This window comes from Candidatus Omnitrophota bacterium, assembly GCA_003598025.1.
GTDB lineage: Bacteria > Omnitrophota > Gorgyraeia > Gygaellales > Profunditerraquicolaceae > Profunditerraquicola.
Genome location: QZKH01000003.1, coordinates 115,344 through 172,294 on the forward strand (window position 1 = coordinate 115,344; position 56,951 = coordinate 172,294).

Consider the following 56,951-nt stretch of genomic DNA (forward strand, 5'->3'; position numbering starts at 1 on the left):
TTATCTTTTGCCACAAATAATGAACAATCAACCATGAACTTTGAACTAATAGAAGGCGACATCAGGGACAAGGATACCTGCAAGAAAGCCTGTTCCGGAATGGATTACGTACTTCATCAGGCAGCGCTTCGCTCTGTGCCTAAATCCATGAAAGACCCGCAAAGCTATAATGAAGTTAATATTAACGGCGTTCTTTTTATGCTCAAGGCAGCTGCAGAAGCAAAGGTAAAGCGTTTTGTATTTGCCTCTTCAAGCTCGGTATACGGAGATGTCGATAAATTCCCCCAAAAAGAGGATTTTCTTCCGCAACCGATCTCACCTTATGCTTTAAGCAAGCTTACCGGAGAGCATTACTGCCACATATTTTCAGAGCATTTTGGCCTTGAGACTGTTGCCTTAAGGTATTTTAACGTATTTGGCCCGCGCCAGGCATTAGATGATGAATATGCTGTTGTTATACCGAAATTCATACACAGCATTTTAAATGATAAGAATCCGCCGATTTTTGGTACGGGGAAACAATCACGCGACTTCACTTTTATTGACAACGTTGTTCAGGCTAATATTCTTTCGGCTACCGCTCCTTTAAGTTGCGGGCTGTCAACCGGAGATTGTGTTCCTATAGCCCACAGGGTTTTCAATGTAGCAAATGGTAAAGATCATTCTGTTTTGGAATTAGTTGAATCCTTAAACAAGATTATCGGCAAAAACATAAAGCCGGAATTTCTTCCTAAAAGAGCGGGGGATGTCTTTAGGACTTGCGCGGATATTTCAAGGATCAAGAATGATATAAAATTCCAGCCAAAGATAGGTTTTGAAGAAGGGTTGAAGATTACGGTGGAGTATTTTAAGGAGATTTATAAGAAATAATGAGCTTTCAGTCGTCAGCTGTCAGCTTTCAGCTGTGGACCGAAAGCTGTAGCTTGCCGTGGTCCGTGGTCTGTCGACTATGGACTAGTTTAGCTTTCAGCTGATTTGTGAACCATGAACCATGAACCATGAACTGATAGATACGCTATACGCAATACATTAATGGAGGTACAAGAATGAGTAAAACAATAGATTTACTAAATCAAATATCAAAATCAAGATATACCCAAGGATTATCTAAGGTTACCAATGAGCTAAAAATTGGTTCAGCCAGGAATAATATAGTTTCAAACAGGAAATCTCGTATTCCGCTTACTTGGATGTTAGGTATGGGAGTTGCTACAATCATCCTGCTTAATTTTATTTTCACCATGAAACTATTTTTTATCGTAAAGAATTATAGTTCAAATAGCGCTGAAGTCATTGTTAAACTTAATGAAATTGATAAAATCTCACAAAAGAATACTCAAAAACTTGAAAAATATTCTTCCGATGTTTCAAAAATCAGCTCAGTAATCGGAGTTGTAGATACCAAGATAAAAGATAGTAATTTGCGCATTGCCGAGCTTCAAAAACAGCTTGAATCCCAGAAATTCGCCATAGAGAACCTTACTAAAGCCAAGGATACATTGTTTAATAAGGTAAGTGAGCTTGAGGCAGGAACAACTAAGGCAAAAAACAGGAGATAATTTGATGTTTGGTGATCTGATAAAATACCGTGATCTTTTATTTATGCTAACCCTAAGAGACATTAAGATCAGGTATAAGCAGGCTGTTATGGGCTTCTTTTGGGCGATCTTTATGCCTATTATGGCTGTTTTAGCCGGCGTTTTGGTAAAAAAAGCCATAGCTGTGGTTTCAGGAAAGCCTATGGATTTTGCAGGGGTCATATCTATATCTGTTAAGGTCCTGCCATGGACATTCTTTATTAGCTCAATAAGATTTGCGGTCCAGAGCCTTGTCGGTAACGCCAACCTGGTTACAAAGGTCTATTTTCCCAAAGAAGTCTTACCCTTATCATCTACGATAGCCTGCCTGTTTGATTTCTTAATTGCCGGGCTTGCATTAAGCGTCATGCTTGTTTTTGTTAAAGTCGGGGTAAGCATTCATCTTTTCTGGCTTCCAGTGATTATATTATTTCTCGTTTTATTTACTGCCGGGCTCAGTTTACTGCTGTCTTCGGCAAATCTTTTCTTTAGGGATGTTAAATACGTAGTAGAGGTTATACTCATGTTTGGTATATTCTTTACCCCGGTTTTTTACGAAGCAAGCATATTCGGCAAATGGAAGGCGCTATTACTATTAAATCCTGTGGGCAGCCTGCTTGAATCGATTAATAAAGTAGTAGTCCTTCATCAAACGCCGGACGCACCATGGCTAATTTATGCTGGCGCTACCTCTTTGTTGACTTTCTTTATTGGTATGATGATATTCCAGAAAAACGAACCCTATTTTGCGGAAAACATATAATGAAAAATGCAATAGAATTTAACAATATTTGGAAAAAATTTAAACGCGGTGAAAAATTTAACTCTTTGAGAGATGCTATTCCTAATTTCTTCAGGAAAAAGATAGAGCTTGAAGCAGGAGAGTTTTGGGCGCTTAAAGATGTAAGTTTTGAGATTGAGAAAGGAGAAGTGTTGGGGATAATCGGTCCTAATGGAGCGGGAAAAAGCACTATTTTGAAGCTGCTTTCAGGCATAATAATACCTAATAAAGGCACTATGTCCATAAACGGGAGGTTAGCTGCTTTAATTGAGGTAGGTGCAGGTTTCCACAATGACTTAACCGGAAGAGAAAATATTTATTTAAATGGCACTATACTTGGCATGACAAGAAAAGAGATTGATTCAAAATTTGACCGTATAGTTGAATTTTCAGGGTTAAGCGAGTTTATTGACACTCCGGTTAAAAGATATTCTTCAGGAATGTATTCCAGGCTGGGGTTTTCTGTTGCAGCACATATGGACCCGGATATCCTGCTTGTTGATGAGGTGCTTTCAGTAGGAGATATGGCTTTTCAGGCAAGATGTGCTGAGAAGATGAGAGAGCTGTTGGGTTCAGGGGCAACCATTATTCTAATATCTCACAATTTGCCTTTAGTGCAGAATATGTGCAAAAAGGTAATTTTGCTGCATAAAGGCCAGATATTAAACGAAGGCCATACCAATGATGTAATCCCGCTTTATGAAAAGATAGTTTATAGCCAGAGAGAAGAAGAAGTAAAGAAAGAGGCATCTAAGCTTGATTATAAAGTAAAAGTCCGCGAGGATTCTCTTGTATCAATAGATGAAGTCGCTATCTATGACGGTGCGTCTAATAAGAAGGACATCTTTTCAATAAATGAACATATTAATTTACAGGTATTACTTGGAACCAAAAAGAAAATAGAAAGACCTGTAGTTTCTGTAGAGATTGTCCGCGCTGATGGAGTTATTTGCTGCGCAACTAACACCAAGCAGGACAAATTTGATTTAGGTAATATTGACGGTAAGAAAACAATAGAAATCGGCTTGGGAGATATAAATCTATTACCCGGGGTATATGTTTTACGGTTAGCTGTATGGGATAAGGATATGCTGCATCCATTTTGTGTAAGAAAGCAGGATATCCTTAAGATAGAGGGCGCATCTCTGTCAGCTACTAAAGGGATATTTAACCTAAAGGTAAAATGGAAGTTGTATTAGTAAATGGTTATGGTTACGCTAATACTTCTTTAACATTGACTTTTAACGGTGTTTTATGAGTAGAATTTGTGGCGTAATATCATCAAATCTTATGGAGGAAACCAGTAGGTCTATTGTAAGCAGTATGAATAAGCTTATGCAACATGAAAGTTGGCATAGAATTGATGAATGGGTTAATCATTCAGTCGGATTGGGGCATATTAGTATAGAAGCAGTTAATGAGGAAATACAACCAATCTTTAATGAGGATCGGACTAAGGCAATAATATTTGCAGGGAAGATATTTGCCTACGAGGAAGATAAGAAATATTTGATTGATAGGGGACATAAATTTATTTATTTTGATAATGACGCTGAATTTATTTTACACCTATATGAAGAATATGGAGTATCGAAATTTAGGATGTTAAATGGGATTTTTAGTTTTTTTATTTGGGATAATTTACGAAAAAAAGCAATTTTAGTTAATGATAGATACGGAATGAGGCCTATTTATTATATGAATGACAGAAATAAAAAGATTCTACTGTTTAGTTCTGAGCTAAAGGCTATATCAAAACAGCGTACCTTTGAGAAGAAGATCGATTGGGAAGCGTGGAATATATTTTTTAGGCTAGGTTTCTTAACAGGCGAAGACACATTTTATAAAAATATTAAAGTCCTTCCTAGTGGGTCGGTGCTTTATTTTTATGAGGATAATCTTAGCATCGAAAATTATTGGTCTTATAATGATATTTCTGTAGCTGCTAATCAGAATTTATCAACCTACATAGATGACGTAACCTTTTTGTTCAAACAATCAATGAAACGCAGATTACTACCGGAAAAGAAAATTGCTTTATTTCTTAGTGGAGGGCTTGATTCGCGTGGTATAGCCATAGAGTTAAAAAATAATAAAATACCATTTGAGACTTTTACTACAAGCAAATTTACTAGTCTCGATAGAGATAAAAATCTCGCTAGTCTTATTGCTCAAAAGATGAATGTAAAGAATCATTTCCAGGAGTTACCGGATAGCTTTTTGGATGATATAGAATGGCGTAAAAACTATTTACTTGATTACGAAAGTGATGAGCATGGTTGGATTTTGCCATTATTGAATCAGGTTCCTTTAGATTTCAAGATTAATTACGATGGGATAGCTCAAGATACTATTTGTGATTCTCTCTTATTTCGTGATGAAAATTATATATATCTGGACATGCTAGAGTCCAAAAAATACGAAGATTTTATATATTTCTGGGTATATCAAAAACAATTTAAATTTGTAAAATGGTCTAAAAATGACAATAATAATTTTAATTTTTTTTGCCCTAATATTAGAAAATTTTTCTCAGATGAAATATTCTTCGACAATCTTGAAAAGCATTTAATTAAGTATGAAGGTAGTCCAAATCAATTTATTTTTTTTCAATTGGATAATAGAACAAGAAGGGAAATTTCGTTAGCCCCATTCCAGTTAATAGTTAATAAATTAGAGAGTTTTTGCCCATATTTAGATAATGACTATTTTGAATATATTATTTCATTGCCACGTTTTACCAAGCGAAATCAAACATTAAGAAGCAAACTTATAAATGAATTAAATCCTAATTTTTGCGGGTATAATGAAAGCAATTATATTAGTAAATATAGCGATGTTTATAAAAAGAAATTAAAGTTTCTTGTTTCTATTGAAAAAACACTTCTCAAAAATAGTTTTTTTGATTTGAATAATTCTAATTTTCTTCTAAGAAAATTTTTATCGGATTACTTACTGATGAAGATGGGTTTGTTGATGGAAAGTATTGAAAAAGATTTGTATTTAAAAAGTAGCTTTAATTTAATTTTTCCACTTTATTTCTTTAACAAATGGTTAGCTAATGAAGGGTTTGGTAAGGATGATATATTGATAAGCTAAACGCTAAATTAAAGTTGCTTATATTTATTACTTTACCTCTACTTTATGAATTATTCATTTATTTCAATAGTTATTGCTGCTTTTAATGAAGAAGATAATATCCCTAGTCTGATTGATTCACTATTGGCTTTAGATTATCCTAAGAAGAATTTTGAGATAATTATTGTTGATAATAATTCAAAAGATAATACTTATAATATTTTATCTAAGTATCCTACTATAAAAACATTAAAACAAATAAAAAAGGGAAAACCAGCAGCTATTAATTTAGGGATATTATCATCAAATGGAGAAATTATAGCTAATACAGATGCAGACTGTATAGTTGATAAACACTGGTTGCTAAATATTAACAAATCATTTGAGGATAAAGCTATAGGGATTGTCGCTGGTCCTATAAAGAAAGCATGTCCGAGAAACATGTTGGAGAAATCATATTCCTTACGTGACGAAGACTTTAAGGTGACTATGAATCTAATTAAATTTCAAGGAGGGGCTAATTTGAGTTTCCGAAGAGATGTTTTGAATATGGTGGGTTTCTTTGATGAAACATTACTAAGAGGGCAAGACCTAGAGATATGTGAGAGAGTGCAGCTAAAGACGTCTTATAAATTTAAATATTTTGATGATGTTATTGTTTACACTAGATATCCACATACCATTAAAAGATTGCTTCAGACATCGATAGGAGATGCCTTTGGGAAAGAGTTACTAGATAAAATGAATAATAAAAGTCATAATATTGCATTACACGTTATTAAATTATTCGAAGAGATTATATATTCAATTATTCAAATATTCGCTAAGTTTTTTAGTAAAAATAAAGAAAACAAAATCGAGAGCTATTATAAAGATCTATATGAAATTATTCGATCCTTTGGGAGATTTTTTGGCCATTTGAGAGGTCACTATTATTTTTTAAAAAATATTTTTTTTAAAAATTAACGAATTCTATGAATATATGTTTAGTTTCACGAGAATATCCTCCAGAGCAGGGTGGTGGTATATCTACATACATATATAATCTTGCGCATGGATTACAAGCTTTAGGTTACAAGGTATTTGTAGTATCCTCAACAGAAAATGAGAGTATTTCTTTTGAAGATAGGGGCGTTATTATATATAGAATTAAAAGGCCATATTTAAAATTCCTAAGTTTCCTTGAAGATATTTTCCCTTTAAGAGCCTTTCTTTATAGCATTGATGTTGCGAAGAAAATAAGATATCTTGAGTTATCAGAGAATATTGACTTGATTGAATTTCAGAATTGGTATGCCGAAGGTTTTTGGTATTTGTTATTTAAACATACTCGCCCTGTTGTTATCCGATTGCATACACCATATTTTGAAATTTTACGAATAAAGAACCTTATTCCTAGGATAAAGGACAGGCTTATATGTTGGTTAGAAAAAACAGCTGTTAAAAAAAGTGATTTTATTACAACTTCTACTGTTTTCCATAAAACATTTATGTCTAATGAATATAATATAGAACCTGATAAGATAAAGGTGATACCTCTAGGTGTAGATGTTGAATCAAACGATGAATCAAACGATGAATCAAACGATACGTATTTTAATCCTGGAGATGATAAATTTAATGTGTTATTTTTAGGAAGGCTTGAAAAGAGGAAAGGTATAGATGTGTTGTTAGAGGCGATACCTTATGTTATTGGGCAGAAGCAAGAGATTAATTTTTACCTTGTAGGTATAGATAAGAATGAATATTTTGAGAAAGAATTTAAGAAGAGATATTCTAATCGATATGAAAATAGTGTGCATTTTATTGGATATGTAGGTAAACCTCAAAAAGAAAACTTTCTTAGAAAGTGCGATTTATTCGTTGCTCCTTCTTTGTACGAATCGTTTGGTTTTGTTTATATCGAGGCAATGAGATATGGCAGACCTGTTATTGGTTGTAACGGTATTTCGGCCCAAGAGATTATCGAGCATAACAAGAGCGGTTTTTTGATTCCCCCTAACAATGTGGAAGCTCTTGCTAAAATAATACTTGAGTTATTCGATGATAAGGTTAAGAGGGAAAAGGTTGGAATGGAGGCACGTGCCAAAGTTAAGTTACAATATTCAAGAGAAAAAATGGCTGAAGCAACAGCCACTTTTTATACTTCTATATTCAAATGAGAACAAGAACCCCCAAAATAAGTGTAATCATACCAACATATAATCGTGCTAATTATATTAGCGTTGCGATTCACAGCGTTTTGAACCAAACATATCATAACTGGGAGATAATCGTAATTGATGATGGGTCTAATGATTCAACAAAAGAAGTAATTCGTCCGTATTTAGATAATATTTCTTATTTTTATCAGAACAATCAAGGAGAAGCTTCTGCTAGAAATATCGGGATAAATAGATCTAAGGGAGAATTTATCGCTTTTTTAGATAGCGATGATTTGTGGCTCCCGGATAAACTAAAAATACAGATCTCCAGATTAGAAAGTAATGATCAATTATCATTAACATATTGTCGCGCTAAGATGATTGACTCACATGGAATATTTATGGGTTATAAGCCTACTACCCCTGCATTATCCACACGAGATTTTCTTTATGGGGCGAGATTGCCTATGACTGTTTTGGTAAAAAGAAAAGTATTTGATGAAGTAGGTTTGTTTGATACTAATATTAAAGTCGGAGTTGATACAGATTTATGGTTACGATTAAGCATGGATCATAAAATTGATTATTTAGATGAACCGCTAGCAGTTATAAGAGCTCATAATGACAATATTTCAATTGATAAAAAAAGTATGTATCTAGGATCAATAAACACATTGAATAAGTTAATTAGCAACAAAATTGTTAATAATTTTGATAAACGAGAGCTCAATAATCTACTTGCCAAACAATATTATCTCTTAGCACGCGAGTGTAATTATACATATAGGGAGAGAAAATCTGCATTTAGCTATTGTTTTTCTGCATTAAACTTAAATCCAAGTGTAGGAAAAATGCTTATTAACAAAAAAGATGATAATTTGCTGAAATATAAGAAGTTGCTTAACCCGTATTTTTTCTTATTTTATACATTCTTCACAAGATTGCTGAGTACTAATAAATTAATTAAACAATCAATAAATATTCTGTTTTATGATCCTTCTTCAGGATACGGTGGTTCTGGAAAGTCATTATCATTACTTATAAATAATCTTAATGAAATGAATTTCTCGTCATTTGTGTTAATAAAAAACTTTGGACCACAATTTACGAATATAAAAAATGCGAAGATTGTAAAAATAAAAAACACGCCTAATCCAAGACGACAGAATATAATCGCATTTTTTGGATACATTATTCCAGAAGCAATTAGGATTTTCTTTATTTTAAAGCTAAATAATATAAGAATTGTTCATGTTAACACAAATATACTTTCAGGGCTTGCCCCTATTATTGCTGCTCGAATAGCAGGCGTTCCCTGTATTTGTCATATTAGGCTATCGAGAAATTTAATTAAGAGAGAAATTTTATTTTCTTATTGGATTGATCATGTAATTGTACTTAATATTAATACTTTTAAGATGTATCGAAAGTATTTCTTAGAAGAGAGAATTAGCCTTATTTATGATGGTCTAAGTATGGATAATGAGAATTTGAATAATACTAATGCTATAGCTAGATGCGAATTCTGTTATAATTCCGAATTTTGTGTAGGAATTATTGGAAGAATTGTTGAAGGTAAAGGCCACAAGGAATTTATATTAATGGCTCAGAAAATATTAGAAAAAAACAAAGCTGTAAAATTCTTAATAGTAGGGGAACCAAAAGGAGATTATGAAGACTACTTTATTCAGGTGGTTAAACTGGTAAAAGAAAGAAATCTGTCCGATAAAGTTATATTTACTGGCTGGAGAAATGACATTAATAATATAATATCTGGCTTGGATGTTCTTGTTCAGGCTAGTACAACTTTTCCTGAAGGTTTTGGGTTAACTATAATTGAAGCTATGGCGATGGGTAAAGTAGTTGTAGCCACTAATATTCCTGGTCCGTCAGATATTATTGTTAATGGAGAAACAGGCTTTTTAGTCCCACCTGGTGATATTAACTTGATGGCGGATAAAATATTGTATCTTCTTTGTAATCCAGATGTCGCTAGAAAAATGGGTGAAGCTGGTAGAAATCGTGTAGAAAAATTTTTTGCTATAAAAAATACTGTTAAGAGTATTGAAGAAATTTATATGGGGGTATTATTAAGGAAGAGACAACGATGAATAGATATAATGATTCTAATAGACTTGGATTTTCTTGGGGCGATTTAAGAATGTTTTTGGCTTTTGTTTCAGTTGTTATTTTCTTTGGGATTATTGTACAAGCAGATTTTGAAATACCCAGGGCTATACTTTATCCATTTTTTATTTTAGCTTTCTTTCTATTGCTTTCTAAAGGATTTAAAAAGCCAGAGATATGTATTTATGCATTAGTAACATATGTGCCTTTCAGCAAAATTCTTGTTGGTGATTTTGGTGGGATGATGACCGCGTTAAACTTTACGAATATTTTGACTATTATAATGATTGTAACTTGGATTTTTGGTAATGTGTCGCAGAATAAGAAAGTTTATACACGTACATCGTTGGATATTCCGCTTTTAATTTTTATATTTTTTGGATGTTTCTCTTTAATTAAAGGCACGTTTTATTTTGGCGCCGATTACGCATTTAGTTTTATAACTCCTTTAAAAAGATGGCTCACTCCACTGTTTTTCTTTTTTATTGTTTTTAATATAGTAAAAGACAAAAAAACAATAAAAAATATTATTTTGTTAATGATGGTAGTGTTGACAGTGGTTGCATTGATGGCTATAAAAGATTATATCGATGTTGGGAGTACAGCTAGCTTAGAGAAGTCGAGAATCGGTAGTATAGCACAACAACCAAATATCCTAGCTGCTTTCTTTGTGTATTATATGTTTCTTTTTGCTGGTTTTATGCTAATTTACTGGAACAATGTTAAGTTTTGGTTGCTTAGTTTTCCTTTTTTGCTTTGTTTTAGAGGTATGCAGGTCACTTTTTCTAGAGGAGGTTATCTTGCTTTTGCTGCCGCAGCTTTAACAATAACTTTTTTCAAAAATAAGATTTTGTTTTTTATTATTGCTTTTCTTTTGATATTAACTGTCTTAAATCCAGCCTTTTTGCCAAGCGGAATAAAGTACAGAATCTCATCAACTTTCACTAAAGACCAGATATATTCTCCAACTCTTGAAGAGACTATAGATAAAAGTTCAGCTACTAGGATTGCCATATGGAAAGGTGGACTAGAAATGATAAAGGAGCATAAATGGTCTGGAGTTGGGTATGGAGTATTTCCTCATTTAATACCTTATTATGCCCCTGAAGTTGGTAAAGTGGATGCTCACAATACATACATTTTGATTGCAGCAGAAATGGGAATTTTTGCTCTTTTAGTGTTTTTATTTATATTGGGAATAATATTCAAGAATACTTATAAATTATATCGACTCACAAGGGATAAGTTTTTTAAGGCCATATCGTTAGGCTTTCTAGGAAGCTTGGGTGGTGTTTTGGTTGCGAATATTTTCGGTGGAAGGCTTGACTCACAAGAAGTTAGTAGTTACTTTTGGATTTTAGCTGCTTTAATTTTTAGAGCACTATACATAGAAAAACATGATTATAATTCAAAGTTAAATCATGCGAAATAACATTTTGATTATAGTAGATAATCTCGCAGCTGGTGGAGCCCAAAGGCAGATTATCGAATATTTAAAACTTGCTGATAAAAACATTTTTTATTTTAAAGTGGTAAACTTGGATTCAGATGTAACGATTCTGGAAAACGATATAAAACAAATAGGCCTCGAAGTCATTAATATCCGTCATAAGGGCTTTTTTAACCTCTCAACTTTATTTAAATTATATAAGATTATAAAGTATGAAAAACCGGCAATCGTGCACACCTTTTTATTTACCTCTGACCTATATGGCCGTATTGCAGCTAAATTAGCAGGAATACCTGTAATAATAAGCTCGGTTCGTAACATTGATAAGTGGCAGAAATGGCACCATAGGCTTGCAGACCGGATTTTGGCGAATGTTACGGATAAAATAACTATTAATGCAGAGTGTATCAGGCCTTATCTTGTGAATACAAAGAAACTCCCTAAAGAAAAAATTGTTACTATTTATAATGGTATAGATTTGAACAGGTTTGATAATTTAAGAGAGCCTAAGAGCATAAAAGCAGAACTGTGTATTTCGGATAAAGCTTTAATGGTCGGTATGGTTTCGCGTTTCTCAGAACAAAAGGATTATGATACTCTTCTAAAGGTAGCTCAGGAGATATCAAAAGAGCGGGAAGATGTATATTTTGTGTGTGTTGGGGATGGTAAATTAAAGCCGATACTCGATTCTCGATTCTCGATACGACCAAAGGGAGTCCTGAGCGAAGCCGAAGGACGCGATACTCGAAATATAAAGTTCACCGGCCTACGTTCCGACATCCCAGATTTGATTAACGCTATGGATATATGCGTATTATCCAGCCATTATGAGGGTTGTCCTAATGTTATTTTGGAATACATGGCTTGCTCAAAACCGGTAATTGCTTCAAATGTTGGCGGATGCGCAGAATTAGTAGCAAATGGTAAGTCCGGTTTTATTGTGCCCCCAGGAGACATAAATTCCTTAAAAGACAAAATTGTTCTTCTGCTTGATGATAAAGAATTAAGGCTCAGAATGGGCAAAGAAGGCAGGGGGTTAGTTGAGGCTAAATTCATTTCGCAGAGAATGGTAAAAGAAACAGAAGGCTTATACAAACAATTATTGAACCCTAAAATCGCCTACATCCTTTCCCAATTCCCCGAAACTCACGAAACTTTCATATTAAGGGAGATAAAGGCACTTAAAGAGAAGGGCGTTGATGTTAAGATTATATCGCTAAAGAAGTGTAGGGACAGAGTTATACATGATGAAGCTAAGGAATTTATAAAAGATACGATATATGCTGATGTTAGCGTATTGCGTATTGCGTGTAGCGTATTGAGCAAACCATTAAGATCCTTGGGTGCGTTGGGGTATGTTTTGAGGAGCTATTTCGGCAAGCCGTGGGAATTTGTTAAAGCGATGTATGTTTTGGCTGAATGCTTGAGTATTGCCCCGATGCTAAAAAAGATGCGCATAAAGCATATGCATAGCCACTGGGCAACCATGCCGACTACTGCTGCAGTTATCCTCAATAAATTAACGGGCATACCTTTCAGTTTTACTGCTCATGCCTGGGACCTGTTTATTGATTGCGACGGCTTGGAAGAGAAAATCAATAAGGCAAGGTTTGCTGTTACTTGTACCGGGTATAACAAGAATTTCATGGGGTATTTTTGTAATAATGGCCAGGCGGATAAGGTGTATCTTAATTATCATGGATTGGATCTTAGTAAATATGTGGGGGGTCAGGGATTCAAGGAATCGAGGAATCAAGAGAGTAAATATGTGCGGGATCCACAGTCCGCAATACGCGATACTCAATACGCAATACGCACGACGCAATACGATAAGATATCTATTCTGGCAATTGGTAGGCTTGTAGAAACTAAAGGATTTGAGTATCTAATTGAGGCGTGTGGGATGTTGAAAGAAAGAGGGATTGATTTTGAGTGCTTTATTGTTGGACAAGGACCATTAGAGAAGCGTTTAGCGTATAGCGTAGAGCGTATAGAGTTAAAAGATAAGATTAAATTCTTGGGATTGCAGACGCAGGAGCAGATAAAGAAGTTGTTTAGCGATGCAAGCGTATTAGTCCAGCCTTCGGTTATGGCCGGTAACGGCGATAGGGATGGCATTCCTAATGTGATTATAGAAGCTATGGCTTTGGGTGTTCCGGTTATTTCAACTAATTTTTCAGGTATACCAGAAGTAGTCATTGATAAAAAGACAGGTATTTTAGTCCAGGAGAAAGATAGTAATGAACTTGCCAACGCCATTGAGAACCTGCATAAGGATTGCTATTTGACGGATAAGATAATCAAAAATGCCAGGGAACATGTTGAGAAGAAGTTTAATATAGATACTAATGTTAGGGAGTTGATAGAGATATTTAGAAGTAATGGAGTATTATGAGCTTTCAGCTATCAGTCGTCAGCTATCAGCAATGGATGATAAATCTGAGCTGTCAGCTTTCAGTTGTCAGATTTCATCTAAAGGAAGATAAATGAAAGAGCAGAAGTTTAGAAAATTAGACGTTTGGAATAGGGCTATGGATTTTATTGGAGAGATTTATAAAGTTACTTCCAATTTCCCTTCAACAGAGATTTATGGTCTAAGCGCACAATTAAGAAGAGCCGCGATATCAATTTCATTGAATATAGCTGAAGGTAGTGGTTCTGGCTCTGATCCCGAATTTAACAGATTTCTAAATATTTCGTTAAGGTCAGCATACGAAGTTATGTGTGGCATTGAGGTAGCTTGTAAGTTGGATTATTGTGATAAAACCATCGCTGAGAAGTTATTAAATGAATGCGATGAACTTTCGGCAATGATAACTGGACTGAAAAGAAAGTTAATCGGTTCTTCACACAGCTGAAAGCTGAAGACTGATGACTGATAGCTAATAATGAAACTAAATGTGCTATATATAATTTGGAGTTTAGGCCTTGGTGGCGCAGAGCGGGTGGTTATTAACCTGGCTAAAGGGCTTGATAGGGATAAATTTAAGTCGATAGTCTGCTGCCTTAATTCTAAGGGCAAATTTGCAGATGAGCTTGAGAAAGAAGGTATCAGGGTAATAGAATTAAAAAAGAGATGGAAATTTGACTTTAGTGTCATAAAAAAGCTCATTGAAATAATAAAAGAGAATAAAATAAATATTGTGCACACACATCTATGGGGTGCGAATTTCTGGGGAAGATTAGCAGCACAAAAGGCAAGTGTGCCTGTGATAATATCCACAGAGCATAATTCTGATACCTGGAAGACCCCGCTGCATTTTGTCATAGACAGGTATTTAGCAGCTAAGACAGACAGGATAATCGCGGTATCAAAGAGTGTCAAAGAGTTTTATGTTAAGAATGTGGGGATCCCTTCTGGGAAAATAGAGGTGATTTATAATGGCATAAGTATATCAGAGCACAGATCACAGATCACAGAGCACAGTAAATCACATTCCGTCCACAGTCCACAGTCCACAGTCCACAGTCAGGATAACTATATTCGTAAACAATTGGCTATCAGTCCTGATGAGACAGTAATAGCTATGATTGGTAGATTGGTGCCGCAGAAGGGGCATAAGGATTTCTTGTTAGCCTTAAAGGTCCTTACCGGATGCGGATTTAAGGTCAAAGGTTTAATTGTCGGCAGCGGCCCTCAAGAAATGTATTTGAAACAGGTGTGTGATAACCTTGCCCTTAATGGAAATGTTATTTTTACCGGTGTAAGGAGCGATATCCCGGAACTGTTTAAGGCAATAGATATGATTGCTCTTCCTTCAACAAGGGAAGGTTTTCCTATGATTATATTAGAGGCTATGTCTGCAGGAGTACCTGTGGTTGCTTCAAGCGTTGGAGGGGTCCCTGAAGTTATAACTAACGGTTTTAACGGGCTTTTAGTTGAGCCTGAGAACCATACTGAGTTAAAAGCTGCTTTCGCTAAGTTAATCCATGATGAGCGGTTATCTAATAGCCTAATAGATAACGCTCGCGCTACAGTAGCAAAAGAATTTAATTTGAGGAATATGATCGATAGCACACAGGGGCTATATGAAAAGATTTATGAAAGCAAATTGCCTAAGGCGGATAAATGAAGAATAAACGCTTAAATATAGCTTTTGTCTTAATCTTTGTCGCAGGTATACTCTTTGCCGGTTTATCTTACGCTGTGCTTACAAAAACAAAGCCCCTAATAAATAAGATAAAATCAAAAGTCAAAGAGCGTGTTATTGCCAATATCCCAAAGGCAAAAGATCCTCTTGTTATATGCGATTTTGAAAACAGCGCGGATTTAGACAAATGGAATGCATCCAAAGCGAGCGTTGAGATATCAGAAGAGCATCCTACTTCCGGAAAGTACTCGGCAAAGCTTACTTATGAGCCTTCGGGCGATTCCTCATCTGTCAGGATAGAGAAATATTTTGAAAAAGACAGGCGTATTGTAAATTGGTCAGGGTATGAGGCGCTTGTTTTTGATATTTATAATCCTAATAAGAACGCTGAGAGAATGATCCTTCAGGTGCGGGATAATAGCGGCGGCAAGGTTAAAATTGACCTGCATTTAAGGCCAAATGCAAATAATAGAATCGAGGTTGATATTAGAAGCCTTTGGGATAAATTAAACCCGTCTAAGATTGACCAGTTAAACCTGTTTTTATGGGGCAATAAGTCGGTAAAGGCATTTTATTTGGATAGTGTCATGCTTCTTCCCGCGGCAGCATTGGAGAAAGTCGCAAAAAGCATATCAGACGACGAATTTATTCCAAAAGAAGGCGAGCAAGTTTACGCTTTGGGCGATTACCTGGAGTTTAATAAAGCCAGATGGGGCAGCTGTGAAGACGGGGTATCTGTGCCTATATATATCAACAATTTTACTACGGCTAAGCTTAACTCAACGGTTGTCCGCGGAGGCGTGCCTTTTGGAAGAGGGCAGTTAAACAGCCTTGATAAGCTTATGCTAAATGACGGGGCGGGAAATAATATTGAATTCCAGGCTCAAATTGTGTCAAAGTGGCCTGATGGCAGTATTAAGTGGGCATTGATCTCTTTTAAACCTGAAGTTGATGCCGCAACTATTAAAAAATACAACTTAGTTTATTCAAATGCAATAAGCAGGAAGAAACAGGAATCAGCTTTAAAAGTAGATGAAGGCTTAAAAAATATTGCGATAAATACCGGAAAAATCAAGCTGGTAATACCCAAAAGCGGATTCTATCTTTATGATAAACTTTGGCTGGATAAGAATAATGATAAGAAATTTGATGATAGCGAGATCGTTTCATCAAAAGCGAGCCTTGTGCTTGAGCGCGACGGCAAGAAATACTACAGCCATTTGGATAAAAATTATAGGCTTACCGTTGAAAAATCCGGGCCTCTTGAGGCTTGCATAAAGGCAGAGGGATGGTTTGTTGCTGATAACGGAAAGAAGTATTGCAAATTCATTGTCAGGATACATGCCTATGAATTAAGCGGAGAAATAAAACTCCAGCATACCTTTGTCTATACCGGATACCCGGAAAATAAATATCATTACCTATACAAAGGCAAACGCCTTCCAAGGAATGAAACCATAGATGCGGTTTATATTGAGCTTCCCGTAAAGATAGATGGGGATAAAGCTGTAACTTTTGCCGCTGACGATAAAATTATGCAGTCAGCTTTTGGCGGAGCCATCAGTTTCTTACAGCTTAAACCGGACAGTTATACAGTAACAGGTTCTGGTAAGCCGATTGGCAGCGGAAACAGGCTTGAAGGATGGCTTGATTTGAGCAGTGATGGCTATGGGGTATCAATTGGAGTAAAAGATTTTTGGCAGCAATTCCCTAAGGGGTTTTCTGTAGATAAAGAAGCGGGTAAGTTAAAAATCGATCTCTGGCCTAAAGAAGCAGGCAAACTTGACTTAAAAACTACTCAAAAAGCCTATGGCCCGGACGCAGTCGCACGGGGCAGCGCCTTTGGCCTGGCTAAGACGCATGACCTGGCATTTAATTTTCATAACGGAAATTATGAAGTTGGCGAGGTTAAGAATAAAATACGGAGCTTATTAAGCGATGTTGTTATAACTTCAGATCCTATATGGGTATCAGATACCAGGGTTTTAGGGAGAATATGGCCGTATGACACGCGTTTTAAATCAGCAGAGAGTTTCTTGAGCAAGCTTTTTGACTGGGGCAGCAGGCAGGTCGATAAATTTAGCTGGTATGGGATGATAGATTTCGGCGATACTCTATCCTGGTATAGGAAGGAAGCGTACGATAAATCTTATGATGACTGGGGCTGGCATCCCGAAGGAAGGCATGGCTGGTTTAATTGTGAGGGAGTTGGCACGCATGCCGGAGCATTAATACAGTTTTTACGGACAGGCAATTACAAATATTATATTTTTGGCAAAAACCTCTCGCGCCACATTATGGACATTGATACCTGCCACTATAATACGGTGGCAAATGATAGCAGGCTTAGAGGCAGGATACCCGAAGATTACAGTCGCCCAGGCTCCATGCACAGGCATAACGCTGACCACTGGGGAGGAAGGAACGAAGAAACTTCGCATACAAATGTTTACGGCCTGGTTTTGTATTATTATCTTACGGGGAATGAGAGAGCAAGAGATGTTATTGACGAGGTTGGAAGTTTCTTTCTCAAAGAACATATGACATATTTCGGCCATCCCGATATTTCACCTCAGCGCTCCATTGCAAATGTTATTTGGGGTGATGTTGTATTATATGAGCTTACAGGAGAAAAAAAATATAAGGAACAGGCAGATAAGCTGGTGAATTTATTCTTTAGAGGCCAGAAATACAACGGAGCCTGGCCTGAAAATTATAACCCTGTACGCAAACGCTGGGAAGGCAAACCACATCTTAGTTTTATGAGCCAATATACCATACCGGCATTAATAAATTATCATATGATTACCGGTAATAAAGCTATTGCCGGTTGTATTATTAATGCTACTGATTTTCTTATTGAGAGCGACGAGTACGGCGCTATATTAGATGCGCTTAGCTATAGCTATTGGCTGACCGGAGATAAAAAATACAAAGATACATTGAATAAAAAGCTTGATTACACGGTAAGGCACCAGAAGGCAAGCACTGACCCGTTATTTGACGGCATGATTTACCAAAAAGCATATTATGCAAGGGTAATGGAATATTTGTACAACTTACCGTTTGCTTTTGAGGGATTGGCACAAGATGAAAAAACCGGAAAATAAGAAAAAGTCTATACTAATGTACCACTCTGTGGGTTTTCCTGTTTTGGGGGATCCGGGTAACGGACTGTATTGTGTAAGTAAGGAGAATTTCAGGGAACAGATGCAATACATTACACAGGTCACAAAGACACAAAGTCACAAGGTCACAGAACACAGTAAATTTGATGAAGTCCACAGTCCACAGTCTACAGTCCACGGTAAATTGGATGCTGTGGTCCGTCGACCGTCGACCGTCGACTGCTTAATAACCTTTGACGACGGGGATGTGACGAATTTTACACAGGCTTATCCGGTATTAAAAGAACTGGGATTAACTGCGTATTTCTTTATATTAGCCGGCAAGATCGGCTCATCGGGCTATATGAGCTGGGGACAGATAAAAGAAATGCATGATAATGGCATGATTATCGGTTCGCATGGCATGACACATAGGATAATGCCCGCACTATCCGATAAAGACATCAGGTATGAAATAAACACTTCAAAGGAATTCATTGAAGGCAAGCTTAAAACAAAGATTTATTATTTTTCGATACCGCGCGGATTCTATAATAAGAAAATATTGGGGATGCTGAAAAAAGCAGGATATAAAGGGGTTTTTACATCAGACTCCGGCAGGATAAATGATTATGAATTCGGCAGGATAGCGATCAGGAGCAATTGGGGGATAGGCCAGTTTAAAAAAGTATTGGAACGCGGGCCAAGCGTAAAAGATAAGCTTGAAGGAAGGCTTCGTAAGTCAGCGATCAATTTGATAGGCATAAACAATTACGATAAATTAAGGATGGGATTGCTAAAGAAATGAAGATATTATTCTGGGTTTCACTGTTGGTAATAATTTATGTTTATCTCGGGTATCCGTTATTGGCGTACCTGTTTTCGCTGCTTTATAAAAAACCATTAGCCGCAAAATATGTTTATCCGACGGTATCTATCTTGATTTCGGTCCATAATGAGGAGATAAATATCCGGAATAAGATTAATTCTTTGATGGAACTTGATTATCCGCAGGATAGATTAGAGATTATTTTCGGGTCGGATGGGAGTACGGATGGCACCGAAGAAATAATAAAACGAGATATTGAGGCCACAAGGCCACAAGGTCACAAGGTCACATTAGTAAGGCAGGAGAAGAGGCTGGGGAAGCCGAGCATGCTGAATAAGCTGGTAAAAGAAGCCAAAGGAGAAATCCTTGTCTTTACCGATGCCAGGCAGAGGTTGGACAATAATGCCTTAAAAGAGCTGGTCAAGCATTTTGCCGACGGAAAAGTTGGCTCGGTCAGTTCAGAGTTGATTTATGAGGATGAATCGCCGGAAAATAAGTCTTCAGGCGGAATTAACCTTTATTGGGAATATGAAAAGTTTATCCGTAAAAGTGAATCACGCATGGGCTCTATGCTTGGGGCGACAGGCGCTCTCTATGCGATAAGAAGCAAGCTCTTCCCGGGGCTGCCTGAGGATATGATATTGGATGATGTTTATATCCCCATGAAAATTGTTGAAAAGGGCTATCGTGCGGTATTTGACTCTAAGGCCAAGATTTATGATAAGGTATTCAGCGCGACCCGAAGATAGAATTTTCCAGAAGGGTGCGCACACTGGCAGGGAATTTCCAGTTATTTTATTACCTCAAAGAGTTATTTAATCCATTCAGGGGCAAAATATCCTGGCAGTTTTTTTCACATAAATTTTTAAGGCTGATTATTCCGCTATTCCTGGCACTGCTATTATTATCCAGCGCCTTTTTATTTAACGAGCCGTTTTATAGATTATTTTTATTTTCTCAGGAGGCGTTTTATATCTTTGCTATACTCGGTAAATATTCAAAGCGCCGCAATAAAATTTTCGATGTTCCGTATATGTTCTGTATTATGAATTATGCTGCGGTAATCGGTTTTTACCGTTTCTTAAACAATAAACAGGGGGTCCTATGGGAAAAGGCAGCAACTTTGGATTTACGCAAAGCTTAAATAAAGAATCTGTTATCAGGCTGGCTGTAATTGCCGGGTTGATTATTATTTCGTATATTCCGACTTTAATCTGGATGGTCGAAAGATGGACGGCAAAGGATACGTATTATAGCCATGGTTTTCTTGTGCCTTTTATCAGTTTATACTTGGTTTGGCAGAAAAGGCCTGTTTTGTCAAAGATAAAGCCTCAGCCGCTGGCAAAAGGCTGGATTGTTTTTGCCGCAGGTACGCTTATCCACATTATCAGCGCTTTATGGAGGGTTTATTTTACTTCGGGTTTCTCCATTTTGCTTGTCATATCCGGGCTGATACTTATTTTCTTAGGCAAAGAGTTCCTTAAAAAACTTATTTTCCCCGTATTATTCCTGATATTTATGATACCTCTGCCGTTGGTTGCAATTGCTAATTTAAGTTTTAAATTGAAGATTTTAGCTGCGCAGCTCTCGACGGTAATCATCAATAAGTTAGGTGTGCCGGCGATAAGGGATGGAAGCGTAATAAAAACAATGAATTCCTATATAATTGTCGAGGACCCTTGCTCAGGGATAAGGTCGTTGATCGCGCTTATCGCATTGGGCGCGCTTATGGCTTATAACAGCAGCCTGCCGGTCATCAAAAAATATATCTTATTTGTTTCCGCGGTCCCCGTTGCTATCGCCGGAAATGTTATCAGGATAGTCGCGCTTTCGCTTGCCAGCGAGATGTACGGCTCAAAATTAGCCGCAGGTTTGTTTCATACAGTTATGGGCGTAGTGGTTTTTGTATTCGCGTTTTTTGCATTACTCTTAATAGGGAAGGTGCTGGAATGAAAAATAAAACATTTTATATTGCTGCGGCCGTTTTGTTATTTACGTCGGTAGTCTGCATCGTGTCATATTTCCCATCGAGTTTTGACAAATCTGAGGATGCGAAAGTCGCAACTTTTCCGAAAGAAATCAACGGATGGGTTGCGCGTGACCTTGAAATATCCGAGCGCGATTATAAGATACTTGAAACGAGGAATCTTTTTGTCAGGGAATATACAAATGCTGCGCAGGAGAAGGTGTATTTTTATTTTATTTATTCTCTTGATAACCGAAAGGTCAGCCATCCTCCGGAGATTTGTTATATGGGCAGCGGAGTAACTGTTGTTGATAAATCAACAGTTCAACTGACAGATAAAATAAAAGCCGTAAAGTTAATAATTGAAAAAGCAGACCATCGTCAGTTGGTTGCTTATTGGTTTCAGGCAGGCGCCTTTAATACACATAAATATTTACTACAGCAATTAAGGGTTGTTTTGAATAGGGCTGTGGGGAAACAGACACCGAATGCGCTCATAAGGCTTTCGGCTGATTTTACTCCCGGGCAGGAGGGGAAAGCTTTAAATACATTAAAAGCCTTTACTCGTGATATTGAGCCTTCAGTTAGTAACTTTTTTAAATAAATTGTTGAAAATAATATACTCTTCGGGCTTATCTATCCCTTTGATAATCAAGTAGTTAAATACATGCGCTAAGCACGGCATTATTATGTTGCAGGATGTAAACATAGCCTTATATTTGCACATTTATTAGGCAATGGTTAGCAGAAGGCAAGGTTGGGATATCATCATAACTCCTTATAATGCATATATATAAAAATTTTAAAAAAGTTTTTAATTTTTCTGTTTATGGCATGAATCTTGCTATAAATATATATACTAGGTAAGATTTTGTAGGGTAATACCCTCCAACACCCATCTCGGTTGTCCCTAGTACTTAAAATCTGATGAAAGCGAAAAATAAAAACAAAATTTCAAAATTCAGCCTGTTGGCGGCGATCCTGTTTATTTCCGGCATGTTGTTGGCATTTGAGCCGGTTTTCAGCATAAAAAATATTTTTGCAGTGACTTATGTTGAGCATCCATCTATCGTTGAAGATTCAAGCCTGAATAGCGGTTACTCTGCACAAGAACCTAACCAGCGAACCCCCAATAAAGCCCGCGCGCCTGAACCAAGCAGTATGTTTTTGCTTTTAAGCGGCCTGACCGGCATGCTTGTCAGGTTTGCAAGAAAGAGTTATGAACGTTTTAAGAGGCTTGCTGATATCATCTTAGCTTTTGTGGCTGCTGTGTTTGCTTTGCCTGTTATGGCTTTTGCAGCCCTGTTGATAAAATTGACTTCATCCGGGCCGTTTATCTACAGGCAGGATAGGGTAGGCAAGGGCGGGCAAATATTCCGTATTTATAAATTAAGGACAATGTATGTTAACGCTGAAAAAGGCACAGGCGCCGTGTGGGCAAGAAAAAATGACCCCAGGATTACGCCTGTCGGAAAGCTTCTCAGGAAAACTCATATTGATGAAGTCCCGCAGTTAATCAATGTCCTAAAAGGAGAGATGAGTATTGTAGGGCCGCGCCCTGAAAGGCCAGAGTTGGTAAGGGAATTAAAAACCTTAATCGTTGATTACGAAAAAAGGCTCTCCGTTAAGCCTGGTATCACGGGTTTGGCGCAGGTTTGGCATAAATATGACGAGACTTTAGAAGACGTTAAAAAGAAAATTAAAATTGATTTGTTATACATCAAGAGAATGTGCCTTGCCGCTGATTTAAGAATAATGGCAGGGACAGTGCTTGTGATGTTAACAGGAAAAGGAGCAAGGTAAAATGAAAAAATTAATATTTGTATTTGTCTTATTGATTTCACTCTTTATTTTTAATCAGGCTGATGCTTCTCTTTGGCTTGATGCTACACCTTCAATTTATATTAACAGCAATCCTGACCCGTGGTTTACGGATAGCTGGATAACCGGCCCGGGTGATTTTACTCTCAGGATTACAAACACTTTTACTCAAGATGATATTGAGGATGTTTATCTCGTTATCGCTTTGAAAGAAAGCACAAAAGATGGGTTATCTATTGATATAGACGGAGACGGGCTTGATGATAGTGATTTTGATACTTCCGGAGATCATCCGTATATCACGGATTCGCACGGAGTTTTCGGCGACGATACATATTTCTATGATTATTATATCGGGAACCTTGCCGCAGAAGAGTATATTGAATTTGATATATCAATAGAAACAGAGGGTTCTCCTATCGTGCATTTTGACGCATACGGTTATAAAGTGAAGAATAACGGCGATCTTTTATTGGTGGATAATCCCAATTCCCATGATGTAACCTGGGATCCTCCGTTGTATATTGAATTGACCAATACCGTACCTGAACCGGCAACATTATCATTGCTTGGCTTAGGCATGATGGGTTTGCTTTTCTCAAGAAGGCGTAAATGCTAAAGTTAATAAGTATAGTTTTAGCTATTCTGGTATTGACGATCGCGATAAGCGCGGATATTTACGCTTATACGGTTACTTATCTTGACCCTTATTCCAGCGCAACCACGCTTTACAGCGCAGCAGGGGACAGGATAGGCAATATAGCGTTTGAATTATATAAAGTTGACGTAACAAAAGCAGGAAACAATCTTACCTTTGATATCTATTCAAATTACTCTTCTTCAGGATATTCTGTAGGTTCATGGCATACAATGCCTGCTGACCTGGCGCTGGATGTAAATAATGACGGGACATATGACTATGGTGTGGCATTCCGTAATCACGACGGCTTAATACAAGGTAAGCTTTATTCAGTTTCGGATTGGTACATTTCAGGCTATGACCGGCCGGGTAATGGTTTCATCTGGCATCACGGAGAATTAGTCAGTATAAAGGATATTGATGCCGAACTTGGCGATGCTGCAGTTACCTGGAATGATTTAGGCGGCAGCAACCCGCATTACAAAATAAGCACAGTTATTGATATGAATGATTTCTTACCTAACGGTTACAGCGGAGATTTAGGTTTTTTCTATGGCGGTGCAACATGCGCCAATGATTACATAGGCGGGATATTTTCAATAACAACCCCTGAGCCTGCATCGTTATCTTTGTTCGGCTTAGGATTACTCGGTTTAATAATACGCAGGAAGAAATAGGAAAGGAGAGGATATGTTTCGGGTCAAGTTATTGGTTGCGGTTATGTGTATTTCTTTATTGTCTTTTATCAGCGCGCACGCAGCGTTAATAAACGGAGGTTTTGAAACAGGCGACCTTTCTGGATGGTCAAATAATTCCGGCATTTTGGCAGCTACAGTTAATTCGTATTCAGGAGACATTGCATATTCTCCCGTGGAAGGTGATTATTTTTTAAAGCTTACAAGCGGATTGGGCACAGGTGCCTATTCAATAGTGAACCAGTCTTTGAGTTTGCAGCAGGGTGCTAAACTTTCCGGCTGGGCTGCTTTTGATGCAGGTGACTACCTGCCTTACAATGATGATGCATACGTAAAAATCGGTAACTCTACTGTATGGAGCAGGGATATTTCCCAGGTTGGTAATTATGGATATACAAATTGGCAGCAATGGAATTGGGAAGCGCCAACAGCCGGGAGCTATACGCTGGAATTTGGTGTACGCAATGTCGGAGATAATGGGCTTAGCAGTTTAGCTTTATTTGATGCCAATTTTTTGGCGACCTCTGCTGTGCCTGAGCCGGCAACAATGTCTTTGTTCGGCTTAGGATTGTTAGGCTTAGGTCTTATTAAAAGGAAGAAATAGATTTAAATATATTAAGAAGGAGGTGAAACAAATGAAGAAGTTGCTATTTTTAACTGCAGCGTTAATATTGGGAGTAAGCGTAGTTTCTTACGCAGCATTGATAGACCTTGGTATGGCAACAGGTTCTGGAGAACTAAAGATGTTTGAAATCTACAATGCTATGTATAGTACTGGTTTTACCAATAATGATCAGCTTGAAGCTCTTGAAGTTGATCTGGCTATAGGCGGCGGAAAATACAAGTCAAATTCCGGGACTGTCGGGCTGGTGGCAAGGTATGCAAGCGCACCGGTTACTTTAAGATATTACGACAGCGGCGGTGACCATGATTTGGATCCAGCCTTAGTTAATCTTGCAGGTGGAAGTGCGCTATATGCTCCTCCCGTAATTACGTTTTACACAGTTACAGGGACTGAAGAATTCGGAATGTGGGGGTTGACTTCAGCCGGAAAGTTTTACTCCGAGAAGTCATTAAATGCTGACGGAAAATATCATTTTCTGGTTTTAAGCACTCCGGATCCGAAGAAATTCTTGATAGGGTTTGAAGACAGGTCAGCCGGTGCAGACTGGGATTATAATGACTTTGTTTTTGAGACTTATAACATATTCGCAACTCCCGAGCCTACAAGTATGTTGTTATTAGGGATGGGCGCTTTAGGATTGTTAGGTTTAAAGAGAAAAAAGGCCTAAGTTTTTTCTTTACCGATAATTCTATAAATGCCCCCTTATAGGTGTGCATTTTCGAAAATGTAAAAATAAGGGGGTAAATCGTAAGGTTTACCCCTTTTATTTAACTCTAAAGGAAAATATGAGATTAAGCAAGAAATTAACAACCTTATCTCTAATGTCTTTTGTCGCTGGTTGTGGAGGGAGCGATGGAGGGGGAGGTTTATTGAGCTCTATTTTTGGCGGCAGCTCTGCCGGAGCATCAGCTGGTGTTTTAGATTCCGGAGTTGTTGATGGAGCCTCTTTAGCCCTGACCCATAATCCCGAACCCAGCAGCCTACTCTTACTCTCAAGCGGTCTCCTTGGAATGGCTGTTTATGCCAGGGCAAAGGCTTGGAAAAAAGGTAAGAAATAATCCCGCGTTTTTACCTAACTCTTAGAAAAATAAGATTTTTTGTCCTTGACAAAAAGCCGTCAGAAGGTTATACTATACTACCTCTCTTTGAGGTTCTTGATTAACCCCCAAAAAATAATGAACTCAAAGGAAAACGGTATAAAACCAGTAATAAAAGTATATAAAACGCTTTTTTCCACCCTAAAAGAGCATCGTCAGCTCATTCTGCCCTTTATTTATTTCGCTTATTTTGAACTAGCAGCCTTAATTTTCATCTTTATTATACCCAGAGACCCCTTTGTCAGGGTTTTCGGGCCATGGGTGAGGACCTTTTGGGGCGAAGCTTTTCTGCATTATCCGGCTAATTTCTTCCTGATGCCCAAACTTGTTTCGCTATCAAGGATGTTTTTATCAATATTTATCGGTTCATTGGTAAGCGGGACTGTTGTGCTTTCGGTTTTAGAGGCAATAGGTAATAAGAGATCATATCTTAAGCAATCTTTTAAATCCGCATCAAAGAATTACATCTCGCTTTTTTTTATTGTTTTTGTGATAACGCTTTCTTTTTATTTTCTTACCAAGCTTCTAACCATAGGCCTGATTAAATATTTTGCAGGCGGCCATACTAAACTTTTATTTATAGGCACAAGAGCTTGGCTTGGGCCGATATTATCAATAATAAGTTTTCTCATCGCCTTGTTTATACAGTCAGGTTTTGCCTATGCTATACCTTTCCTTCTTATAGAGAAAAAGAAGATCATTCCTTCCGTAATATCTTCATTCAAATTATTTAAAAAGAAGTTTTTCGCGACCTTGCTCCTTGTCGGTTTGCCGATGGTTATTTACGGCCCGGTTATCGTGCTTAATTACAATACAAAATTCCTGGTCTTTAATGTTTTCCCTGAATTCATACTGCTTGTTTCTCTCTTAGGTATAGCCATAGCGACTCTCTTAATCGACCCATTGGTAACAATCGGGACTACTATTTTGTTTTTATCTGATAAGGACAAAAAATGAAAAATAGAATATTATTGATATTGGCTTTAGCTTTTGTGGTTCTGGGTTGTTCGGATAGGTACGCTATAGAGAAACGTTACTGGGGTTTGCAGAAGCAGGCAGGGGATATATTTGGCAATCCGCATTCAACTCCCCCAAGGCAGATTGAGCAGGTAGTCAAGAAGTTTAATGGATTCGCAAATAAATATCCCGGTACTAACCTTGCTATTGATGCCGACTTTACTATTGCCAGGCTTTATGCGGCAAAAGAGGATTTTGACAAGGCAAGAGAACAACTAAGCGCTATAATGAAAAAATACAGCAACAGCCCGGTAATCGTTTCCGAGGCGATGGCTTTATACGGGAATTCATATGAAATGGAGAATAAGTGGGGCCTGGCTGTCAATGAATATAAGAAGGTTTACGAAAAATACCCTTATTCACGCGCCGGATTTGAGCTTCCTATTTATATTGCCAGGCATTATAAGGCAAAATTCCAGCCTGAGAGCATGAATGAAGCGTATATGGAGGCAGTAGCGCATTATAAAACGCTTATACAGGATAATACCGACCCCAGAATCGCTATTAATGCGTATTTCCTTATGACCAACTGTTATATGGAATTAAAGGATTGGAATGCGGTAGTTTCTGCTTATGACTCTATAATAAAGAATTATAAAGATAATCCAAAGGCGCAATCTGCAGTAGAGACAGCAACTTTAAACAAGGCTTTGATATACGCGACTCAACTGAAGAATCTCCCCAAAGCAAAAGAAATCCTGGCCGAGTTTACCAAGCGTTACCCCAGGAGCAGGCTTATCAAGGTTGCAAATAATTTACTGAAAGAAATCGAGAAGAATGCCGCAAAGTAATCAAATCTTAAATTCATCCCTGGATTTAAAGTTCAAGAGTTTCCTTGAAGAGGTGCTCAAGGATGTTATGTATGCTCTTTCTGCTGAATGCGGCTCCCTTTTTATTTTTGATGCCGGGCATAAGGAGCTTATCCTTGATTCTTTCCTGAATTCATGCAACCTTCGTATTAAAGGTCTTAAGAAAAGGGTAGGTGAGGGTGTTTCAGGAAAGGTCGCAGATATCAATAAGCCGGTGCTGGTCAAGAACATCAAAGCAGACGCGCGCTTTAGAAGCAATGGGTACAAGCATTATAAGACAGCGTCATTTATGTCAATACCGATAATAACTTCCAAAGGTTTGATCGGCCTGATAAATATTGCCGATAAATCGAATAAAGAGCCATTCAGCGAGAGTGATCTTAAATTTGCCGTAGCAATAGTAAAATATGCAGTCATGCTTCTTGAGGCAAGCGATAGCTGCAGTGAATTAAAGTCCGAGAAAGAATGTTTAGGCAAAGAAAAAGAACTGCTTACTAAATACGCCTCTGTAGGCAAGCTTGCTGCGGGAGTTGTGCATGAAATCAATAATCCCCTTGACGGGATAATCAGGTTCACAAATATCCTTATTGAGCAGATAGAGAACAATTCAGTAAGCAAGGAATACCTTTTAGAAGTAAAGAATGGTTTAAGCCGTATAGCTAAAATTACAAAATCATTATACGAATTTTCACATATCGTCAACGTAGATTCATTAAAGACAAGAGAATATGTTTATTTAAATGATATGCTGGATGAGCCTCTAAAAGTTTACGCTGAGAAAATCATGAACGGCAATATCCAGATAAAGAAGAAATTCAATGCCGGTTCCATTAAAGTGGTTGATTTCGGTTTGCAGCACGTTTTTTCTAATCTAATAAAGAATGCCCTGGATTCAATTCAGGCAGTCGGAATAATAGAGATTTCTACTGAGCTGCATAATGATACCGTCAAGATCGGTTTTAAAGATTCAGGTACCGGTATCCCTTCCGAAATATTGGGGCATATTTTTGAGCCTTTTTTTACCACTAAACCTGTCGGTAAAGGTACGGGCCTGGGGCTGTCGATCTGCAGGGAGATTATAAATAAATATGAAGGAAAGATCGATGTATCCAGCGCTGTCGGAGACGGCTCAAATTTTACCGTTACAATAAACAGAAAATACACCAAGAATGCATAATAATCACGGGCATATACTTATTATTGATGATGAGCCTTTGGTTAGACGTTCTCTTTCTGAGATGCTTACGGTCTCAGGCTATGCAGTGAGTACTGCCTGCAACGGCAGTGAGGCGCTGAACCTTTTAAAAGATTATACGGTTGATATCATAATATCTGATATGAAGATGCCGGAGATGGATGGGATGCAGTTATTAAAGAGCTTAAAGAGCTTAAGATACGATGCCGCAGTTATCCTGATGACCGGATATGGGACTATTGACGGGGCAGTGGAGGCGATGAGGCACGGCGCATATGATTACGTAACCAAACCGATAGTTGACAGCGAGATAAAAATAATTATCAAGCGCTATCTTGACCAGTGCAGGATCAAAGAAGAAAACTTAAGGCTTAAAGAGCAATTATCAGTTAAAGAGCGCGAGGTCTTTCTTGATATAGTAGGTAAAGACGAAAAGATGCAAAAAATCTATAATCTTATAGAAGCAGTATCTAATACCAGGGCCACTGTTTTGATACACGGAGAAAGCGGCACCGGTAAAAGGCTGATTGCGCATGCCATACATAATTGTACCACCCAGGAGAAAAAGAAGCCTTTCGTTGAGGTAAGCTGTGGGGCGCTTACCGATACTCTACTTGAGAGTGAATTATTCGGGCATGTAAAAGGGGCGTTCACCGGGGCCATAAAAGATAAAATGGGTCGTTTTGAGCTGGCAGACGGCGGCACTATTTTTCTGGATGAGATAGACGCTTTTTCCCCTGTGCTTCAGGTCAAGTTATTGCGCGTGTTGCAAGAAGGAGACTTAGAAAGGGTAGGGGATAATAAGACAATAAAAGTGGATGTAAGGATAATAGCTGCTACGAATCAGAGCCTGGAACAATTAATCGAACAGGGCAAATTCAGGAAGGACCTGTATTACCGCTTAAACATAATTTCTATAGAAGTGCCTCCGCTAAGGCTGCGTAAGTTAGATATACCGCTTTTGGTCAAGACTTTCATAAGCAAGCATTCAAAGAGTATAAATAAAAAAATAGACGACATATCTGATAAAGCATTGTCTTTATTGATTGAATATAGCTGGCCGGGGAATATCAGGGAGCTTGAAAATGTCATTGAGAGGACGATCATACTGTGTAAGGGTCCGGTTATAAGTCACCACGACCTGCCGGATTTCCTGCAAAAACAAAAATTCTCAAGCGAATCAGCGGCTGTAGATAAGAGCGGCTGCCTGAAGCTTAAAGATGCGTTAATAGCCCCTGAAAAAGAATTAATAATTAATACCTTAAATACGGTAAACTGGAACAGGACCGAGGCAGCAAAAGCGTTGGGTATTAATCGGACTACTCTTTATAAAAAGATGGGCAAACTTGGTTTACTCAAGAATAATGGCAGAGAACAATAACCCCAGATGGCATAGGCTGTCGTTTGAAGACCTCATAAATCTAAAGGAGTGGCAGGTAATACAGGATAATTTTTCGGCTATTACAAATGTAACGATTCGCACTCTTGATGTTAATGGTAAACCGTTAACTACCCCCAGTTCAGAGCCCCGCCTTTGCAGGGAATTAATAAAAGACATAAAAATAAAAGATGAAATATGCGGATTGTGCCTACCGAGTTTCCTTGGCGGAAAGGCACATGTTGATAAAAACCTTACTTTCTTATGCAGGGCAGATTTGCGAAATTTTATTGCCCCGTTGCGTATTGATGGCAAAGTAGTCGGATATGTGCTTGTAGGCCCGCTTGTTTTGGTTATGCGCAAGCCCAAAGATGAATACCGCAAAGTTGCCGAAGAGCTTAATATTGAATTTGAGAAATTCTGGAATGCATTTATTGAAATCAAAGTTACATCATTCTTTGCGGCGCAGTCCATGATTGAAGTAATAAAGAACGTGGCAGAATACAGCTTGAATCTGTCATACGAGAAATTCAAGAATGAAGCGCTTTCTGTAAATCCCTTAAGGTCGCCTAATCTGCTTGATGCTTTACTTGAAGTCGCTTCTCAGGTAAGTCAGGCAGATATTGGTTCTGTGATGATGCTTAATGCTGATACTAACGAATTCACTATAGAGGCTGCTAAAGGCCTTTCTGAAGATGTTGTAAGAAAAACAAGGGTCAGCCTTGGGCATGGTATATCCGGTATTGTCGCTGAAAGCGGCAAGCCGCTTGTAATTGATGATAAGATTCAAAATGACAGGTTAAGAGGTTTGTTACAGCGCCCGCAGCTTGGTTCTTCTATGATTATACCCATTAAGAGCAGGGAGAAGGTGCAGGGCGTTATGAATTTAGCTGCTTTTAGGGATTCAGGGGTCAGGTTTGACATGGATAAGGCAAATTTAGTCAAAAACCTGATAGATCTTGCCACGATAGCTATAAATTAGTTCACAGTTCATAGAGATAGATAAAGTATCTAGAATCGAGCATCTAGAATCTAGGATCGAGTCAACGCTGACGGCTGACAGCTGATGACTGAAAGCTTAATCGTAGAATGATAGGGAAGGGGGCTAGCGTTTCCTTCTAAATACCGTAGAAAGTATCTTTAAGTCCTGCCTGTATTTTGTTACAGTCCTCCTGGATACCTTTATATTGGAATTTTTATGGATAAGCTCAGCAATCTGCTTGTCGCTTAATGGGTGGGATTTATCCTCAATATCAATACAATCTTTAATTAATTTTTTTGCCTGGTTGCATGAGACTGACTGGCCATTGGTATCAAAGACTTTGCTTGGGAAAAAATCTTTGATTGCAACCATTGACCAGGGTGTTTTTACATATTTGTTCATTATGGCCCGGCAGACAGTAGTTTCGTGCATATTGATTCTTTGCGCCACTTCTTTAAATGTAAGCGGTTTTAGCAGAGAAAATTCTTCATTTTTTATAGCCTCGCATTGAATATCTGCTATTACTTCCAAAATCAGCTTTAATGTCGATTTTCTCTTTGAGATAGCCCTGAGTATATCATTAGCGGCTTTAATCTTTTCGGTTATGAATTTTCTTAAATTAGGGTCAAGGCTTTTATCCTTAAGCATTGCTTTGTATTCTTTGTTTATATCAATTTTAGGCAGGCTTTCATCATTTATTATTACCTCTATATCATCACTATGAATTTCGATTCTTGCATCCGGCCTGATCCTTTGATCTTCTTCTGTGGAATAGTTTCTTCCGGGTTTAGGGTCAAGCCTAAGGATTTTATGCGCAAGTTCTTCAATTAAACCAGGGTCCTGATTCAGGTCTTTTGCGATTACTTTAAAATTCTTTTTTGCTACGTTATCCAGGTGTTTTTCAACAATTTCTCTTAGTATAGGATTTGTATCGCTATTTTGGTCAAGCTGTATAAGAAGGCACTCTTTCACAGAGCGCGCTCCCACGCCAGCAGGCTCAAATTCGTGTATTATCTTTAAGATGCGCTCAACAGTCCCGGCAGGGACAGCGCAGGAGGAGGCTATCTCATCAAAGCTGGCTTTTAGGTAGCCGTTTTCATCAATATTGCCTATGATTTCTTCACCAATCCTGAAGTCACCATCATCAGAAACAAATATCCCTAATTGCCTAAGCAGGCAATCCTGCAAGGAGGTTTTCTTAGTGACAGATTCAAGCTGGAATTTGACGTCTTCATCAGTAAATTTTTTAAGCGATAGGGGAGAGGCTGGCCGGAAACCCTTGGCTAAAGATCCGCCAGAGGCGCTATAAGAAGGCTTTTCTTCAAGGGCAGGATTTGATTCCAGCTCCTTTTCAATAAGGCCTTCAATTTCGCTCAGGGGCAGCGCTAAAACGTTTAAAGAATTGGAAAGCGCTGGTACCAATAATCTGCGTAATTCTGTGCGTTGTTTTGTTTGCATCATAGCATGATAAGTATAACATATTAATACAAAATACTTCAATTTAAATTGCCTTGACAAGCACAAAATCGGGCAATATAATTAAGACTAATGAGTATATACTCATAATAACATGGGCGTTAAAAGTAAGTAAGTTTGAGTAAAATACTGGTAAAAGCAAGTAAATCTAATGAAACCTAAAGGCAGGCCAAAGAAATACCGGATTATACGACAGGATCCAAGGATATCCCAATTTAGCCCCAGAGGCAAGCCTGGGAGGCCTGATGAAGTATGCCTTACTATGGATGAATTTGAGGCTATAAGGCTTTCTGACAGGCTTAATAAGCCGCAAAAAGAGGCTGCCCAGTCAATGAAGGTTTCCCAGCAGACATTCAGCCGTATCTTGAGAAAGGCCCGGATAAAGATAGCAGATAGTATTACTAACGGCAAAATCATAAAAATACAAGGCGGGTTCTACGCGCTTGTTTCTAATAAGAAAAATACCTCCAGCCAGCTTCAGGAATCCCAGGAAATTAATAAATTAACTTGAAAAGTGGGCCGCAAGGAATGGTCTTAATAACCAAAAAAGCCTTAAATTGCCTTATATATTAACTTCCTATAATATATCTTATGTTAACTTTAGCATATTGCGTAAATGCTGTAACTATGTTTAGGCGCAAATAGTTATAATAATATTGTTTTTCATGTGGATAACCGATTTTCCTTTTACTCATGTTTACTTTATCTTTTTTACTCTGACATCCAGATACGTATCTTTTGCAGGATCTTAATTATCCTTATTTCCTCTTACTTAGTCTTATTTAGATTACATTAGGCCATTTTCCTTGTCTTTATTACTATTGCCGGGTATATTGAACCTTCGCCATAGCGGTTGTTTATATTATCTAATGTCTCTAAGAGGTCTCCCCTCTTTTTCTGCTCAATAAGTAAAGGGGGGTATAATTTAATTTTTAGGTTGCTGCAGCTTACCCCAATAGCCCTTATTTTTGGCCTTTTTAGGCCTGTTTTAGCCAGTATTTTCAGGGTATTTGAGTAGATCTCGTAACCATCATCAGTCTCCTGGGTAATGGTATTTTGGGCGCAAAAATTGCCCATTTGCGGGCCGTTAAGCCAAAGCTTTATGGTGTTAGAAACCAAGTTTTGGCTCCTTAGCCTTTCTGATACCATCTCTGAAAGCAGCCTTAACCAGGCCTTGATAAACCCCATGGTTTCTGATGTCCTGGGAAATGTGTAAGAATGGCTTATTGATTTGGGTTTTTCTTCTTCGTTTGTTGACTCAAGGTGTTCGGTTGCATGTAAAGATGCATATAAATTCAGGCCGTATTTACCCAGCGTTTCTTTAAGGAATCTGGCTGTTTTTTGGTGCAGGTCAAGGCATGTCTTTATGCCCAAGGTTGTAAAAAGAAGCTCTGTTTTTGGGCCTACTCCTGCGATTTTAGCAACCGGAGTCTTACCTAATACTTCTCTTAAGTTTGTTTCTGTAAGCAGGCATATTCCGTTTGGTTTGTTTATTTTAGAAGCTAGTTTTGCTAGTAAGGAATTCTTCGCTATGCCTATTGAAGCGGTTATGTTAAAGTTTGCATATATTCTTGCCTGAATATCTTTTGCCAGTTCAAGGGGCGCATTTTCCTGGCCTATATCTAAACGGAATTCATCAATTGAAGCGTAAGCAGCCTCAAGGCTGTAGTCTTTAAGCATCCCGTAGATCTGTTGCGAGGTCCAGATATATTTACCCTGATCAGCTGCCACAAATTCTGCTTTTGGGCATATCTGAAATGCATCTTTGGTAGGCATTCCGGAGTGTATGCCAAGGGCTTTGGCTTCATAGCTTGCAGCGCAGACTACGGTATATAATTTATTGCCTCTTGAGCCTACTATTAGCGGTTTGCCTTTTAGCCTTGGGTTGATTGCTTGCTCAATAGATGCAAAAAACGCATCCATATCGATGTGGAGAATCATGGATTAGTTCATTGTTGATAGTTCATTGTTCATAGTGCATTGTTAATGGGTATGGAGTTTTCTATGAACCAAGAACCATGAACTATGAACAGGCCTATTATTCTATTACTTTTTCTAACCTCCATCCCAACGTTGTATTATTGAAAGAGATTTGATATAGGTTAGCTTGTGTGCTTATGGAGAATTTTATTATTATCTCTTTGCCTTGGCGTTCCTGCCAGTTATAGGTTATTTTCTTAATTTTATAACTTTTATTTTTCCAAATAAAAATCCGTGGTATCAGCTTTGCGCCTTTAAACCAGGCAAGGACCTGTATTTTTTCGTTTAGAATATCCGGTTCTTCCTGGTGTTCTGCTGATGTTTCGGGAATATGCCTGTCCCACCGGGCTTTTGGATTAAAGCTTTGTTGTAGAGCCATATTAGTATTGTGTATCTAGTATATATTAGTTCATGGTTCATAGTTCATGGAGATAGATAAAGTATCTAGCCACAAGGTCACAAGGTCACAAATATTGCGTTATGCGTATTGCGTACGGCGTATCGAGAATCTAGTATTAAGAATCTAGGATCAAGGATTGAATATCTTTGTTCACCGATATTTCCTTAGTAAGCTGATTAGCTTGCCAATTACGCTGAAATTCTTGCGGATTGGCTGATAGTTTACATTAGCCGGCTCAAGATAAATATGGCTGCCTGTATTCTTGAATATCTTTAGTGTTACCTCATTATTATCAAGTAATGCTGCGATTATATCATTGTTATGCGCAAGCGGTTGTTTTTTGATGATAGCAATGTCATCTTCAAGTATGCCGGCATCAACCATGCTGTCGCCTTTGACTTTTAAGGCAAACACATCATTATAACTAAGCCTTCCTAAGTATAAGTCATAAGGGTCAACGTATCCCTGGATATCTTCATAAGCTAAGCTGGGGCTTCCTGCGGCAATCGTGCCTATAATCGGTATCTTATTAATGTTGCTTTTTGCCAGGTCTATATGGCGGGATTTGTAACTGGCGCGTTTTAAATAGCCTTTATTTTGCAATGCGTTCAAATAGTCACGTACTGTACCGGTTGAGCTAAACCCGAATTCAGCCGCGATCTCCCTTATTGTCGGAGGAATATTTTGTTCCTCTATCCTGTTTTTTATAAACTCCAGCACTTTCTGTTGTTTTGTAGTTAAGTCATTCGTTAGCATTGTCAACCTCCTTAATCAGCTATTAGCTTTCAGTCGTCAGCTGTCAGCTATGATCTATCAACCCTGTCTACCGGCAGGCAGCCATGAACTACAAACCAATCTATACCACACATTTGTGTGGATGTCAAGCCTTTTAGGTCCGTTTCTCCCGCTGACCATAGAGTTGCCCCCGCTGGGGGCACTTCTGTGATGAGTGGGAGAAACGGACCTCCCCTGCTGATTAATAACAGTGGGTGCAGATGAAGATAAATTGAAAGGCGGTTAGCTTGGTTAGGATATTTAGCCTGTGGCCAAGGCCTGTGGGGATAATTTTAATTATTTTACATCCGGATTGCTCTATCATCCGTATTGCGGTTTTCATGGTAAAGAACCTAAGGTGCTGGCTGTGCATTATACCATTATCGTAGTCAAAATTTCCGAATAAATGCCTTAATCTGTATTCTATTCTGGCTATGTTCGGTATAGAAATTATTATTTTGCCTTTATTTTTAAGGTTCTCTTTGATAAATTTATTCAGCACCCTGGAGGGCTCGGGTAAGTGCTCTAGTATATCCACAAATAGTATCTGATCGTATTTGAAGCCAGGTAATGAAAAAGTATTGCTCGATAGGTCTATTCTATAGGTATTTCTGTAGCCGTTCTCTTTAGCTTTGCTAAGCAGACATTCTTCTATATCTATTCCGTCTACGACACAGTTTTTGTTTTTGATAAGCCATTTACCTATATAACCGGAATTACACCCTACATCAAGTACGGCTGTATCTGTGGGCATAAGCCCAAGAATGATGCTATGCGGGCTGTGAGGATCGGTGTTAAAAGTATGAGTCTCAATGTTTTTTATCAAAATATCCTTATTGTAAGCCCATGAACCATGAACCATGAACCATGAACCATGAACCATGAACCATGAACAAACCTACTCTTACTTACTTTTTGTATATATACCCTTTATTATTCTCTTCTATCTTCTTTTGGATTTGTTCTTTTGTGTATTTTGCTTTATTAGGGTTCTTGATGACTTTGGCTTTCGGGCAAGTCACTTCAATCCTGGCTCCTTTGCATTTCTTTGAAGACTTTTGTTTGTTTTTTGCCAATACGATATCGTTTGTATTTAGGATGAATAGAAAAGAAAAAAACATAATCAAAACAAAATTAATTTTCCGCATCAATTCTCCTTTTTAATTTATTATTCATTATTTGGCTAACAGTCAGGTTATTCTTGCCCTGAGGGTCATTTTCACTGATAAATTTAAACCATTCTTCAATAACCCCGGGATTCTCATCAAAATTAAAAACATGAGTTACTACTCCAAAGACTTGATCACCTTTAAAGGCGTTATAGATCTTTTTTAATTTTACCAGGTTAATTTTGCCTCCTAAGAATCCGTATCCTAAGGTATAGACCGTTGTTCCCTTTATAATGCTTTTTACTGGCGCGCTTACCGCATTATTTGCTACAAAGCCTTCTGTCCTATAAGGCACCCCCTGTACCCAGTCATTAATATCCGGGTTACCAAGCGTATTGATTTTTAAAGGGTAAGCAAGCCGGTTTAATATATCAGCATAATCTTGCATGGTGCCTTTGAATCTTGGATCGTTAAATTTGTTTTTATCATCACTATAGCCATCCCAAGTATACTTATGCGTTGCCGGATGGTGGTGTCCTGCAATTTCGTGGCCATTGTTTTGCCAGGAACGCAAACGTGATAATTTTTGTTTATCTGATAATATCATGTTTGCCCATTGAGGAGTAAATTCAATGGTTAATTTTATCTTATAAGTATCAGCAAGTTGTACAAACGAACACAAAGTCTCAAACATCCTGTTAAATGCTGTTGTCGGCTCGCAGTGCACTGCGAAGAAATGCAAGGGGATACTTTTGGTTTCTTTTGCCGCAAGGACTTTAACAGGGTAAATTAAGATTAACGCAAATACCAGTGTGTAAATAATTGGTTTAAGGTATGTTTTCATTATTATCAGCTTTCAGTCATCAGCGTTCAGCAAGCTGTGGTCTGTGGACCGTGGTCTGTAAACTAATAGATGCTCGATTCTAGATACTAGATTCTCGATACGCCGTACGCAATACGCATAACGCAATATTTGTGTCTTTGTGACTTTGTGTCTTTGTGACCAGATACTTTATCTATTTCTATGAACTATGAACCATCAGCTATGAACTAACCTACTCCCCTATTATCTTTATTAATACCCTTTTCTTTCTTTTTCCGTCAAACTCCCCATAAAATGCCTGTTCCCAGGGGCCAAAATCGAGTTTCCCTTTGGTTACCGCAATGACTATCTCTCTACCCATAATTGTTCTTTTTAAATGGGCATCGGCATTATCTTCACCTGTCAGGTTATGATTATATCTGGATGGATCATGAGGAGCAAGCTTCTCAAGCCATGAGGAAAAATCTTTGTGCAGGCCCTCTTCATCGTCATTAATAAATACGCTTGAAGTGATATGCATTGCGTTGACAAGGCAAAAGCCTTCCTGAATTTTACTTTTTTTAAGGGCAGATTCTATTTGGGGAGTGATATTTATGAATGCGATGCGTTCAGGAGTATTAAACAAAAGATGCTCACTGTAGCTTTTCATCTTCAGGGGGCGTTTCTTTTTTATGATGTTTAGGGTTTATTATTCCTCCGGAAATAATAAGCTGCATAGCATCTTTTATAGATATGTCCGTGTTCACGACTTCGGCTCTAGGGATTAATGCATAGAACCCGGATGTAGGGTTAGGAGAAAACGGTATATAGATACCTATTAAATCAGGGCCGATTTTATTATCCGCTTCATCCATGCCATCGTTTGTAATAAATCCAATCATCCATGTGCCTTTTTTCGGGTATTCGACCAAAACGGTCTTCTTAAACTTCTCCTTCTTGGAGGAGAACATGAATTCAGTGATCATTTTTATTGCAGGATAAATCTGGTTGATTAGCGGGAACCTTTTTATTATTCTTCCGAAAGCGCGGATAAAAAGCTTGCCTATAAATATTTTGCTTAAGAAGCCAGCGAACGTTACGATTGCAATAAATATAAGTATGCCCAATCCGGGTATATATATTCCGAAGGTATTATTTAAATAGTTGCTTATATATTTACCGGTAGTATTATCAATGAAATGGAATAAAGCCAGAATTATATAAATGGTTAAAAATAGCGGAAGAGTTATTAAAAGGCCTGCGAAGAAGTAGTTCTTTATCCTTTTTAGCATAGTTTAAACTTTAGCCAAGTATATGCCTGGCCATACTGATCACGTCTTTAATATACTTTATGTTATTAGGTATGTAGCAGCCTGCTATATCGAAATGCCCCCCTCCCCCATATTTCTCGGCAATTGAGGCTATATTCAGCCTGCCTTTTGAGCGCAGGCTAACGCGCAGGTGCTTTTTGTTTTTCTCACGGAACAAAATCGCGATTTCGACTTCCTGTATTGAGCGGATCTCATCGGCGACAGTATCTACGTCTTCATCGCTGCCGTCAACCATCTCAAAATCTTTCTTCCTGATTATTGACCATGCAAGGCTGCCGTTTTTAAGGAACTTGCATCTTTTCATGCATATGCCGCTTAATATTACTGATTGGCGGGTCCGTGACCAATAAACTGTTTCGGCTAATTTATGGAAATCTACGTTTTTCTTTATGAGGTCAGTACAAATCTCAAAAGTAAGGGGTTTTACCGTAGGCAGCCTGAAGGAATTGGTTTCTACGATTATGGAAGTAAGCAAGTTGTGGGCGATATCTTTGGTGATTCCTACTCTTAATTTTTTGAGCAGCTGGTATATTAATTCTCCTACGGCGGCGGATTTTTTATCAATAAGCGCAATTGTCCCAAATGGGCGCCTGAATTCATGATGGTCAATCTCAAGGACTTCTTTTGCCGACCTAAAACTTCGCCCATATGTTTTTCCTAATATTTCTTTATTGCTGCAGTCTACCGCAATCGCCAAATCAGGCTGTTCGTTTATTTTATTTTTAATACGCGATGCCCCGGGCAATGAACGGTAACGCTTGGGGACGCCATCAGAGCTAATGAGATGGACTTTTTTACCAAGCTTCTCTATCCCTAAACCCAGGGCCAGAAGAGAGCCTATTGAGTCTCCATCCGGGTTAATATGGCTGGCTATAGCAATATTACTCGACCTTAAGATCGCGTCTTTTACTCTTCTGTAATCTGTTATTACGTTAAAGCTAGTCATGATCTTATTTTAGTCTAATAAACTATTTTTTTCAATTAAAATATAGGGGTATAAAATTGCAGGGTTTAGGGCTTGTCTATCAGGAAACAACGAGAACAAAAAAAGAGCTGCCTGTTTTATAATCAGGCAGCTCTTTTTTCCTAATACAGATTAATCCCCGTATACGGTTGTCGTATACTCTCCGTAAACACCTAGGATATTCTTTGCGTCGTAATCAACATATTTTATCTTGGTGATCCTGCCATTTGCCATAGCCGCCTTGATACTGGCATCACCTGTGGCTACCAATCCTAATATTGATGTAGCTTTGGAAGTACCGACCTTGCTGTACGAACCAACGTCAACACCTGTAGCAACAGGAGCTTTTACCTCGGTATAAAGTATACCAGTGGGTAAAACGCTGGCGCAGCCAGCCAACAATGAGGCTGAAAATATTACTACTACCATAATTATCAACCCTTTTTTCATATGCACCTCCTTCCTATTAATTCTAATACAAAAAACTTAAAATAAAAGCATTTTTATATATTTTTTCCCGCTTTTTTTTGTGTTAAATAACGGTTTAATTTTAGTATTATGAGAGTAATAAAATAGGTTATAATGCCAAGGGCCAATGCCATTATAAGATAGCCTATTACTACAGGTATGGCTATTTTTATAATGGACATCTTAAACAAATCTGCTAAATGGAAAGTCTTTAGAAAATAGACCCAGTCATAATAAATATTTTCCCATTGTAATCCGAGAAGTGCCGCCCCGACTTTTATGGAGAGAATAAAAGTTAAAAGGCTTAACCATGTATTGGTAAGCAGTACTCCTAACAGTGCGCTTGCGCGGTTTGCCCTTAAGATAACTGCAATAAAAATAGCAGTTAACGGGCCTATGGTCGGTGTTAACCCGGCAAACACCCCTATTCCCAGCCCAAGGGCGATTTTTTCCGGCGAATCATTTATTTTAAATATTTTACTATATAATGCCTGCCATAGATCCAGTAAGCTTCTTTTTTCTTTGCTCTTGTTATTTTGATTGTCCATTATCAATTGACTCTATGTTTGTTCCCAGGAATTCTTGGCTACTTGAGTTTTCCTGGATCCAGCCATTATGTAATCCGTATTTATGCATGATCTCTTCTGCGTATACATATTCTTCTGGGCTGAGGCCTTTTGACAATTCTACATATTCATTTGCTTTATAGCAAGGAGTATATTGGCTCATGAGGCTTACAAATAATTCAGAGGACACATCTTTACTTATAAAACGCATGACTTCTTCGGTGCCGGATATGTTGTCCGGAAGAACAAGGTGCCTTACGATTACCCCTTTTTTTATTATTCCTGCTGAATCTAATTCTACGTTTCCTACTTGCCTGAACATCTCCTTAAGCGATTCCCTGTTATAATGAGTATAATTTCTTGCGTTGGAATATTTCGATGCTTGGGAATCATCTCCGTAACGCATATCGGTTAAGTAAATATCAATAATTCCGTCGAGCAATTCTATCATCTCAGGTAACTCATATCCGCTGGTATTATAGATTATAGGGATATTCAGGCCGTTATCTACCGCTATATTTAAGGCCATAAGGATTTGGGGCATTACATGAGTCGGGGTCACAAGATTTATGTTGTGGCAGCCAAGTGTCTGTAATTTTAACATAAACTCGGCAAGATCCCCGGGCGTAACAGGTTTACCGCTTTCATTTTGGCTGAATTTATAATTTTGGCAATATACACATTGTAAGTTACATCGGGAAAAAAATACTGTCCCTGAGCCTCTATCGCCTGATATGGGAGGCTCTTCGCCGTAATGAGGCAGATAGCTATGGACTAATGCCGATAATCCGGTTTTACAGAAGCCCTTCTGATCCTTGCATCTGTTAACTTTGCATATACGCGGACAAATTGAGCATGATCCTAACAACCGGTAAGCATGCCGGCAAGCTTTGTCTATTAAAGATTTCTTATCTAAGTTTTTATGCTTAAACATAAGATTGGCCGGATAAAATACTTCTCATGTCTTTAAATATTTGAGCATATTCAGTTGTCCTGTAATCAGGGTAAGTCCATGGCAATGGCATGAATGTCTTATTGATATATTGCAGGGTTAATTCTGCGAAAATGCCTTTATCCAGATATATCCGGTGGCTGAAGTCTTTAGTTGAGGCCAGGATCACTTTTGCCAGGGTAAGATATCCAGGGTCTACATTAACTCTTCTTTTACCCAGGGTAGAGAATTTATGTTCAATTTTATTTGTCAGTATTTTTATTTTTGCCAGCTCGTTCGGTTTTATCAACCTTTTAAAACTAAAGAATACTCTTAAAAGCCCATCACCCATCTCTTCCTCGTAGTAATCCGTATAATCAAATTTAAGGGCAGAGCTTGCATAATCGATTTTACCGAATTTGGAAATTAATATTTTGCGAAGGCAGTCAAAGTCGTTGACATTTTTGTAAAGAATACCAGTAAACATTTTTACCGGATTCGCTGGCGCAGTCTTGCCCATTTGACAATTAGAAGGTTTGGTTATGAAGGGTTTGAATAGAAATGGCTTAGGTACTCTGAAATCTTTTTCTTCTGCTCATCTTTTATGTCATTGAAGAAAATAGCGATTTTAAAACCGCCATTAGTGTCGTCTTCTGTCCTGACTATAACCCCGGTGCATTTAAGAGGAGCATTCTTCTTAAGCCGTTTATTTCCTGGGGGCAGGGATATATCTACGGCCACTTTAGTAAATGGAGGGATATATTTATCAACGTGGCAATATGCGCCTATACAGCTTACGTTTTCAGTACTGGTAGCAAAATCATAACCGTTTGCAATGACTCTAAACGGTAATGTTGCCGTAACGCGCGGGTATTGCCTTCTTTCTTTGCCTGTTTTATTCATTATTCAGCTTTATTGCCTTTTTCTTTTGATTTCGCTAAATACTTTTTCCAGCATTTCTTTGTGCAGTAATATTTTCCGTCGCGGTAATAACGCCTTATTTTTTTAATCGGTTTTCCGCAGCCTAAACAGTTAGTTTGTTTTTCAACTGCGGGCGCTTCCTGGGTATTTGCTTCTGCTGCCATTTCTTTTACCTTTCTTTTAAGCTATAACTGTTTCTAGTTGTATGAAATCCTTGATAAAATTCCTTTGTTTTAATTCTATTTCCTGAAATTCCACCCCTACGTTGTAATTATTTGAATGTGGTATAGGGTTAGACCAGGCAACTCTTCCTACCGGATTGATCGCGCTTGATAATATCCTGGTCTCCAGCATTAGGTTCGAAGAAGGCGCAATAAACCTGTCGCTTAAAAAGCGTATGCCCCCCGCGCTTATATCTTTTAAAGTTGCAGTATAAATGCGGGGAGAACCTCTTATTGCGAATTTCAAGGGAGCATTAAGATCAATGCGAGGAAATTGCCTCTTATTAATTTTAACAGTCTCCATTTTTATGTTTGGAGGAACCGTGGCTTTTCCTCTTATTAAGCAAAAATATATCATATAAGTGATGGTATGTCAATAGTTTAGTTCATTGTTCATGGTTCAGAGTTCATAGACATACAGCTGTGCTATGAACCTTGAACTATCAACCTTGAACTAAACCTGATTTACTTTTTTTTAATTTCTGCTATAATTACATTGAGGTGTAAAATGTATTGTGAATTTTATAATCTGAAAGAGCTCCCTTTCAATGTAACATCGGACCCTTCTTTTTTCTTCCTGAGCTCAAAGCATAAAGAGGCCCTCTCTCACCTTCTGTACGGAGTTTCTCAGCGTAAAGGTATAATGGTTGTGACTGGCGAAATTGGCACAGGCAAGACTACTCTTTGCAGGTATTTTCTTAACCAGCTGATGAATAATGTAAAGACAGCTTTAATATTAAATCCTTATTTCTCTCAAATGCAGCTTCTGGAAGCCATACTTAAAGATTTTGGTGTTAACCCGCGCGGCAGGACAAAGTTTTCTATGATCTGGGAATTAAATGATTTTTTAATCAAAGAATCTGAATCCGGCAATAACGTTGTCTTAATAATCGATGAGGCGCAGAATTTAAAACCTCAGGCCCTTGAGCAGATCCGCCTTCTATCTAATCTTGAGACAGAAAAAGACAAATTGCTTCAGATTATATTAGTCGGACAGCCCGAATTAAATGATAAGCTTGAGCTTTATAATTTAAGGCAGCTGCAGCAAAGGATCGTTGTCAGGTATCATATCAAGCCTTTAGATAAAGATGAAGTCGGAAGTTATATTGAGCATAGGCTGAAACTTTGCGGCGATCAACATAAGGTTAGCTTTAATGAAGACGCAATCAAGCATATCACTGATTTTTCTGCAGGTACCCCCCGTCTTATAAATATACTATGTGACCGTGCTCTGCTTGCCGGATTTGCTTCTGAATCATACATGATTGATGAAGGTATTATAAAAAGATGCGTAGATGAACTGGACAAATACTTCAAAGCTTACAGATAATGAGCATAATCTATGACGCTTTAAAAAAACTTGAAGGTAGAAGGGTCAGGCCTAAAAAAGACCCTCTTGCTGATATCTCTGCCGATAAGCTTACTGCAAATCAAACCGAAAATAAAGAGCAAAAGAAAAAGAACTTTAAGCTTAAAAGTGCGGCGATATATATCTTTGTGGTTATTTTCGGGTTCATTTCAGCAAAGCTGATATTCAATTATTTTCCTTCGTTCTGGAATAATTATGGCAGGAGCAAGCCAAAGGAACGCATTGAATTGATTAATGTTACCGCAACGGATGCAGCCAAGCCTGCACAGCAAATCTTGCCTAAAGATACCGCACCATCCACTATTGCCGGCCAGCAGAAACGATACGAAAAAGCCCCCGAGTTAGAATTAAACGGCATATTTTATTCAGAAGACGAAAGTTACGCGCTGGTAAATAACCAGATCGTTAAGGCCGGAGATAATATCGACGGTGTTGATATTGTGGAGATAAACGAGAATAATGTTAAGGTGAGGTTCGGCGACAGGGATTTGATTCTCGATAATACCAAGACAAAGTAAGGCTCTTCGGCTAAATCAGTTTATTTGTTTTATCGCTTCTTTTATCAAAGCTAACCCGATATTTTTTACTACCACAGCTTTACCGATCCCCTTTATTAAAACAAACCGGTTTGTTTTACCCGAGAATTTCTTGTCGCTGTAGTGGGCTTTTATAATGCGGCTGGAAGGTACATTCTTAAGTTTCAGAGGAAGACCCGCTTTTCTTATTACAGATCTGATGGATTCAAATAACCCCTTACTTATAAAGCCTTTTTTATAGCTTATATAACTTGAAGCTATCATACCCATTGCTACGGCTTCTCCATGGTTGTATTTTTTGAATTTGGATGCCGTTTCAATTGCATGCCCAATAGTATGGCCAAAATTAAGGATAGTGCGTATGCCTTTTTCTTCTCTCTCGTCCTGTCCGACAATCTCTGCTTTTATTTTACTGCAACGAGATACCATGAATTCCAACGCTCCGGTATCAAGGCGTTTTATATTAGAGGCATTGCTGTTTATATAGTTAAAAAGCGCCTTATCTTTTATGATAGAATATTTTATGATTTCAGATAAGCCGCTTTTGACCTGTCTGCTTGTAAGTGATTTAAGGAATTTTATGTCGCTTAATACAAGCCGGGGCTGGTAAAATGCACCTACGAGATTCTTCCCCGATGTTAAATCTACAGCTGTCTTACCGCCGATACTTGAATCTACTTGCGCAAGCAGGGTTGTAGGGACCTGAATATAGGGAATACCCCGTTTATAAATAGATGCGGCAAAACCGCTGACGTCTCCTATTACCCCGCCTCCCAAGGCTATTAAAAATGGTTTTCGTTTGATCCCGAATTTAGCAAGCCCAGCTATTATATTAGAAGCTATTTTTATGGATTTGCTTTCTTCTGAATCCGGAATAAGCTTAAAGTCAAAATTAATCCCGCCCCTTTTTAAATTAGCCGCAATAGTTTTTCCGTAGAGCTTTTTTACGCGCCTGTTAGTTATTATGTAGGCGTCTGTTCCTATGCCAAGTGTTTTTATCAGCCGTGACAGATAATTAATGGCACCTTTCCCGATTACAACTTTATAAGAGTGCTTATTGAGTTTTACGCCTACAATTTTCATCAGATCCCTATTCCGAGAAGCCCGAGAACAAGATAAACAACAGGCCAGACCAGTATATTTAGTATACCCATCCAAATAAGGGCAATTATAATTATAAAACCGAAAGGCTCGATTTGCGCATATTTTTCCGATAGCTGGTTGGGCAGTAATCCCATTATTATCCTTGAACCGTCCAAAGGAGGTATGGGTATAAGATTGAATATTCCCAGGACGACATTAATCAGGACGAACTGGCTGATTATAATGCTTAAAATATCGGGCATTGGCAGCAGCTTAAGTATAAAACTAAACAAAAAAGCCAATAGCAGGTTTGATAACGGCCCGCTTGCACCTACCCAAATAATATCTCTTTTAGGGTTACGCAGGGCCATAAAATTTATAGGTACAGGTTTGGCTGCGCCAAATACAAACCTCCCCTGAGTAGATATGAAAAGCATTAATGGCAGAAGGATCGTGCCGATAGGATCTATGTGGGCAAGAGGGTTAAGCGTAAGCCTGCCGGAATATTTTGCAGTAGGGTCTCCCAGCTTATAAGCAACCCATCCATGAGAAAATTCATGGATAGTCATCGCAGGTATTAATATTGCAAAAGAAATCAGGAAAGTTAACAGCATTATTCCAGTATTTTTAAGTTTTTAATTTCTATTACTTTGTATTTAGGGTAAGCTATCAGATTACCTGTGACTTCTACCTTGCGGCCTATGACCGCATCCAGTGTTTTTTTATCGCCATGTAAATAATACGTGCCTTCTTTATTGATGAGCCTGTGTGTCCCTTTGCGATTAAAAAATCTGCCGCATGGTTTGATAATACCTTCAATGGTAGAAATAGTTGAGGCGGAGTTATTTTGTTGGATACCAGCAGCCAATTCAGTAATTGTATCTTTTTTGGCTATCTGACTGGTTGTTGGTTTTACGGGGGCTGTCGCGGCCTGGCCAATAAATTTTTTTACAAATTTTTTATGTATCCAGCCGTAGCATTCCGCAGTCGGCTTTATGGAGTACCATTGGCCTTTGTCCTGTGTTATTTTTACGACTTCGTTCTGGTTGATCCTCCCTATAACAGCGGAATCCACCGTAGGTTTAAGCCTGATATTTACGTTATTCCCTAAAACCCTGCCCGTCTTTACTTTTGCATCGCCAAAAGATATGTTTGATGACGGGCTGATTTTATCTTCGGGAAGAGGCTCAATAAGTTCCTTGCTGACATACAGCAGTATCTCGGAATCTTCGGGTAGTTTGATTTTATACCAGTCGTAGGCTTCCCTTATAACTTCTACTAATTGACCATTGTTTAGTTTTCCGATTATTTCAGAACTTGCTGTGGAATCTGCGCGTACATTTACATCATTGCCTTTTATCTGTCCGGTAAACGAAGGTAATTTCTCCGCAAAACCGAATGAACAGGCCAGTTCCATCGCCAGTATCAAAGTAAGGAGCTTACTTAAACGGCTTATGCGCATTTATTATTTCTGGGTTTTTGAAGCTGCAGCTTTAGGTGCAGTTTTGGATGCAGCGCCTTGTGCTTTTTCAGCCGGGGCTGCGGCTGCTGCGCCGGCTGGAGCAGCTCCGCCTGCAGCGGCTTCCGCGCCTTCAGCTTTCTCCGCCTTCTCTTTCTTGATCTTGATCTTTAGGGTCTTGATTTTAGGCAGGCCGAATATCTCCTGGCCCTCTTTCCACTGATCTTTTTCAAGCATGATTTTAAGGCGTTCTGAGCGCTTTAATACGGATCTTTGTTTTTTGATTCCTCCGGTTGAACCGAGTGATGGATGAATTGACATATTTCTTATAACCTCCTTATAAAACAGTCTGTATATTGTTTTTGTAGTTTTGAAAGTTCAGTTTTTGCGTTTTCTTTGGTTGTAAAACTGCCGATAAACACAACCGTATATTTACCTTTTGATTGAATGACCGGTGTATGGCCGTTTTTTCTCAGCCTTTCCGCTTCCTTTTTTGCCGCGGAGCTGTTTGTAAAACTAGCCACTTGTATAGTATAAATGCCTTCCTGGATAACTGGCTGTTGCTTTGTTTCGGCATTTTGCAATTTAACTGGCGTGTCTGTTTTTACAGAAGAAGCTATTTCTCGAGCCGGACTCTTAACCTGCTTTTCCGGGGCTAAAATTGATTCTGCTTTCTGTATATCGGCCCTCTGTTCTGTATCTATGCCTGAAGCCGCAATATTCCTGCCGTGCATGACTCCTAAGCCATATGCTGTTATTGCAACGGTCATAAAAACAATTATTAATATAATGTTTTTCTCATATCCTCGGATATAACTCATAAACGGCCTTCTTGTGTTTTTATGGTTAATAGTTTCTTCGGATTGGGAGAAAAAATCTAATTGTGAATTGTCGTTTGTATCCATTAAAGAATATTAATAAAGACTAAAATTAATTCATAGTTCAGGGTTCATTGTTCATGGGTTTTGCATACCTATCAACCACGAACCATGAAACTAGTTTTTTTGTGATTTTGCCTGCCTACCGGTAGGCAGGTGTCGTGTGTCTTTGTGACTAGATACTTTATCTATCTCTATGAACCATTAACTATGAACCATGAACTAATATTACTATATCGTGTTTTTACTGTCGTGCAAGTATTTTCTTGCGTTCAATCTTTTAGCTACTTTCAGGAAAGATTCTACTACTTTGGGATCGAATTGAGTACCGCTTTTTTTCTTTATTTCCTTTATTGCTTCGTTTATATTCATTCTTTCCCTGTATGGCCTGCCATATACCATTGCTTCAAAAGCATCGGCAACAGCCATTATCCTTGCCCCGATCGGGATTTGCCCTTTCTTTAATCTTGAAGGGTACCCAGTGCCGTTATATTTTTCATGGTGGTGCATTATTATAGCAATTACCGGTTTTAGTATCAGCATCGGCCGCAATATCTGCGCTCCCTTGATGGGGTGTTTCTGTATTATCCCGTATTCTTTAGCAGTAAGTTTTGATGTTTTAGCCAGTATTTCCGGAGGCGTATCTATTTTGCCTGCATCGTGAAGAAGGCTTGCGTATTTCAGGCTCTCGATTTGTTTCTGGTCAAGATGCATTTGGTGGCCGATGGAAGTTACCAGCCTGCTGAAATAAGGAGAATGAGTATACTCCTGCGGTATTCTGGTGTCAAGCAGTGTAACGAGAGATTTGATGCTTCCAAGCACGACTTTCTGGTGCTCTTCATATAGCTGAAGGTTCCTTATTCCGATCACCGATTGTTCTGCTAAAGTAATAAGTATTTCAAAATCAGAATGGATGAATGGCGGTTTGTTGTTGTTCCTTTTTGTTTCAATAAAACCGATTATATCGTCAGATATCATCGGCACAATGAGCTGCCTCTCTTTTTGTATTGCAGACAGGTTCTTTATGATCTTTTTTTCAAAAGATGAGATTATCCTCGTTTTTTTATTAAAAATTGATTTTGTTTTGCCTTTTATTATGCATCGGAAATTAGCATTAGTCCCGGAGGCGTCTAATAATATGATCTGGCAAAAATCCGCACTATATAGCTGGCATATTAGCTTAGTGAGACGGACTATTAAGTCATTAAGCATATATGTAGAGTTTACCAGCCGGTATACGCTATGTATGGAAGATATGAGCAGCTTATACTTTTTCGTAGGGGTCAAATAACTTCTTATATTCATCTAATGCGTACCTGTCCGTCATACCGGCTATGTAATCGCATACCGCGCGTTCTATACCATCTTCTTCAGCATGCTTAATGGTAACCGGTGGTAATTGTTGAGGTTGATTTATGTAGATTCTGTAAAGCTCCTCGATAAAACGTTTAGCCTTACTAGACATCCTGTTTACGCGATAATTCTTATAAAGCCTCTCAACAAGGATTCCCCTCAGGGGTTTCCTGAAAGCAACCATATCCCTGCTGAAAGCAACAATCTTTTCTTTGGTATTTTTTGCCTCAAAAGGAGATCTGGGCCTTATATTATCAAGCCTTCGTTTTGTTTCTTTTATAAGATCAGTTACCTGGATGTCAATTAATGACCTTATAGCCAGGTATTTCTTCTTATCTTCGTCTATTTTACCATATTTTCTTAAGATTTCTATACTTATCTTATGCCATAATTTGGAAGTTTTTAAGTCCCCTTCCCGGAGCAGCCCTGAAGTGAGCCCGTCATCAATGTCATGGTTGTCATAGGCTATTTCATCGGCAATATCAACAACTTGGGTTTCAAGCGTCGGGTTGGTGTCAGAGGAGAATTCATCTAAAGCTGTGGAATGATCAAAAGCTGTGGAATGCCTGACTATCCCTTCCCTGAGTTCCCAGGTGAGATTTAATCCCGGAAAATTTACATAACGCTCCTCAAGTTTGTCTACTACCCTTAAACCCTGCAGGTTATGATTAAAACCTCCAAAGTTTACCATTAATTCATTTAAAGCGTCTTCTCCTGCATGGCCGAACGGTGTATGCCCTAAATCATGCGCCAGCGCTATAGCTTCTACTAAGTCGCTGTTTAAGCCAAGAGCCTGTGCGATAGTTCGAGCGATTTGGGCGACTTCTAATGTATGAGTAAGCCTTGTGCGGTAGTAATCCCCTTCATGGTTGACGAACACCTGTGTTTTGTATTCCAGCCTTCTGAATGCGGCAGAATGAATTATCCTATCTCTATCCCTTTGATAGGCAGACCTGTATGCATGCTCTTTTTCAGGGTATGCCCTGCCTTTGCTTTTATAGCTTTTCATGGCGTAAGGTGCCAAGAGTTTATCTTCTATTGAGCGTATATTAACCGTTCTCATCTTTCAATAATTTATGAAGCTCACTTAAAGACTGTGAAATCACTTTTGTGCCTGCGATAATAGGCATGAAGTTTGTGTCGCCTTTCCATCTTGGGACAATGTGCACGTGGATATGGGCAGGTATTCCTGCTCCTGATGCACCAAGGATATTTATCCCGATATTGTATCCGTCCGGTTTTAGCACTTTGTCGAGTAACTTTATAGCCCTGTTAACTGCTTCAAAAAGCTGGCCGGATTCAGATTTTGAGAGTTTATCAAGTCTGTTGACGTGCCTTAACGGAAAGACCATAATATGGCCGTTATTGTATGGGTATATATTAAGCATGGCTGCGGCATGCTTCATCCTGAAGATGAGATAATCAGCTTTTGAGGACTTTACGGCTTTACAAAAAATGCACTTTTTGCCTTTCTTATGCCTGATATATTTCAATCTCCACGGTGCCCATAATAATTCTCTTTTTGTCATAATTTTATTATTTTAGCTTTTATGTGGTCGTTAATTTCAATTATACCGTAAGAATTATAACGTGCAAAAACTTTATCTGTAGGCGAGCCTGGATTAAAAAATATAACCCCTCCCCTTTCTTCATTTACGGCATTATGAGAATGGCCAAATATTACCATATTAACATTGTCAAATTTAAATTCTTTCTGCAGGTTTTCAATAAGGCTGGCGGGGCTGCCATAGCCGTGCATCAGGCCGATTCTAAAATTACCAACAGTGATAATTTCTTTTTTCGGGATATTGATACATTCACTGTCGCTGTCCATGTTGCCGCAGACAACCTTTACATTAGCACAATATTTCTTAAGCTCATCAATTACGCTGAAATTTACCAAATCGCCTGCGTGGATGACCATGTCCACGCCTTTAAAGGCATCAAGAACCTGCTGAGGCAGGCGGTCTGCCCTGTCGGGAATATGGGTATCTGAAATAACCCCGATTTTCATTTTATGCAGTTACCCTCGGTTTGTAAAATAAATCAAAAATATAATTTAAATGATTAATATCCCAAGTAAGAACCTTTTCTTCCAGGGCCCTGAGCCTTGCGTTAGAATCGACGTCTCTTAAAGTGACGATTATTTTTCTTTGCAGTTTATTACGGAATTTTTTGCACTCTTTTGAAAATTCAGCGATATCTTCTTCTGTCAGGGCGTCCTGTTTAAAAGCCACAACCCAGATTCCTTCGTAAGACCTGCCGATAAGCCCGTTTCTTATCCCCCTAATATTAAGTTCCAGGGGTTTTATTTCCTTAAAACGGTCAAGCCGTATTTTTTTTGTTTCTATCTGCACCATCTCATCTTCGAAAAGATGCAATAACTCAGACACTCGCTCGGGTATTGACTTCTTTGTGTTCTTGACAAAATCATCAATCATGCATTTAATATTATTAATGAATACTTCTCTTTGGTTTTTTGCATCAAAAGTAAGCGAAGATATTTTTCCCTGGTAAACATATTTCAGCCAAAAGTTGAATACCCTGTCGTTTATTGTCAGAAAATCCCCGCTGCGGGTAATAACATCAAATTCAACGAGATAATCAATCCTGGCTAAAATTTCCTTACGTTGCTTATGAAGAAGATGTGCGATATCTTTGATTTTATTATGCCCTGATGATATGGTGTGTAGTATCGAGATGTATTGCTGGCAGTTGTCAGTATCAATAAAGCGTTTAAGGTAGTTACTGAATTTCTGATTAAGGATACCTGATGGCTGGAATAGGAAATCTTCAAGGATTTTAATGATATCCTCATGAGCGGAATTCTTTATGGCGCTGGATAAAACATCCAAATAAAATGGGTACCCTCCGGTGAAGTGCACAATGAAGTCACGTATTGATTTATTGATTTTATAATCATTAAGCTTTTTCTCAAGGTAAATATCGCTGGATAAAGCGTCAAATGGCTCGACCGTGATTGTCTCAAAATTTCCAAAAAGGAGCGATAAGTTATTTGAGATGATCTTTTTAGCGCGGAATTTAGAGGAACTGATTATTATATGCATCGTATTCTTATTTGTAACAAGGAGCTTGGTCCATTCTTTATACAGGTTTCTTATGCCGACATTTTCCAGGTTATGGAATTCGTCAAATATAAAGATGGTCTTTTTGCCGGACTCTTCATAAATTGACTCTGCCAGCGATAAGAGGTCAAAAAATAGATTATTTTTTTTGCTGCGTTTTAATGAAGAGAGTATATAGTCGGCCTTGTTAACAGTTTTTGGTATAAATTGACGTGATTTATTCAGCAGAAAATCCAAATCTTCCTTGAGTTCCAACCCGCTATTTGACATAAAGTTATAGAGCAGCACGCCTATAAATCTGCGGATGAGCGAGTTGAATGGTTCCGGCCTTATTTCAAGATATGCTGTTATAATTTTAGGGTCAGAGTAGATGTTAAGAAGTTTAAATATGATAAAGGTTTTACCTATCGCCTCATCGCCAATAATAGCTATATTCTGTCTGTAGCCGTCTTTAAATGCAGTGATTCTTTTTAAAAGCGCCTGAATTTGTGTATCTCTGTCAAAAATATCGCCTTTGTTCATGGTAGAAAATAATAAGGGTTTTGAGGTATAGAGTTCTTTCTTATTTCAAAGTGTAGGTACTCCTTTTTTCCTCTTTTTGATTTACCGGCCTTTGCAATAAGCGTGCCTCTTGTGATGTTGTCACCCAGCTTTACGAAAACCTTTGAATTTCTTGAATATACTGTAAGCAAACCGTCACCGTGGTCAATAATCAGGGTTTTTCCGAATGATTCCAGTTTATCAGAATAAAAAACAACCCTTCCTCCTCTTGAGGCAATGACATCCCCGTTATAGTAGGGTTCGATATTAAGCCCTTTATTAATAACATTGTCGTAAGTTGCACCAAATGTGGATATGACTTTTCCTTTTATTGGCCAGATAAAATCTTCATCAGAAGAAACGCTTGAGACTGTTTTTCTTCCGGATGCCCGGGGAATAAATATAAGCTGGTTGACTTCAATTTTAGTTACATCTGAAATACGGTTAAACTTTATAATTTCATCCAAATCTACACCGTAAGTTTTTGATATACGCCACAATGTCTGACCCTTTTCAACCTTATGGTAAGTACCAGGTACTCCGGCAGGAGGCTTTAGTGGAGTCATGACCGGCGCCGTAGCACACCCCGATAATATAAGAACAGTTACGATAATACTTAAGATTGAAGCCAGTTTAGTAGTATTCATAAGTAAACTCTAATATTTAAGCGGGCGAAGGGAATTGAACCCTCCTATCCAGCTTGGGAAGCTGGTGTTCTACCGATGAACTACGCCCGCAGATCCTTCATCTATAAGCATAGGATTAAATTCGCAGACGGCCGAACGGCCTACCCTTTATGTCGTTACTCCATAAAGTGTCTGCTCATTTAAACTACGCCCGCAGATCCTTCTTCCTTTTTACACATGCTCATCAATAAGCTTTATAGAGCAATATTCACCGCACATTGTGCAGACTTCTTTATCACTAGGTTTAGATGCCTGCCTGTAAGCTTTTGCTTTGTCAGGATCAATAGCAAGCTCTATCTGGCGTTTCCAATCGCGGTTTCTTCTTGCTAAAGACATTTCTTTATCCCAGTTAAGGGCAGATTTTATCCCTTTAGTAATATCTGCGGCATGTGCTGCTATTCTTGAAGCGATGACCCCTTCTCTTACATCCTCTGCGTCAGGATGCCTTAAATGTTCCGCAGGTGTGACATAACACAGGAAATCTGCGCCAAAGCTGGCAGCCATAGCCCCTCCAATAGCTGAAGTAATGTGATCATAGCCGGCAGCAACATCCGTAACCAACGGACCAAGCACATAAAAAGGCGCATTATCGCATAATTTCTTTTGAAGTAAGATGTTTTTTTGTATCTGATCAATAGGCACATGTCCTGGCCCTTCAATCATCACCTGCACACCTTTATTTCTTGCCCTTACTGCTAATTGCCCTAAAATCTTTAGTTCTGCCAGCTGTGGTTTATCCGTTGCGTCGAATATTGAGCCTGGCCGTAATCCGTCTCCCAGGCTCAATGTTACGTCGTATTCACGGGCTATATCCAGGACTTCGTCAAAATATTCATAAAATGGATTCTCTTTACCATGCTTTTTTATCCAGCTTGCAAGGATGGCCCCGCCGCGGGATACGATACTCATCAGGCGAAGGTTATCTTTCAATGAACTTAAGCTTTTACGGTTTACGCCTGCATGTATGGTAAAAAAATCAACCCCCTCTTTTGCCTGCTCTGTAAGAGCGCTTAAGACGTCCTTATGGTTAAATTCCAGCAAGCCGCCGTTATATTTTTTTGCGTTTACTGATATTTGATAGACAGGGACTGTTCCCACGGGTATAGGGCTTCTTTTAATGACCTCTTTTCTTATCGCCCGCAGGTCTCCTCCGACGCTTAAATCCATTATAGCGTCAGCGCCGTATTTAACGGCAATATCAAGTTTATGCAGTTCTTCTTTGATGTCAGGGGAATCGGTTGACGTGCCTATATTTGCGTTTATTTTTGTTTTTAATCCGCTGCCGATCGCACAGGGTTTTTCTATGGAATGATTTTTATTAAGAGGAATTACTGCATGCCCTTTTTTTATTTTTTCTGCGAGGAATGAGTTTGTTACGCCTTCAAAACGCGCGACTTTTTCAAGCGTAACAGACTTAATATTTTTTCTTGCGCATTCTAATAAAGTCATATCCTTTAAGGCCTTTTTAAATTTTTGCCAAGTATATCTTTTAATTTTTTACCGTGATTCGCAGCTCTTACTACTGCTATACGTTTAGCTCCGTTATCAATTATTTGTCTGATAGTATTTATGTTTATCCCCCCTATTGCAAAATAAGGAATTTGTACTAGTTTGTTGATTTCCCTTAGGGTCTTTAAGCCGATAGGCAAGGTCTTTGGTTTTGTCGGAGTAGCAAAAATCGGGCCTATCCCAATATAGTCTGCTCCTTTATTCTGCGCGCTTACTGCCTGTTTTGGGCTATGGCAGGAAATCCCGACAAGTTTCTGTTTACCTAGTATTTTCCTGGCAGCTTCTATCGGCATATCGTCTTGCCCGAGGTGCACGCCGTCACAATCAGCGATTTTAGCAATATCAATAAAATCGTTAATAATAAAAAGCTTTTTCCTGGATTTAGCAAGTTTTGAAATGCTGTTCGCATATTCCAGGACTTGCTTTTTATTTGATATTTTATCACGCAGCTGTATTATATCGGCACCCTGCGCAATCGCGTTACCGGCTGCTCCAATTACAGAATTATTCCTGCATGTTTCTTTATCAATGACCGCATAAAGCAATGAGCTTTTTAGCAGTCTTCTTCTCGAAAGAATAGATGGCATATCTGATTTTTTTGAATTTAAGCGAAGTGCCTTTATCCGTAATTTTAGAAAATTCTTCTATAACCCTCGTAGATTCTTTAGCCCGTTGGATATTGGCAAAAAATACATCGGTTATATCTTTTCTTCTTAATTCGCTGCCGGTTGTTTTCTTGCCTATATCCTCTTCTATATTTCGATAACGGATCAGACGTTTATCTTTATTAATAAATGTTAACGCAGAGTCAATAGAATGCCGGATACGTTTTATCTCTGAAGTAAGAGAGCCGTCTTCTAAGATAAACCTGGCTACTTCTTCGCAGACCCTCAGGCCTTCTTTTAAGCGGTTTAAATTTGCGTCTATTATCCTTTCAATCGGTAATTTACCGGCAGCTTTTAGCAATTTTATTTATTATTTGGGATGTTGAACGGCCTGGAAGAAGTTTGATTGTTCTTACCCGGCCACCATAACTTTTAATAAAATCAGCGCCTACGATATTCTTTGTGCTCCAGTCAGCCCCTTTAACGAGAAAATCG

64 protein-coding genes and 1 tRNA gene (2 of these 65 cut by a window edge) are annotated in these 56,951 nt (G+C 38.3%); 32 read left to right on the forward strand and 33 right to left on the reverse strand.

Translation table 11 applies throughout. From position 1 onward, the window contains the following. The 29 genes from C4533_02910 to C4533_03050 form a co-directional block, all read left to right on the forward strand. Positions 1–870: the 3' portion of an SDR family oxidoreductase gene (locus tag C4533_02910; protein RJP28754.1), read on the forward strand. The gene continues 120 nt to the left of window position 1, outside the view; the window shows 870 of its 990 coding nt (coding positions 121–990); the start codon falls outside the window, past its left edge; it ends in the stop codon at positions 868–870. Between the two features lie 176 nt (positions 871–1,046). Beyond that, a complete protein-coding gene (locus C4533_02915; GenBank protein RJP28755.1) occupies positions 1,047–1,559 on the forward strand; it encodes a hypothetical protein in 513 nt (170 codons plus the stop codon). A 4-nt stretch (positions 1,560–1,563) separates the two neighbouring features. Then, complete coding sequence (locus tag C4533_02920) at positions 1,564–2,340, forward strand: hypothetical protein (protein RJP28756.1); 777 nt, start codon at positions 1,564–1,566, stop codon at positions 2,338–2,340. Beyond that, positions 2,244–3,557: an ABC transporter ATP-binding protein gene (locus tag C4533_02925; GenBank protein ID RJP28757.1), complete on the forward strand. Its 1,314-nt coding sequence runs from the start codon at positions 2,244–2,246 to the stop codon at positions 3,555–3,557. The genes C4533_02920 and C4533_02925 overlap by 97 nt, the downstream gene beginning before the upstream one ends. 55 nt (positions 3,558–3,612) lie before the next feature. Further along, positions 3,613–5,457: an asparagine synthetase B gene (locus C4533_02930; protein ID RJP28758.1), complete on the forward strand. Its 1,845-nt coding sequence runs from the start codon at positions 3,613–3,615 to the stop codon at positions 5,455–5,457. A gap of 45 nt (positions 5,458–5,502) precedes the next feature. Beyond that, positions 5,503–6,402, forward strand: coding sequence for a glycosyltransferase (locus tag C4533_02935; GenBank protein RJP28759.1), 900 nt, complete (start codon positions 5,503–5,505; stop codon positions 6,400–6,402). A gap of 8 nt (positions 6,403–6,410) precedes the next feature. Further along, entirely contained in the window at positions 6,411–7,598 is a 1,188-nt protein-coding gene (locus tag C4533_02940) for a glycosyltransferase family 1 protein (GenBank protein ID RJP28760.1), read from the forward strand. Then, complete coding sequence (locus tag C4533_02945; GenBank protein ID RJP28761.1) at positions 7,595–9,691, forward strand: glycosyltransferase; 2,097 nt, start codon at positions 7,595–7,597, stop codon at positions 9,689–9,691. The genes C4533_02940 and C4533_02945 overlap by 4 nt, the downstream gene beginning before the upstream one ends. Continuing rightward, the gene (locus tag C4533_02950) at positions 9,688–11,139 is read left to right on the forward strand and encodes an O-antigen ligase family protein (protein RJP28762.1); all 1,452 of its coding nucleotides are present in this window, start codon (positions 9,688–9,690) and stop codon (positions 11,137–11,139) included. Before C4533_02945 ends, C4533_02950 begins: the two co-directional genes overlap by 4 nt. Next, positions 11,129–13,552, forward strand: coding sequence for a glycosyltransferase (locus C4533_02955; GenBank protein RJP28763.1), 2,424 nt, complete (start codon positions 11,129–11,131; stop codon positions 13,550–13,552). The genes C4533_02950 and C4533_02955 overlap by 11 nt, the downstream gene beginning before the upstream one ends. Before the next feature lie 91 nt (positions 13,553–13,643). Continuing rightward, the gene (locus C4533_02960) at positions 13,644–14,015 is read left to right on the forward strand and encodes a four helix bundle protein (GenBank protein RJP28764.1); all 372 of its coding nucleotides are present in this window, start codon (positions 13,644–13,646) and stop codon (positions 14,013–14,015) included. A gap of 30 nt (positions 14,016–14,045) precedes the next feature. Then, complete coding sequence (locus tag C4533_02965; GenBank protein RJP28765.1) at positions 14,046–15,230, forward strand: glycosyltransferase; 1,185 nt, start codon at positions 14,046–14,048, stop codon at positions 15,228–15,230. Beyond that, positions 15,227–18,358: a hypothetical protein gene (locus C4533_02970; protein ID RJP28766.1), complete on the forward strand. Its 3,132-nt coding sequence runs from the start codon at positions 15,227–15,229 to the stop codon at positions 18,356–18,358. The genes C4533_02965 and C4533_02970 overlap by 4 nt, the downstream gene beginning before the upstream one ends. Then, entirely contained in the window at positions 18,339–19,163 is an 825-nt protein-coding gene (locus tag C4533_02975; GenBank protein RJP28767.1) for a polysaccharide deacetylase family protein, read from the forward strand. Before C4533_02970 ends, C4533_02975 begins: the two co-directional genes overlap by 20 nt. Continuing rightward, positions 19,160–19,933: a glycosyltransferase family 2 protein gene (locus C4533_02980; protein RJP28768.1), complete on the forward strand. Its 774-nt coding sequence runs from the start codon at positions 19,160–19,162 to the stop codon at positions 19,931–19,933. The genes C4533_02975 and C4533_02980 overlap by 4 nt, the downstream gene beginning before the upstream one ends. A gap of 14 nt (positions 19,934–19,947) precedes the next feature. Then, complete coding sequence (locus C4533_02985; GenBank protein ID RJP28769.1) at positions 19,948–20,328, forward strand: hypothetical protein; 381 nt, start codon at positions 19,948–19,950, stop codon at positions 20,326–20,328. Beyond that, positions 20,289–21,137 carry an exosortase/archaeosortase family protein gene (locus C4533_02990; protein ID RJP28770.1) on the forward strand — a complete coding sequence of 283 codons (849 nt, stop codon included), beginning with the start codon at positions 20,289–20,291 and terminating at the stop codon, positions 21,135–21,137. Before C4533_02985 ends, C4533_02990 begins: the two co-directional genes overlap by 40 nt. Next, complete coding sequence (epsI, locus tag C4533_02995) at positions 21,134–21,754, forward strand: EpsI family protein (GenBank protein ID RJP28771.1); 621 nt, start codon at positions 21,134–21,136, stop codon at positions 21,752–21,754. The genes C4533_02990 and epsI overlap by 4 nt, the downstream gene beginning before the upstream one ends. Before the next feature lie 323 nt (positions 21,755–22,077). Continuing rightward, a complete protein-coding gene (locus C4533_03000) occupies positions 22,078–22,953 on the forward strand; it encodes a PEP-CTERM sorting domain-containing protein (protein ID RJP28772.1) in 876 nt (291 codons plus the stop codon). Between the two features lies 1 nt (position 22,954). Beyond that, entirely contained in the window at positions 22,955–23,590 is a 636-nt protein-coding gene (locus C4533_03005) for a PEP-CTERM sorting domain-containing protein (GenBank protein RJP28773.1), read from the forward strand. Further along, a complete protein-coding gene (locus tag C4533_03010) occupies positions 23,584–24,288 on the forward strand; it encodes a PEP-CTERM sorting domain-containing protein (protein ID RJP28774.1) in 705 nt (234 codons plus the stop codon). Before C4533_03005 ends, C4533_03010 begins: the two co-directional genes overlap by 7 nt. A 13-nt stretch (positions 24,289–24,301) precedes the next feature. Next, positions 24,302–24,910, forward strand: a complete 609-nt coding sequence (locus C4533_03015; protein RJP28775.1) for a PEP-CTERM sorting domain-containing protein — start codon at positions 24,302–24,304, stop codon at positions 24,908–24,910. Positions 24,911–24,941: 31 nt separating this feature from the next. Continuing rightward, positions 24,942–25,598: a DUF4114 domain-containing protein gene (locus tag C4533_03020; GenBank protein RJP28776.1), complete on the forward strand. Its 657-nt coding sequence runs from the start codon at positions 24,942–24,944 to the stop codon at positions 25,596–25,598. A 118-nt stretch (positions 25,599–25,716) separates the two neighbouring features. Beyond that, positions 25,717–25,989 (forward strand): PEP-CTERM sorting domain-containing protein, encoded by a 273-nt coding sequence (locus tag C4533_03025; protein ID RJP28777.1) that lies wholly within the window; start codon positions 25,717–25,719, stop codon positions 25,987–25,989. Positions 25,990–26,106: 117 nt separating this feature from the next. Next, positions 26,107–26,985: a hypothetical protein gene (locus C4533_03030; protein RJP28778.1), complete on the forward strand. Its 879-nt coding sequence runs from the start codon at positions 26,107–26,109 to the stop codon at positions 26,983–26,985. Beyond that, positions 26,982–27,836 (forward strand): hypothetical protein, encoded by an 855-nt coding sequence (locus C4533_03035; GenBank protein ID RJP28779.1) that lies wholly within the window; start codon positions 26,982–26,984, stop codon positions 27,834–27,836. The genes C4533_03030 and C4533_03035 overlap by 4 nt, the downstream gene beginning before the upstream one ends. Next, on the forward strand, positions 27,823–29,031 hold the full coding sequence (locus C4533_03040) for a GAF domain-containing protein (protein RJP28780.1): 1,209 nt from the start codon (positions 27,823–27,825) through the stop codon (positions 29,029–29,031). Before C4533_03035 ends, C4533_03040 begins: the two co-directional genes overlap by 14 nt. Then, positions 29,024–30,430: a sigma-54-dependent Fis family transcriptional regulator gene (locus C4533_03045; protein RJP28781.1), complete on the forward strand. Its 1,407-nt coding sequence runs from the start codon at positions 29,024–29,026 to the stop codon at positions 30,428–30,430. The genes C4533_03040 and C4533_03045 overlap by 8 nt, the downstream gene beginning before the upstream one ends. Then, positions 30,414–31,409 (forward strand): GAF domain-containing protein, encoded by a 996-nt coding sequence (locus tag C4533_03050; GenBank protein RJP28782.1) that lies wholly within the window; start codon positions 30,414–30,416, stop codon positions 31,407–31,409. Before C4533_03045 ends, C4533_03050 begins: the two co-directional genes overlap by 17 nt. A gap of 123 nt (positions 31,410–31,532) precedes the next feature. Here the strand turns inward: C4533_03050 and rpoN are convergent, their stop codons facing one another. Further along, complete coding sequence (rpoN, locus tag C4533_03055) at positions 31,533–32,870, reverse strand: RNA polymerase sigma-54 factor (GenBank protein RJP28783.1); 1,338 nt, start codon at positions 32,868–32,870, stop codon at positions 31,533–31,535. 166 nt (positions 32,871–33,036) lie between these two features. On the opposite strand from rpoN, the gene C4533_03060 reads away from it, so the two are divergent. Beyond that, a complete protein-coding gene (locus C4533_03060) occupies positions 33,037–33,396 on the forward strand; it encodes a DUF134 domain-containing protein (protein ID RJP28784.1) in 360 nt (119 codons plus the stop codon). A gap of 281 nt (positions 33,397–33,677) precedes the next feature. Here the strand turns inward: C4533_03060 and C4533_03065 are convergent, their stop codons facing one another. From C4533_03065 to C4533_03140, 16 genes are all read right to left on the reverse strand, one after another. After that, positions 33,678–34,826 carry a DNA polymerase IV gene (locus C4533_03065; protein RJP28785.1) on the reverse strand — a complete coding sequence of 383 codons (1,149 nt, stop codon included), beginning with the start codon at positions 34,824–34,826 and terminating at the stop codon, positions 33,678–33,680. Between the two features lie 97 nt (positions 34,827–34,923). After that, entirely contained in the window at positions 34,924–35,244 is a 321-nt protein-coding gene (locus tag C4533_03070; protein RJP28786.1) for a hypothetical protein, read from the reverse strand. A 171-nt stretch (positions 35,245–35,415) separates the two neighbouring features. Further along, entirely contained in the window at positions 35,416–36,021 is a 606-nt protein-coding gene (lexA, locus tag C4533_03075) for a transcriptional repressor LexA (protein RJP28787.1), read from the reverse strand. A gap of 220 nt (positions 36,022–36,241) precedes the next feature. Beyond that, a complete protein-coding gene (locus C4533_03080) occupies positions 36,242–36,922 on the reverse strand; it encodes a class I SAM-dependent methyltransferase (GenBank protein RJP28788.1) in 681 nt (226 codons plus the stop codon). A 25-nt stretch (positions 36,923–36,947) separates the two neighbouring features. Further along, entirely contained in the window at positions 36,948–37,187 is a 240-nt protein-coding gene (locus C4533_03085; protein RJP28789.1) for a hypothetical protein, read from the reverse strand. Continuing rightward, positions 37,174–37,992 (reverse strand): hypothetical protein, encoded by an 819-nt coding sequence (locus tag C4533_03090; GenBank protein RJP28790.1) that lies wholly within the window; start codon positions 37,990–37,992, stop codon positions 37,174–37,176. The genes C4533_03085 and C4533_03090 overlap by 14 nt, the downstream gene beginning before the upstream one ends. A 211-nt stretch (positions 37,993–38,203) precedes the next feature. Next, entirely contained in the window at positions 38,204–38,620 is a 417-nt protein-coding gene (locus C4533_03095; GenBank protein ID RJP28791.1) for a YjbQ family protein, read from the reverse strand. Next, the gene (locus tag C4533_03100; protein ID RJP28792.1) at positions 38,604–39,242 is read right to left on the reverse strand and encodes a DUF502 domain-containing protein; all 639 of its coding nucleotides are present in this window, start codon (positions 39,240–39,242) and stop codon (positions 38,604–38,606) included. Before C4533_03100 ends, C4533_03095 begins: the two co-directional genes overlap by 17 nt. A gap of 10 nt (positions 39,243–39,252) precedes the next feature. After that, positions 39,253–40,227, reverse strand: a complete 975-nt coding sequence (locus C4533_03105) for a bifunctional oligoribonuclease/PAP phosphatase NrnA (protein RJP28793.1) — start codon at positions 40,225–40,227, stop codon at positions 39,253–39,255. 150 nt (positions 40,228–40,377) lie between these two features. Continuing rightward, the gene (locus C4533_03110; protein ID RJP28794.1) at positions 40,378–40,695 is read right to left on the reverse strand and encodes a TRL-like protein family; all 318 of its coding nucleotides are present in this window, start codon (positions 40,693–40,695) and stop codon (positions 40,378–40,380) included. Between the two features lie 53 nt (positions 40,696–40,748). Next, on the reverse strand, positions 40,749–41,261 hold the full coding sequence (locus C4533_03115) for a DUF2062 domain-containing protein (protein ID RJP28795.1): 513 nt from the start codon (positions 41,259–41,261) through the stop codon (positions 40,749–40,751). Continuing rightward, complete coding sequence (locus C4533_03120; protein ID RJP28796.1) at positions 41,245–42,213, reverse strand: radical SAM protein; 969 nt, start codon at positions 42,211–42,213, stop codon at positions 41,245–41,247. Before C4533_03120 ends, C4533_03115 begins: the two co-directional genes overlap by 17 nt. Further along, positions 42,206–42,730: a DUF4416 family protein gene (locus C4533_03125; GenBank protein ID RJP28797.1), complete on the reverse strand. Its 525-nt coding sequence runs from the start codon at positions 42,728–42,730 to the stop codon at positions 42,206–42,208. The genes C4533_03120 and C4533_03125 overlap by 8 nt, the downstream gene beginning before the upstream one ends. Positions 42,731–42,750: 20 nt before the next feature. After that, positions 42,751–43,113 (reverse strand): PilZ domain-containing protein, encoded by a 363-nt coding sequence (locus C4533_03130; GenBank protein RJP28798.1) that lies wholly within the window; start codon positions 43,111–43,113, stop codon positions 42,751–42,753. Further along, complete coding sequence (locus tag C4533_03135; protein RJP28799.1) at positions 43,113–43,295, reverse strand: hypothetical protein; 183 nt, start codon at positions 43,293–43,295, stop codon at positions 43,113–43,115. The genes C4533_03130 and C4533_03135 overlap by 1 nt, the downstream gene beginning before the upstream one ends. 16 nt (positions 43,296–43,311) lie before the next feature. Further along, positions 43,312–43,710, reverse strand: a complete 399-nt coding sequence (locus tag C4533_03140; protein RJP28800.1) for a PilZ domain-containing protein — start codon at positions 43,708–43,710, stop codon at positions 43,312–43,314. Positions 43,711–43,860: 150 nt separating this feature from the next. Between C4533_03140 and C4533_03145 the strand changes: the two genes are divergently transcribed. Next, a complete protein-coding gene (locus C4533_03145) occupies positions 43,861–44,682 on the forward strand; it encodes an AAA family ATPase (protein RJP28801.1) in 822 nt (273 codons plus the stop codon). Further along, entirely contained in the window at positions 44,682–45,239 is a 558-nt protein-coding gene (locus C4533_03150) for a hypothetical protein (protein ID RJP28802.1), read from the forward strand. Before C4533_03145 ends, C4533_03150 begins: the two co-directional genes overlap by 1 nt. A gap of 15 nt (positions 45,240–45,254) precedes the next feature. Here C4533_03150 and aroB read toward each other — a convergent pair whose 3' ends face one another. The 16 genes from aroB to rfaE2 form a co-directional block, all read right to left on the reverse strand. Further along, positions 45,255–46,340: a 3-dehydroquinate synthase gene (gene aroB, locus C4533_03155; protein RJP28803.1), complete on the reverse strand. Its 1,086-nt coding sequence runs from the start codon at positions 46,338–46,340 to the stop codon at positions 45,255–45,257. Beyond that, on the reverse strand, positions 46,340–46,954 hold the full coding sequence (locus tag C4533_03160; protein RJP28804.1) for a site-2 protease family protein: 615 nt from the start codon (positions 46,952–46,954) through the stop codon (positions 46,340–46,342). Before C4533_03160 ends, aroB begins: the two co-directional genes overlap by 1 nt. Next, positions 46,954–47,802: a hypothetical protein gene (locus tag C4533_03165; protein RJP28805.1), complete on the reverse strand. Its 849-nt coding sequence runs from the start codon at positions 47,800–47,802 to the stop codon at positions 46,954–46,956. The genes C4533_03160 and C4533_03165 overlap by 1 nt, the downstream gene beginning before the upstream one ends. Before the next feature lie 3 nt (positions 47,803–47,805). After that, entirely contained in the window at positions 47,806–48,120 is a 315-nt protein-coding gene (locus C4533_03170) for a small basic protein (GenBank protein ID RJP28806.1), read from the reverse strand. Between the two features lie 5 nt (positions 48,121–48,125). Next, positions 48,126–48,704, reverse strand: a complete 579-nt coding sequence (locus C4533_03175) for an SPOR domain-containing protein (protein ID RJP28807.1) — start codon at positions 48,702–48,704, stop codon at positions 48,126–48,128. 204 nt (positions 48,705–48,908) lie between these two features. Beyond that, positions 48,909–49,982, reverse strand: coding sequence for an HD domain-containing protein (locus tag C4533_03180; GenBank protein RJP28808.1), 1,074 nt, complete (start codon positions 49,980–49,982; stop codon positions 48,909–48,911). Beyond that, complete coding sequence (locus C4533_03185; GenBank protein ID RJP28809.1) at positions 49,942–51,093, reverse strand: deoxyguanosinetriphosphate triphosphohydrolase; 1,152 nt, start codon at positions 51,091–51,093, stop codon at positions 49,942–49,944. Before C4533_03185 ends, C4533_03180 begins: the two co-directional genes overlap by 41 nt. Next, positions 51,080–51,559, reverse strand: a complete 480-nt coding sequence (locus C4533_03190) for an HIT domain-containing protein (GenBank protein ID RJP28810.1) — start codon at positions 51,557–51,559, stop codon at positions 51,080–51,082. Before C4533_03190 ends, C4533_03185 begins: the two co-directional genes overlap by 14 nt. Beyond that, a complete protein-coding gene (locus C4533_03195; protein ID RJP28811.1) occupies positions 51,556–52,053 on the reverse strand; it encodes a YfcE family phosphodiesterase in 498 nt (165 codons plus the stop codon). The genes C4533_03190 and C4533_03195 overlap by 4 nt, the downstream gene beginning before the upstream one ends. Then, positions 52,046–53,638 (reverse strand): hypothetical protein, encoded by a 1,593-nt coding sequence (locus tag C4533_03200; GenBank protein RJP28812.1) that lies wholly within the window; start codon positions 53,636–53,638, stop codon positions 52,046–52,048. The genes C4533_03195 and C4533_03200 overlap by 8 nt, the downstream gene beginning before the upstream one ends. Then, complete coding sequence (locus C4533_03205; protein RJP28813.1) at positions 53,635–54,303, reverse strand: LysM peptidoglycan-binding domain-containing protein; 669 nt, start codon at positions 54,301–54,303, stop codon at positions 53,635–53,637. Before C4533_03205 ends, C4533_03200 begins: the two co-directional genes overlap by 4 nt. A 19-nt stretch (positions 54,304–54,322) precedes the next feature. Further along, positions 54,323–54,393: transfer RNA gene (locus C4533_03210), tRNA-Gly, on the reverse strand. A 120-nt stretch (positions 54,394–54,513) separates the two neighbouring features. After that, the gene (gene thiC, locus C4533_03215; protein RJP28814.1) at positions 54,514–55,791 is read right to left on the reverse strand and encodes a phosphomethylpyrimidine synthase ThiC; all 1,278 of its coding nucleotides are present in this window, start codon (positions 55,789–55,791) and stop codon (positions 54,514–54,516) included. A gap of 5 nt (positions 55,792–55,796) precedes the next feature. Continuing rightward, the gene (gene thiE / locus C4533_03220) at positions 55,797–56,438 is read right to left on the reverse strand and encodes a thiamine phosphate synthase (GenBank protein RJP28815.1); all 642 of its coding nucleotides are present in this window, start codon (positions 56,436–56,438) and stop codon (positions 55,797–55,799) included. Continuing rightward, the gene (locus C4533_03225) at positions 56,377–56,817 is read right to left on the reverse strand and encodes a thiamine-phosphate pyrophosphorylase (protein ID RJP28816.1); all 441 of its coding nucleotides are present in this window, start codon (positions 56,815–56,817) and stop codon (positions 56,377–56,379) included. The genes thiE and C4533_03225 overlap by 62 nt, the downstream gene beginning before the upstream one ends. Continuing rightward, positions 56,798–56,951: the final stretch of a D-glycero-beta-D-manno-heptose 1-phosphate adenylyltransferase gene (rfaE2, locus tag C4533_03230; GenBank protein ID RJP29214.1), read on the reverse strand. The gene runs 338 nt beyond the window's last position; only the last 154 of its 492 coding nucleotides appear in the window; the start codon falls outside the window, past its right edge — the gene reads right to left on this strand; the stop codon is at positions 56,798–56,800. Before rfaE2 ends, C4533_03225 begins: the two co-directional genes overlap by 20 nt.

What these genes read in the sequence shown, in the direction of transcription:
- C4533_02915 (RJP28755.1), top strand. Translation starts at nt 1,047, where the DNA reads ATGAGTAAAACAATAGATTTACTAAATCAAATATCAAAATCAAGATAT.
- C4533_02920 (RJP28756.1), top strand. Translation starts at nt 1,564, where the DNA reads ATGTTTGGTGATCTGATAAAATACCGTGATCTTTTATTTATGCTAACC.
- C4533_02925 (RJP28757.1), top strand. Translation starts at nt 2,244, where the DNA reads ATGGCTAATTTATGCTGGCGCTACCTCTTTGTTGACTTTCTTTATTGG.
- C4533_02930 (RJP28758.1), top strand. Translation starts at nt 3,613, where the DNA reads ATGAGTAGAATTTGTGGCGTAATATCATCAAATCTTATGGAGGAAACC.
- C4533_02935 (RJP28759.1), top strand. Translation starts at nt 5,503, where the DNA reads ATGAATTATTCATTTATTTCAATAGTTATTGCTGCTTTTAATGAAGAA.
- C4533_02940 (RJP28760.1), top strand. Translation starts at nt 6,411, where the DNA reads ATGAATATATGTTTAGTTTCACGAGAATATCCTCCAGAGCAGGGTGGT.
- C4533_02945 (RJP28761.1), top strand. Translation starts at nt 7,595, where the DNA reads ATGAGAACAAGAACCCCCAAAATAAGTGTAATCATACCAACATATAAT.
- C4533_02950 (RJP28762.1), top strand. Translation starts at nt 9,688, where the DNA reads ATGAATAGATATAATGATTCTAATAGACTTGGATTTTCTTGGGGCGAT.
- C4533_02955 (RJP28763.1), top strand. Translation starts at nt 11,129, where the DNA reads ATGCGAAATAACATTTTGATTATAGTAGATAATCTCGCAGCTGGTGGA.
- C4533_02960 (RJP28764.1), top strand. Translation starts at nt 13,644, where the DNA reads ATGAAAGAGCAGAAGTTTAGAAAATTAGACGTTTGGAATAGGGCTATG.
- C4533_02965 (RJP28765.1), top strand. Translation starts at nt 14,046, where the DNA reads ATGAAACTAAATGTGCTATATATAATTTGGAGTTTAGGCCTTGGTGGC.
- C4533_02970 (RJP28766.1), top strand. Translation starts at nt 15,227, where the DNA reads ATGAAGAATAAACGCTTAAATATAGCTTTTGTCTTAATCTTTGTCGCA.
- C4533_02975 (RJP28767.1), top strand. Translation starts at nt 18,339, where the DNA reads ATGAAAAAACCGGAAAATAAGAAAAAGTCTATACTAATGTACCACTCT.
- C4533_02980 (RJP28768.1), top strand. Translation starts at nt 19,160, where the DNA reads ATGAAGATATTATTCTGGGTTTCACTGTTGGTAATAATTTATGTTTAT.
- C4533_02990 (RJP28770.1), top strand. Translation starts at nt 20,289, where the DNA reads ATGGGAAAAGGCAGCAACTTTGGATTTACGCAAAGCTTAAATAAAGAA.
- epsI (RJP28771.1), top strand. Translation starts at nt 21,134, where the DNA reads ATGAAAAATAAAACATTTTATATTGCTGCGGCCGTTTTGTTATTTACG.
- C4533_03000 (RJP28772.1), top strand. Translation starts at nt 22,078, where the DNA reads ATGAAAGCGAAAAATAAAAACAAAATTTCAAAATTCAGCCTGTTGGCG.
- C4533_03005 (RJP28773.1), top strand. Translation starts at nt 22,955, where the DNA reads ATGAAAAAATTAATATTTGTATTTGTCTTATTGATTTCACTCTTTATT.
- C4533_03010 (RJP28774.1), top strand. Translation starts at nt 23,584, where the DNA reads ATGCTAAAGTTAATAAGTATAGTTTTAGCTATTCTGGTATTGACGATC.
- C4533_03015 (RJP28775.1), top strand. Translation starts at nt 24,302, where the DNA reads ATGTTTCGGGTCAAGTTATTGGTTGCGGTTATGTGTATTTCTTTATTG.
- C4533_03020 (RJP28776.1), top strand. Translation starts at nt 24,942, where the DNA reads ATGAAGAAGTTGCTATTTTTAACTGCAGCGTTAATATTGGGAGTAAGC.
- C4533_03025 (RJP28777.1), top strand. Translation starts at nt 25,717, where the DNA reads ATGAGATTAAGCAAGAAATTAACAACCTTATCTCTAATGTCTTTTGTC.
- C4533_03030 (RJP28778.1), top strand. Translation starts at nt 26,107, where the DNA reads ATGAACTCAAAGGAAAACGGTATAAAACCAGTAATAAAAGTATATAAA.
- C4533_03035 (RJP28779.1), top strand. Translation starts at nt 26,982, where the DNA reads ATGAAAAATAGAATATTATTGATATTGGCTTTAGCTTTTGTGGTTCTG.
- C4533_03040 (RJP28780.1), top strand. Translation starts at nt 27,823, where the DNA reads ATGCCGCAAAGTAATCAAATCTTAAATTCATCCCTGGATTTAAAGTTC.
- C4533_03045 (RJP28781.1), top strand. Translation starts at nt 29,024, where the DNA reads ATGCATAATAATCACGGGCATATACTTATTATTGATGATGAGCCTTTG.
- C4533_03050 (RJP28782.1), top strand. Translation starts at nt 30,414, where the DNA reads ATGGCAGAGAACAATAACCCCAGATGGCATAGGCTGTCGTTTGAAGAC.
- rpoN (RJP28783.1), bottom strand. Translation starts at nt 32,870, where the DNA reads ATGATGCAAACAAAACAACGCACAGAATTACGCAGATTATTGGTACCA.
- C4533_03060 (RJP28784.1), top strand. Translation starts at nt 33,037, where the DNA reads ATGAAACCTAAAGGCAGGCCAAAGAAATACCGGATTATACGACAGGAT.
- C4533_03065 (RJP28785.1), bottom strand. Translation starts at nt 34,826, where the DNA reads ATGATTCTCCACATCGATATGGATGCGTTTTTTGCATCTATTGAGCAA.
- C4533_03070 (RJP28786.1), bottom strand. Translation starts at nt 35,244, where the DNA reads ATGGCTCTACAACAAAGCTTTAATCCAAAAGCCCGGTGGGACAGGCAT.
- lexA (RJP28787.1), bottom strand. Translation starts at nt 36,021, where the DNA reads ATGCTAACGAATGACTTAACTACAAAACAACAGAAAGTGCTGGAGTTT.
- C4533_03080 (RJP28788.1), bottom strand. Translation starts at nt 36,922, where the DNA reads ATGGTTCATGGTTCATGGTTCATGGTTCATGGTTCATGGGCTTACAAT.
- C4533_03085 (RJP28789.1), bottom strand. Translation starts at nt 37,187, where the DNA reads ATGCGGAAAATTAATTTTGTTTTGATTATGTTTTTTTCTTTTCTATTC.
- C4533_03090 (RJP28790.1), bottom strand. Translation starts at nt 37,992, where the DNA reads ATGAAAACATACCTTAAACCAATTATTTACACACTGGTATTTGCGTTA.
- C4533_03095 (RJP28791.1), bottom strand. Translation starts at nt 38,620, where the DNA reads ATGAAAAGCTACAGTGAGCATCTTTTGTTTAATACTCCTGAACGCATC.
- C4533_03100 (RJP28792.1), bottom strand. Translation starts at nt 39,242, where the DNA reads ATGCTAAAAAGGATAAAGAACTACTTCTTCGCAGGCCTTTTAATAACT.
- C4533_03105 (RJP28793.1), bottom strand. Translation starts at nt 40,227, where the DNA reads ATGACTAGCTTTAACGTAATAACAGATTACAGAAGAGTAAAAGACGCG.
- C4533_03110 (RJP28794.1), bottom strand. Translation starts at nt 40,695, where the DNA reads ATGAAAAAAGGGTTGATAATTATGGTAGTAGTAATATTTTCAGCCTCA.
- C4533_03115 (RJP28795.1), bottom strand. Translation starts at nt 41,261, where the DNA reads ATGGACAATCAAAATAACAAGAGCAAAGAAAAAAGAAGCTTACTGGAT.
- C4533_03120 (RJP28796.1), bottom strand. Translation starts at nt 42,213, where the DNA reads ATGTTTAAGCATAAAAACTTAGATAAGAAATCTTTAATAGACAAAGCT.
- C4533_03125 (RJP28797.1), bottom strand. Translation starts at nt 42,730, where the DNA reads ATGGGCAAGACTGCGCCAGCGAATCCGGTAAAAATGTTTACTGGTATT.
- C4533_03130 (RJP28798.1), bottom strand. Translation starts at nt 43,113, where the DNA reads ATGAATAAAACAGGCAAAGAAAGAAGGCAATACCCGCGCGTTACGGCA.
- C4533_03135 (RJP28799.1), bottom strand. Translation starts at nt 43,295, where the DNA reads ATGGCAGCAGAAGCAAATACCCAGGAAGCGCCCGCAGTTGAAAAACAA.
- C4533_03140 (RJP28800.1), bottom strand. Translation starts at nt 43,710, where the DNA reads ATGATATATTTTTGCTTAATAAGAGGAAAAGCCACGGTTCCTCCAAAC.
- C4533_03145 (RJP28801.1), top strand. Translation starts at nt 43,861, where the DNA reads ATGTATTGTGAATTTTATAATCTGAAAGAGCTCCCTTTCAATGTAACA.
- C4533_03150 (RJP28802.1), top strand. Translation starts at nt 44,682, where the DNA reads ATGAGCATAATCTATGACGCTTTAAAAAAACTTGAAGGTAGAAGGGTC.
- aroB (RJP28803.1), bottom strand. Translation starts at nt 46,340, where the DNA reads ATGAAAATTGTAGGCGTAAAACTCAATAAGCACTCTTATAAAGTTGTA.
- C4533_03160 (RJP28804.1), bottom strand. Translation starts at nt 46,954, where the DNA reads ATGCTGTTAACTTTCCTGATTTCTTTTGCAATATTAATACCTGCGATG.
- C4533_03165 (RJP28805.1), bottom strand. Translation starts at nt 47,802, where the DNA reads ATGCGCATAAGCCGTTTAAGTAAGCTCCTTACTTTGATACTGGCGATG.
- C4533_03170 (RJP28806.1), bottom strand. Translation starts at nt 48,120, where the DNA reads ATGTCAATTCATCCATCACTCGGTTCAACCGGAGGAATCAAAAAACAA.
- C4533_03175 (RJP28807.1), bottom strand. Translation starts at nt 48,704, where the DNA reads ATGGATACAAACGACAATTCACAATTAGATTTTTTCTCCCAATCCGAA.
- C4533_03180 (RJP28808.1), bottom strand. Translation starts at nt 49,982, where the DNA reads ATGAATATAAGAAGTTATTTGACCCCTACGAAAAAGTATAAGCTGCTC.
- C4533_03185 (RJP28809.1), bottom strand. Translation starts at nt 51,093, where the DNA reads ATGAGAACGGTTAATATACGCTCAATAGAAGATAAACTCTTGGCACCT.
- C4533_03190 (RJP28810.1), bottom strand. Translation starts at nt 51,559, where the DNA reads ATGACAAAAAGAGAATTATTATGGGCACCGTGGAGATTGAAATATATC.
- C4533_03200 (RJP28812.1), bottom strand. Translation starts at nt 53,638, where the DNA reads ATGAACAAAGGCGATATTTTTGACAGAGATACACAAATTCAGGCGCTT.
- C4533_03205 (RJP28813.1), bottom strand. Translation starts at nt 54,303, where the DNA reads ATGAATACTACTAAACTGGCTTCAATCTTAAGTATTATCGTAACTGTT.
- thiC (RJP28814.1), bottom strand. Translation starts at nt 55,791, where the DNA reads ATGACTTTATTAGAATGCGCAAGAAAAAATATTAAGTCTGTTACGCTT.
- thiE (RJP28815.1), bottom strand. Translation starts at nt 56,438, where the DNA reads ATGCCATCTATTCTTTCGAGAAGAAGACTGCTAAAAAGCTCATTGCTT.